This is a genomic window from Pseudoalteromonas holothuriae (assembly GCF_945859825.1).
GTDB classification, from domain to species: Bacteria; Pseudomonadota; Gammaproteobacteria; order Enterobacterales; family Alteromonadaceae; genus Pseudoalteromonas; species Pseudoalteromonas holothuriae.
In genome coordinates, this window is sequence record NZ_CAMAPC010000003.1 from 288357 (window position 1) to 346027 (window position 57671).

Here is a 57671-nt window from a genome sequence, read left to right on the forward strand (position 1 = left end):
CTTTACGATAATCCGGCAGTTTTAAATAATCAGGCCTAAAATTATGACCCCACTCTGAAATACAGTGTGCTTCATCCACCACCATCATCGACACATTGATTTGTCTAATAAACTCACGAAAACGTTCATTTTTGAAGCGCTCTACCGACACCATCAGTATTTTAATTTCACCACTTCTGACTCCTTGCATCACCGCTTGGCTTTGCTGAGTTGACTGGCTTGAGTCGAGTGTCGCTGCACCAATGTTTTTACTTTGTAAAAAGAGCACTTGATCTTGCATCAACGCCAACAATGGAGACACCACTAAAGTTAAATGTGGCAGGTGTAAAGCACTCAACTGATAGCATAAAGATTTTCCTGACCCTGTTGGGAAAATAGCCAATGAAGCGTGCCCGGCTAACAATTGTGAAATAGTTTGCGATTGTCCCGGTCTAAAACTGGCAAAACCAAAATGTTGCGATAAGCTTTCTAGCAACGGCTGTCCATGCTCCATAGTGTGGCCTCAATTGGTGTAATTACTTGACTTAAAAGTATCATATTTTGTGTTTAGCATTAACATTAATACGCCAATTTCATGCTTATTGGCAATGTCATCACTGTGTATAAGAGGAGAAAGCTATGTCTAATTCATCTAGTCCTTCACTATTGGTTTTTAGTTTTGACGGCACTGGTAGCGAACCTCGAGATGCACAGCAATATAGTGCCGAGCAGTTTAAAGAAGATTGTGAAATAAGCAACGTTCTTAAACTACATCTATTACTCGGTGGTCGTATACACCCACAGGCACAAAGCCAATTTACGCATCAAACCTGTTTTTACTATAGCGGAATAGGCAACCAAGGCAGTGCCGTTAAAAAAATACTAAACCAAGTCCTTGCACCTCAAAATAGTGATGTGGCCAGTATTTTGTCACAAGCGATGAGCGATTTTGAAAATAATTACCAACAAGGCGACCAAATACTACTGATTGGTTTTAGCCGTGGTGCAGCATTGGCTAGGCGCTTTGCAAAATGCTTAGAAAAACATATCAGCAACAACGTGTTTTTATGTGTATTCGATACAATAGCTTCTATTGGCTTTAGTAAAATAACCAAAGCGACTTGCGGAACAGAGCATGTTATATTTGCCAATCATGATGTGGCTGAAAATGTAACCGCTGCACTTCACTGTGTTAGTCTTGATGATAAACGTCGAGTTTTTGAAGCAACCTTACTTAACCATGCACCCAATGTGCATGAAGTGTGGTTTGCAGGCAGCCACTCTGACATAGGCGGTGGCTTTTATCGCAGTGGATTATCCGACATTTGTCTACGCTACACACTTGAATGGTTACTCATACAACCTATCAATATCGATATACTAACCCGTGAGCAAATTAACTACGCCAGCTTATTACCCCATGATGGCAACTTACTGATAGATGCAGATGATTTAGCCATCAAACCTGATGCCCTCGCTCCAAGCCACCAACATGACTATTTTTGGGGCAACATTAACTTTAAAGCAACGCATCGACTGTGTGTTGTAATGCAAGATAACCAAATTAGTAACATGACCCCCATTATTCACCATAGTGTGGCAAAGCGTGTTTATAACCACAGTAGTTATCGTCCTGAATCATTAAAAGGTCTTACCCATAGGTTAGAGTATGCCAATGGCGAGATGCTTGAGTGCATAGGTATAAATCCACATATTGAATTACCGACTCAGCAGCTGAATATTTTACAAGTAGGCGAGCAAATGAACCTAAAAGTATTTGCGTGTGAAGCATACAACCATACCGGCCTTTGGCTTGAAAAAGGCGCAACCTACCGTATAAACCCGGTTGACCCTCAAGTGTGGTTTGATAAAGACGTTAAAGTGAGTGCTAGCGGCTGGCACCGTGATAACCGAAAGGTGGGCGTAAAACAGCTGCCAATAGAAATGATGGAACCCTATAAACGCTTGCCCTGCCGTCCATGGTTTTCGCTGGTTGGGTGCATTAATGCAGATGATAGGTTAGCATTTTCACTCAATGGAGGTGGCGATATTAAAATTAACCAGCATGGAGAGTTTACTCCGTTCGCGAACGATATAAACTGCGATTATGGTTTAAACCGAGGTGCTATTGAACTAGAAGTGAGGCGACTGGGTTAATTGCTCAGTTCTCTGAGTAAGGTATTTATGTTCTATGACCTTTAATTGCTCAGACATTGCACCTATTGCTTTATTTATTTTAGCAATTTGCTCTACGCTAAACGCACCTTTACTGAGCATAAAATGAACACCGTTATCGTGAATAATATAAGGGTGCAAGCGAAGAGTTTCATACCCTAATTGCTGCTTGTAATAAATACCACTGGCCTCATCTTCAATCAAAAAGTCTACCCTACCACGGCGAACTAATTCCATGCGCTGCGACAAGCTTGCTACTTCAAAGTAGTTGTCTTTAAAACGCTCAATTCGCAATATATTTGCTAGCTCCTCACCATAGTACGCCCCAGGATTTGCAGTAAACAGATAGCCTTGAATAAATAGTTCAGATAAATCATCGACCTCATCCATCGTACTAAGCGTGAAAAGCCGCATTTTTTCGCGTCTATATTGCGTACTAAAATAAGCTATCGCGGCTCGTTGCTCGCTATAACTGGCTGAAGGAAGAATATCAATAAACCCCCTTTCTAACTCAGTGATGCCTCTAGCTGATGAGGGGAGCCTAATAAAGCTGATACACAATCCCGCTTTATTAAAAACTGCTTGCGTTGCATCTATATCCATACCGTAAAAGCGCTCATTATCATACATCACATAGGGCGGCCAAGCAGTACCCACACCTACTTTGTAAGTGCGTTCGCAACTAATACATTGAAAAGTAACAAGCAATAGCAAAAGCAGATAAAATCTATAGTACAAATTAATACATCAACCGAAATAAAGTACGTTCAGTTGAGTATGGAAGAATACAAAAATATTACCACTATAAGTAACCTCAGCCTTGGATAAGCGAATTTTCCCAATAAAGCTTAACCCTCTATCTGCGTTGCTTGGTCTTGTAATAGCCAGCTATTACTGCATAAAAGCGCCTTAATATTGAAAGAAAAATCATCATTGGATGATAAATGATTTGAGTTATACCAATTGCAATAGATGAATAACTTAATAACAGGGCAAAAATCCCGTATGCCGTTATTCTACATAAGTTATACGGTAGATTAAGCAGTCACTTCAATTAAAATACAGGTATGGAAGTATGATTAGGGTAGTAATTTAGTTGTTAACTTTTGAGCAATTGGCGCACTAAAAAATGAAATAACTGCCGCGGCTGGCCACGCCCATAAAAAAGCCTTTGCCCAATCAGCTAAAAAGTGTTCACTCCAGCCTAAGTTAATGTAGGTCACCCATAAGGTCATCAAGATAGACAAAAAAAATGATAATAAAACAGTAAAAACAATTCGATATTTTAAAGATGGCATATGCGCTGTGCCCTAGGTTAGTGACTTACGTTAGTAAAATCTCAGGACGATGATTATATGCCTTTGCGCTTATGACTCGCAAATATTTGCGCTTATCAAAAAACGTCAACCGATAACATCGATTGACGCTCACTTTTGTATATTGCTGTGCTCGTCCTTGAGTCAACTTTATTAAAGTCTACAGCTAAGAGTTAAAGGGCTAGCCATACAAGGGCTTTACCTGGCTCTTCACCGCGAGTCCACCACTTAGCACGATAATCTTTACCACCATACACAACAGTATCACCACCAACATACACTTTATTTCGCTCCCATGTATCGACAGAACCGGTTGTATCGGTAACCGTTACTTGGAATGACTCAGAGACACTTGCAGTACCATCTGACACCGACACAGAAACGGTGTAAGTCGTATCTTGCGATACTTCACCAGCACTTAAACTTACACTCGCACCAGAACCAGATAAAGTAAGACCTGCAGGTACATTCCACGTATACGTAAGCGTGTCATTATCTGCATCTGTTGCCACTGCATTGACGTTAATGCTCGCCATTTCTTCTACTGTTACATTTGCAACTGGGTCAAGTACAGGTGCATTGTTTGATGTTGCACTTACAGTAACTGTTACACCTTTTGATACTGATACCGTACCATCTGACACTGTCACTGTTAGGGTGTAATTTGTATCAGTTGTCACAGTAGGTGCAGTTACACTCACACTCGCACTATTTGCATTTGCTAAACTTAATGCTGCATCAGCAGTCCAGCTGTAAGTTAATGGGTCTCGGTCTGCATCCGTTGCGCTCGCAGTAACAACTGCTGTGCCACCGTTAGCAATCGACACTTGTCCATCTACTGATACCACTGGTGCTCTATTTGGTGGTACTGTACCCGCTAACCCTTCATGGATTGCATTTAAGATATCACCATTATCAGCATCAATCTCCCAAGCAAATAAACCACCTAAGTCGTTCATTTTAACATACGCACCTTTGGCCTCAACAGAGCGAGGATTATCATAAGTCAACAACTTACCGTTGCTACGATTCCAAACATAAGCCGCCTCTGCTTGCGCATCATACCCTACTTCAAAACCATTAATACCCGTGCCATTTGGACCTAATAAATTAGCTACTATGCCTTTATAATCCATAATACCCGGCTCCCACACACCTTGTGATGTAGAACCTTTAAACTTACCATTACCTGGTGCAGTCATTGGATTACCTGGAATAGTCGCATTTTGTTCCATAACGCCTTCCCAACCACGACCATACATAGCTGCGCCCACAACCAATTTCTTAGAATCAACACCTTGTGCAAGTAGTAACTGGATTGCGTTGTGCGTGCTATATGCAGGACCTTTACGCGGTTCACCATTATCGTCAACACCAGTACCATTACATTCATCTGTGCTGATGTGAGAGCCACAGTAAAGCGCAGTTTGATGGCCCGTTACGTTATTCCAACCACCGTAAAAGTCATAAGTCATGGCAAAGATATAATCCATGTACTGTGAAGCTGCTTGATAATCAACATCTTCAATTTTATCGTAGCCAGTACCAATAGCTGAGCTGAGCTCATATTGACGGCCGGTTTCAGCTTCTAAATCATCAAGCATAGCGCGAAGTTCTTGCATAAGCGCAACATAGGCTGGGCCATCATTTACTGGGTCACCTAAGTCACCATTTGGACCGCCGCCACCTGGGAATTCCCAGTCAATATCAACACCATCATAGAACTTCCATGTTTTTAGGAATTTTTTCATTGATGCGACAAACGTATCGCGGTTAGCCTTGTTGGTAAAACCATGGAATGGGTCAGATAACGTCCAACCACCTACCGATGGTAAAATTTTAAGATCTGGGTAACGTTGCTTCAGCGCCATTAACTGCGCATATGTACCACGAATTGGGTCTTTAGAGTCAACACCAGGTAGCGCTTTTTGCACAGCAGCCCATGGGTCATGAATCACAACTTCATAATCAGATGAACCCGCACACGCCTTTTGCAGTGCACGCCAGCTATTGCCATTTTCTATTTCTTTCAATGACTCATTTGGGCCACAAATTGGAATAAAGCCATATAATAAATGAGATAAGTTTTGCGCAGGGATTTGTGTTACATCAAAGTTACGACCATAAATACCCCACTCTACAAAGTATGCACCAGTCACATAGCTTGGGTTAGTACCAAAGTTTTTGTTATTTGGATCAACATTCATTGGCAGTGGCTCTAAGTGACCACCGTCAGTATCAGCAATTACGATTTGCTTACCGGCACTACGTGCACAAGTTTGACCTTCACATAGTTCAAGATACAAAGTATGACGACCTGAGCTATTATATGGAAATTCAATAACACCACTTTTTGTGCCAGCCGTTAATGTACCCTCATTAACTAACATATCATCAAAATAAACTTTATAGCCATCGCCACCAGCACCGCTCCAAGCATTCCACTTGATGCTAATATCTACTTGCTCTTTTGCTTTCACTAAATCTTTATATGACCCTTGACCATCTAGGTTTACCTCAACAAAAGAATACAATTGTGGCTTCCAGTCTAAGCTGGGTGTTGAAGGTGCAGCAAGTACTGAACCTGACATCATGGCTAAAGCCGTAGCGACCGTTAACTGTTTAATTTTCATAACTTTCTCAACCTTATTTACATGTTGTATCCAACCAATTATGGAGGATGATTGTTGTATCAAAATAAATCTTTATTCAACGTATCACGCTGTGGTAATACGTATTACTTATAGCTCTAACCAAACACTGGCAGTACCTGGCTCTTCACCTAGAGTCCACCACTTTGCTTGGTAGTTTTTATTGTTATGGGAAACCTTATCTCCGCCTACATAAGTGCTACTTTGACTCCAAGTAGGGTACTGAGATTGATCAACATTCTTTACAGTCACTGATATTTGTGAAGATGTACTTAGCTGACCATCAGATACCGTGACTGTGATACTGTATTCACTATCTGCAGACACTTCAGGGGCCGTAATTTCAATTGTAGAGCCTGTACCTGTCCATGATAATTCGTTTGGTAACTGCCATTGATAACTCAAATCTTGCTGTTCATCATCAAAAGCATGAACATGGAGTGTTGTAGTCGAAAGTTCATCTATAAACAGCGGTTCTGTAGGGTTTACTTTAGGTGGCGTATTATCTGGTGCGGCTTGAACCGTGAGGTTATACGTGTAATTTTCATTACTCACAAACACCTCATTTGACAGTAAGTTCTGCGGGTCAAATTCGATTTTTCCATTGCCTTGCTTAATGCCCACTTGCATAACGCTGGCATGATCTAGGTTCAACATTTGTGCTAATTGCTCAGCCCAGTTACCCACATTAAAATCGGTAACTTTTAATGATGTACTGACCTGTTCTTTCCCCGTTCCGTCAAATACACGCGCCCACACAGTATCGCCAACGTTTGCCTGTTGTCCCTGATTAATATAAAAGCCCGCGCTCGTCCAATTAATTGGCCCGGTGTCACGAACAATAGTAATATCACTACAGTTATAGAACCCCTCTCCCACAACATCAATACGCTGCCAACGAGTGTATAAAATCGCATCACCCACTCGATCCTGAGGTATCGACACCTTCATTTCATAAAAACGCTTACCATCGGGGTCTTTAACAAAATCAACATTACCCAGCTCTGTGACGAGCTCTAAGTCCTGCCAACGTAAAACATCGGTTGCGCGATTAAACTCAGGTTTAGTGATATAAAATTTCCAAAAGCTAGGGTTATGGGGTGTTGTGGCTCTAAAACGCACGGCTAACTCATTATTGGCATTAGGGGTTACTTCCGTGCTTTGCCAATGTGCAGACGGTAAGTTTGCGCCTCGTTTTGCATTATCGCCACCAGCACATAAAGTTCCATCGGGTACACTTGCTTCAACAGCCGCTTGATCATTATAATTAGCAGTGTTGACCGAAAATTCATGCTCTTGAATAAACTGTACGTAACCCGACTCTAAAAAGGCTGCTCGACATGCCAAATTTGGAATATTTGAACCATCTTCTGGCCACCAGTATCCACCTTGCGCTTCGCAAAAAGATTGGCGCGCTTTAGGAAAATCCATAAAACCATGAGCATTCACTTTATAACTCAGCGTACTCAATAATATGGTACTGATGGTTGCTGCGAGCAAAGGGGTTTTAACTAACATTTTGTTCATTGCTATTCCTCCTTAATTGGGCAGCCGGAGCTGCCCAAGCCAATTACAAGGTACATACCTTCTGATAATCACTGCTGCCTTCAGGTGCTTTATTTGTCCACCACTTAGCTTGATAAATAGCTTGATTTTGGCGAACTAAATCCCCCCCTGCGGCATGTGTGCCTTGAGGTAATGTTGGATATACAACAATGTCTTGAATTGGTTTACCTTTACAAGTAGTCACAGGGTCACCACCACCATCTCCAGGTGTTGCCTCTGGCAATTGAGGGTACTCAAACTTAAACGCATACTTCTTACCGTCTTTTTCAGCAACAAAGTTGATGGGTCCAGAAATTGGCATGTAGTACATTACTTGTGCGTTAACCGTCTCACCCGGTGCAAATGACTTAGGAACACTGCCCCATTCATTCACAAGGGTAATTGAGAAACGGTGGAATTCATTTTCAAATCCGCCAATGTTATTACCCGCAGCATTAGAGCCGTTTGCATCAACCGCCATTTTCAATTTTTCGGTCGCATTCCAGTTAGACTTAAAGATTGCAGAGGTAGATACCGGTACATCAAACGATATCTTTGCTCCCGTTAAATCAATTCCTGAGTTGTTTTTAAACGAAAATGTTGGACTAATTGGGTAGTTGGCATCTCCCAATGGAAAGTCCTTGGCAGTAAAGCTGACATCTACTGACTTTTCAGGTAACTGGAAGTTCGCATTACCCTGGTTTACATCATACAAAGCGCCACTTTGATTAAATTTATCGTAAGCAAGCGAGGTCATGCTAGAGCCCATAAAATACTCGCCTTTCGCCGCATCATAGTCAAAGTCGCCCGCAAGCTCCCAGAACATAATACCGCCGAGTCCATTGTTGATAACGTAATCAACCTTGGTTGCCATTGACTCTTCATCTTCGATAGAAATAAACACTTTTTTCTGGTCGTTCCAAAGCCAAGGGGCGACAGCTACAGAGTCATAATGACGAGTATAAGTACCAGATAGTTGATCAGCAGGGTCGTTTGCGGGGTCTAAACCATAAATCTCGGCATAACTAGGCATGATACCTTGCTGTAGGTTTTTAGCGTGCCAAAGTGGATTAGAACCTGCAGGTACTTCTAAACCAACGTCGTTTTTATCATGCCACAAGTTGTCGATACCAACGGCACCATTACCGCACTTGTTCTGATCACCTTTACCTGTACCTGGAGGACAGTTCGCTTGGTCAGCAAAAGCAGCTTGCCCCCATAAACCATTTGTACCGCCCTGTACATTTTGGAAACCACGCGTGTAGTAAGGAATACCAATATTGATTCTACCGGCAGATACTGAACCTCTAAAATAACGTACTGCCCAGTCTGTATTGAGGTAACCAATTCCTTCAAACTCTTTAGTTCCGTATACATTCCACTGCTTAAGCTCTGAGTCTTCCCCAGTATCAAACAATGAAGCATTGTGACCTACATGTGAATTCCAAGCGCCGTGCAAGTCATAAGACATGATGTTTACGTAATCTAAATATTTGACTGCTTGGAACGTCTCCATACCACGGAGTAAGTAGCCTGATGATGGCGAGGCAATGGTTAGCATATAATGCTTGCCATCTTTTTCACCTTCTTTATCCAACTCCTCACGCAAACGCTCCATCAGTATTTGATAAGACGCATTCAAACCGCCGCGACGTGCATTTGAAATTGGGAAATCATCCGGATGGCCAGAGTCATCCATAGAAGATGGGTATTCGTAGTCAACATCTACGCCGTCAAAACCATATTTTTTAATAAACTCAACAGCACTTTTAGCAAAAGCATTAATACCAGCATGGTTCACTGAACCATCGGCATTGGTCGTCATAGTATAAAAACCACCACTATTAACCCGACTTCCATCAGGACCAAAGTAGCCACCAGTTTCAGCCCAACCACCGACTGAGATAAGCGTTTTAACATCAGGGTGTTGCTTTTTATATTTATTAAGTAAGTTAAAGTGGCCTTTGTATGGTAATGAAGGGTCCATTTCAGCGCCCGCAACCCCTGGCCATTCCATATTGGTTGCAGGATTACCTGCGGCAGTTGGGTCACCTATTGACACTTTATTGTTGGCATCTACATGAGCAAATGCATAATTAATATGCGTAATTTTGTCCCAAGGAATATCATTTACCAAGTAACTTGGCTGGCCATTTGCACCATTACGCCAGCTTGTGAAGTAGCCGATAACACGACGAGGATGATCTGGTCCCATAATCTCACGACCATTTTGGTCGTAGATTGTACAATATGGTGTATTAACACCCGGTGTTTGATACAAACCTTCAGGGCGACATGCATCTGCATCTGCTGTGGGGTCAACCACATTTACTGATTTGCTGATCTGCCCCGTTGCACCTTCGTTATCTGTAACAGTCAACGTAAATGTAACTTGACCAAGCTCGGTTGCTTGCCAAGTATGTTCAGTAGCGGAACCGTTTGTTGCAGCTACTTCAGTGCCATTAATCGCAAAACTCAACTTGTTGACTGAGCCATCGTCATCGGTACCAGACAATGCAAATTCGACACTGGACCCAATAACCAACTCTGGTGGCATATTAACAATATCAAGCACTGCAACAGGTGCTTTGTTAACGGGGGTATCCGTTTTAACAATAATTTGATGACTCAGCATACTTGAAACTGCGCCTTCATTATCGGTTGCTTTAACAGAGAGAGTGTGAGTGCCTTCTACAGCACTCCAAGATGCCTCAAAATTATCATTTGTTCCTGACGTGTCCGTCAAAATAAGGGAGCCATTAACGTAAAAGTCAACCTGTGCCACACTACCATCATCATCTGTCGCATTAGCAGTGATGGCAACGCTGTCATTAACGATAAATTCAGAACCATCCAAAGGGCTTAATTGATTGATTTTTGGTTCTTTATTAATGACAACGCTGTCACAATCACCCAAGCTCAACCAAGCTTGCCATGGTCCAGAGTTTGCTTCTGGTTCTGACTGGTTCCACCATTTAGCTTCATAAGCTGCGTTATTTTGCTGAACAACCTTGCCTGCAGTGGATACCGTTCCTGCACTCCATTGCGGAACACCAGTACAATCGTAAGCATACGATTGCGCCCCCATTAAACCCAAAGACAAGGCGCTCAATTTTAGCGCCGACTTGAGTATTTTTTGTGAACTCATGATTATCTCCAACCTTTACATGTAACTTTTGTTTAACAAATTAATATTAAAGCTAACACATAAATAAAGGGCGTCAATCACGCATTGTTCACTTTTCAACCTTGAGTAATAAGGGAAAGCCAAGAAATTAGTAATAATTTCGTATAAATTTATTTATACGACTAGTACTTATCCATCCCGTTATTTTCAGTAATAACATGAAATGCATTCACTTCATTATAAATACAAACAGTGAAAAAAGAAAAAAATAATACTTAAAAACAGTTGGTTGTGACATTTTTCTGTCATATTTAAAATTATTTTTATCGATATACAATAAATAAACTAATCCAAAATAAGCTGCGTTTGCATATGCAAAAAAAATATAAGGCATTTTTTTTTGCTATAAACAATTATAGCAATTTTCATCCTTACGTTTACGTTAACGTTATGTGTAAGGGTTGTTAATATTCGCTTTTGTTCTTAATAACAAAAATATTGTATATATATGGGTATAAGACAAGCTAAATATTTGAGATTAAAACTGAGTGAAGTGATAATTGAGGTAATATAGTCTAAATAAGCGAGTTTAATTACAATGTGAAGGTGATAAATACCACTACTGACCATTCTTAAGTCTACTTATTCAAAAAAATACTTAAAATGCTAAAAATCCCCCTTAAAGAATAGGTGATAAAGGTCAATACCACATGAGCTATTTCATTGTTCACTTGAGCCAATTATAAACAACATCAAAAAATGGCCCTCATGCAAATACCGACTACTCATCTGTCTCTTCTAATATAGGTAATTCGCAAACAACCTTACTCCCGGCTCCAACAGTACTATCAATGAGCACTCTGCCTTGGTGCTCCTGAATAATGGAATACACAATTGACATGCCCATTCCTGTGCCTTGACCAACTGGCTTTGTGGTAAAGAAAGGGTCAAAAATACGTTTAATCGTCTCTTCACTCATCCCACAGCCATTATCTTCAACACTCAAATAAATAAATGAACGCTCACTAAACAGTTTTACAACAATTTCCGCTTTTTGTTCTCTACCATCACAAGCCTGCTTTGCATTAAGTAATAGATTAACAATTACTTGGTTCAATGTAGCCAAATTACAATAGCTCAAAGGTATAGGCTGAACATGGCAGATTAGGTGGGTGTTTTTTAATTGATTATTCAATAGCTTCAGCCCGCTTTCTAGCGACTTAGAAATATCCGCCATTGCTAATAAATTATTTTTAGGCCGTGCGAAGCTCAGCAGGTTTTTAACAATGGCACCTATTCTGCGCAAACCATCTTGTGCGTCATCGAGCAACTCATCCATATCAGTGATTAAAAAACCAAACGACTGTTGCTGGTTCAACCTCTTTAGCTCTGTTATAAAATCATCGTTGCTTATCTCTTTCGCTATGAAGTCCTTGCTAACAGACAATAAACCACCCAAAACGGGTTTTACATAGTTTAAGCTTTCTAAATTACTCATCGCATATGCGAGTGGGTTATTAATTTCATGTGCTACACCAGCTGATAAAGTGCCTAACGTCGCCATTTTCTCAGCTTGCATTAGCACTGCTTGCTGATTTTGCAGCTGCAGTATTTTCTCTTCTAGTGCTTGATTAGATTCATAAAGCGCGCGCGTTTTTTCCTCCAATAAATGCTCTAACTCATCCCGAGCCTGCTTTTCTCTCAGATACGCTCGGTAATAGTCTTCAGCTTGCTTAGTCATTTATTGTCCTTCATAGGTAAGCAACATGCGGCACTGCTCATATCCGTCATGCATACATTGTTGATGATCAATTTGCGTTTTCATACCATAGTGAGCACCTGCACCGTAAATCAACCCTTCAGCGCAAAAACACAACTTTCTTACAGAGCAGTAATTGAGCAAAATATGCTTATCATCAATTTGCTCGCAGCTAATTTGAGGCAGGTTAGGTTCATTATACAATTTGGCAACTTCAGCATGTATAACTGAATCTATACCCAATATAAGTGATTGAAATCCGTCAAACTGCTCTAAAATACGACTGTGTTTTTTGATGAGATAGCCAAACAAATACTCTCCAAATACACGCAGTACATCCACTAACGGTTTGTTTAAAATACTTGCAACCTCGTTGGCCATAGCGAAAAGTTCCTCATCGGGGTAACTTTGAGCACTAATATACACTCTATTTTTTGGCGCATGCTTATCTAATAAAGCTTCCCAAGCTGCCATTCCATGGTTTTCAATGACCAGCTCTTCTAGTCCTCTATATACAATACCTTTCATCCTTTACCTTCCTATAAACTATCATACCAAACTAATATCACTTCAAGCTGCCCAAAACCGAGCAAATGAGCTTGCAAATCTGGCGTTAAATCAAATGTCTTATTTAAGGTTAGTTGCTCCACTATCGCATGCAACAAAGTTAAAGATAATTCAGACTGTTCAGGTACGTCATTCACCAATTGAGCCCTAACCAGTTCGCTTTCAAAACCCCAAAGCGTTAATAAGTAAGCACTTAAAGCATAACAAGACACCGAGTTAATGTTCTTGGAACTTTCTAACACACACTCTTTTGTTAATACCCCAACCGCACTGAGTAGACAACAAGCAAATAAGTTTTGTTGCAATTTGCTGTCTTGCTTTAAATAGTGGCTAAGCGATTTTGCCATTAATGCTTTTTGCAATGCGCTTTCGATCACCGATTCAATTTTTGACTGCTGTAATTTATTGATAAATAAATGTGAAGTTTCATAGCAGGTAATTAACGCTTTAAGTGCAACAAAACCAATCCGAACAACCGCGTCTTTAACATCGCTAGTAATACTTTGGTACCCCATAAACGCAGAGTTAGCAATTTGTAATAGCTTACTTACTAACATAGGATCGTGATTTAGCATTTCCACCAACTTATTCATATTAGGCGTATGCTCTTCGAGTGCCTCAAGTAGCTCAGAGACACTGGCGGTTAAACACGGCAAGCCTGGGATTTGTCCGAGCTTAACACGCGTTATCTTATCTAAAGGTAACGCTTTCAGTAGTAGCGTATTTTCTATAACTTGCTTTAAATGTGCGTGTGTAAATGGCTTAATCAAATGAAAGTGAATCGTGTTATCTACCAGCCATTGATATTCCTTCTGCGCATTAGCGCTAAATAAGCAGCGTATTGCACACGGGCATAATACTTTAGCACGAGATAAAACATCATGTCCTGATTGACTAATCAATTGCTCCTCACACAAGATAATATCTGGCTCACCTTGCTCTGATATACAGTTTTCTAAGTCTTCGGGGTGCTGTAAACACACAATAATAATGTGCTCGTATAAACGGTTGAGCGAGCGCGATAGTGCCTTAAGTAACAACTCATCATCATCCACTAATAAAATGTATATCGTTTGCACACTCATGTACTAAACCTCCATTACTTCAGTTGTATATATAGTCAGCTTAGTCTAAATTTATTTACATACATAAATTTGTAATCCACTGTTTTTATGAAAGATATACCAACACTTGAAACGCAAGAACAAATACCAGCAAAAGTACTCTGTGTTGACGATGAAGCCAGTGTATTACGCGCACTATCTCGCCTATTAAATCACCACAAAATAGAGGTGGTAACTTGCAGCTGTGCTACACAGGCAATTGAAGCTTTACAAAATCACGAATTTGAAGTTGCCATCAGTGATATGCGCATGCCAAAAATGGATGGCCTCGCGTTTTTAAGTAAAGTAAAAGAACTAGCCCCCAACACGCAACGCATTTTGTTAACTGGCTATGCGGATATAGAAGCCACTATTGGTGCAATTAATCAGGCTAAGATCCATGCTTATTTAAATAAACCATGGGAAAATGAACACCTCGTCCAAGTAATAGTGCAAGCAGCTGAAAAATATAGACTTGCTAAGCACAACACACATCTACATGCACATATATTAGAGCAAAATGAGCAGCTTCATGAGCTTAATCACTCACTTGAACAGTTGGTTAGCAAACGTACCAAGCAAATTCGACAGGTATTAAAGCAACTTGAGATAGCCCATAAGCATGAGCAGAATGAGCATAAGGCTACTGTTGAACTCTTATATAACTTTATTAACGCAAACCCATATATAGATGGGCAATTAGCAAGTAACATTGCCAAAACTTGTCGGCTAATGGCAAAGCAATTAAAACAACCCACAAAGGCTATTCAAACGGCTGGCATGGCAGGCTTTTTAGCGCAGGTTGGTCTACTTGCAATGGACCCAGAACTGTATAAAGTACCCACTAACCAGTTGTCAGACCAACAAAAAAAGCTCTTTTATACCCATCCAGCAACTGCTCAGTTAATGCTTATGCCAGCTCAGCACCTAAATGATGTGACAGAGGCAATTTATCATCAATTTGAAAAATACAATGGTGAAGGTATTCCCAAGGGCTTAAAAGATAAGGAAATCCCACTATGTGCTCAAATACTCGCTGTTGCTAGGGATTATTGGCAATATTTTGCCCAAAACCATAAAAATGACGCAGACAAACAATCAGATGCTTTGTCACATATCAAAGCATTCAGTGAGCATCTCTACAACCCAAAGGTAGTCAATGCATTAGAAGCAAGTGCTAAAGTGCTCCATAAACAACACAACGACCACGCAGGCTCCATGCAAATTGTCAGCAGCGAGCAGCTAGAACCGGGTATGACACTTGGCCTTGCTGTCCACAACCATCAAGGCATTATGCTACTGCCCAAAGGGCATATTTTTACAGTCACATCAATTGCTAAAATCAAGCAGCTTGAACAACACAAGCCGACACCATTTAGATTGATGATAAGTCACGGCTTAAGTAGTGAGTCGACGTCACATTAAGCGCCTTATGACCCGTCAATTATACTCAGTAAAATGGTAATCAACGAAGTCAACAATCCGCTGCCTTTTCTTAGCTGAAAAATATCAAACCTCAGCGGGTTAGCTGGCACTTGTATCAAATCGTATAGCGGTATTATCAGGTCGCAAATCATGAGCTTCGCGGCTAAGTGATCGCGACCTTGAAGGAAGAAGTAAGGTAAATAATATACTATACGTTAGTTGCTAGCGCCTAAAACGTACGACAAGTTCATACATATCACTTGCCACATCCGTTAATTCAGCGCTGACTTGCTTCACTGTATCAGCACTGTGTAAACTATCATTTGCAAGGCTCGCAATATTCACAACCTGTTGATTAATGTCATCAGACACAGCCGCCTGCTCTTCAACTGAAGTGGCTATTTGTGTCGACATATCATGAATTTGACGCACCGCTTGTTGTATTTGCATTAACATATCGGTACTTTGAGCTAATTGATCAATACCAGATACCGACTCCTGCTCCCCTTGTTGAGCAATACTAACCGCATTTTGAGTGCTATCACTGAGTTCATTAATAATGGTGTGAATTTCTTTGGTAGATTCTTGTGTGCGTTGTGCGAGGTGACGAACTTCATCGGCAACCACAGCAAACCCACGGCCTTGTTCACCAGCTCGCGCTGCTTCAATAGCTGCATTTAGCGCCAGTAAGTTAGTTTGATCGGCGATTTGCTCAATAATTTGGGCAGCATCAGCAATACGCGTTGTTTGTTTAGAAACGCCAAGAACCGAGTCTCTGATTTGCAGAACCGTCTGACCCAAAGCTTCAATCGCTTGCTTGGTCAACTGTGTTATACGTTCACTCTCATCAGCCATAGATAAAGCACTTTGTGCATGCTCCGCACTAATTTGTACACTGCCAGAGACATCATTAATAGTAGTACTCATTTCATTCATTGCAGTCGCTACTTGCTCAGTTTCTAACTGCTGATTTTGCAGTAACTTATAACTTTCACCTGCTTTTTCAAGTGCCTGAAGAGAGCCTGATGTTACTTCTTTAGCTGAATGTTCTATCCGCGTGATCACCGTATCTAAATGTGCCTGTTCACTACGCATTCGCACTTGAATGCTGGCCATTTTACCACCCCAGGTGGAGTAAACCTGCGTAGCAACCTCATCACAAAAGCTATGCTCAAGGCTCTGCTCTAAGCGTTTAAGCTGCTCACTGTCTCTCCAAAGGTTATAACTACTAATGCTTACGCTATTAATAAGCACCCAGAAAAATGCAATACTTTCAAAACTAAACGCCCATAACAAGATCCCAACTACCAACATTGACATAGGCCAAAGCACGCGCAGTTTTGGCCATTTAAAGTTGCTATTTCTTTTATTCAATAAATTACTATACAGTGTTTGCGCACGTGCGACTGTGTCTTTATCAGGGCAGCGACGAACCGACTCATACCCCACCACTTTGCCTTTTTCGGTTACTGGCGTTACGTAGGCGTCAACCCAATAAAAATCGCCATTTTTACAACGATTCTTAACTACACCCATCCAAGGCTTGCCTGCTTTTAACTGCTTCCACATAGTAGCAAATGCCTCTGGGGGCATATCGGGGTGACGGACAATGTTATGATTTTGGCCAATTAACTCTTCACGCGTGAAGCCGCTTATAGCAATAAAATGCTCATTACAATCAACAATTTTTCCTTGTAGATCAGTTACTGAAACCAGTTTCACATCAGATGCAAAATGTTTTTGCTGCTGTGTTATAGGTTGATTGAGTCGCATACACCCTCTCTATACATTTAATTTAAGCATGTAACGCATGACGCTGCGCAGTGGCGCCAAAGGTACTGTGCCGCTGCAATCTATGCAAATAGATTTAGCCAAAAACTAAAAAAAACCAGACCAATGTATAAAAATTATCATATTTATGTGCTTGCATATCCGATAAAGGTACTTAATCTAGCGGTTTTGCATTATTTTACTTTAGCTGGTATCAATTATAGATCGAGTTAACAGTTACGAACGTACTGATAATCTTGTAAAATTAACTCAGGCAGCGCCTTTTGATATGCTGCCTCATCACTATAGATGCTACTCAATGTTCAAAGGAGCCGTGTGTGTCACGTTTTTCAGCAATTACTGATAACCCTCATGATGGGCGATTTAATCAAAAAACAGGGGTTTTAGTTACCAACTTAGGTAGTCCAGACGCCCCAACACCAAAAGCCCTGCGAGTCTACCTTGCTGAGTTTTTATCCGACCCGAGAATTGTTGAGATCCCAAGGCTAATTTGGTTAATGATTTTGCATGGTATTATTTTGCGAGTAAGACCAAAAAAATCAGCCAAAGCCTATCAAAGTGTTTGGACCGAGCATGGCTCACCTTTAATCCATATCTCACAGCAGCAAACAGACAAGCTAGCAGCACTTATTAAGCAACAAGGTTTTAGCAATACCGAAGTTGTTCTGGCAATGCGTTATGGTAACCCTTCAATTGAAGCTGGACTTGAAGCACTGCGCGATAAAGGCCTAACCCGAATCATCATTTTGCCTCTTTATCCTCAATATTCGAGCCCAACTACAGGTTCAACATTTGATGCTGTTGCCAACGTATTAAAAAAATGGCGTTGGGTGCCTGAGCTTCATTTTATTAATGGCTATCATAAAAACGATTTGTATATAGAATCTTTGGCAAACTCCATTGCTGAAGATTTACAAACCAACGGCACGCCACAAAAGCTGGTTTTTTCATACCATGGCATGCCTAAACAGTTTTTAGATAATGGCGACCCATATCACTGTTTGTGTCAACAAACGACGAGATTGGTGGTTGAGAAACTTGGACTCGATAAATCTCTTGTAGAAACCACATTCCAAAGTCGATTCGGTAAAGCTGAATGGTTAAAACCGTACACTGATGCAACACTGGAAAGTTACCCAGAGCAAGGTATTAAAGATATTGCCATTGTTAGCCCCGCTTTTAGCGCTGACTGCTTAGAAACACTTGAGGAACTGGAAGAAGAAAATCGTGAGATTTTTGAACACGCTGGCGGAGAAAAGTATCGTTATATTCCCGCTTTAAATGATAGAGATGATCATATTAATGCTTTATTTGATGTGATAGAGCCGCTTTTGTAATGTGAACAGAGCGGTTGATTTACAACCACACAATCCACACTTAATACAATTGGTGTTTTAAAATCAAAACACCAATTTAAAGCCGATTATCTAAATTACTATTGGTCTAAGGACGCTTTGCTGGCGGTACTCACCTGATAAGTAATAACGGCTAAAGTTCACTGCCGTCTTGCCCACGCCATGACCAAGATGGATACAGTGTGCCATTTACGGTCGCATTATTGCCCGTCAAAATAGATTGAGGTTTATTTACACTCACCCAATTACTCGCAGTTGAATGTTCAAGTTCAAACACCACATTTCCATATAAAAAATAAGGCCCTGTAATTGATGAATTACGATATGCTGCAAACAATGTTTGACCACCCATTTGCAACTGGCCAACGGAGCTTTCACGATTAACATCAACCGCCGCTTTACTCCATATCATCAATGAATCAATGTGTGTGTTATTGTCTGCTAAGAAATAACCATTACCAGAGACTTGCACCGTCAAAAATTGATTTTGAGCATTTGAACGTGCCATTGATGTATCTAATATATTGAGCGTATTTTTTTCATTTCCAGCATTAAACTGCGCGACTGCACTGCCTGATACTTCAAAGCCTGTATTGGTTGTTTCACCAATATAGGCCGTACTATTATCTGTAATAACAAATGGGTACAGCAGGTCATTCGTTAAAGATTTTGCATCGGTCGTTAAATTACTTAAAGTTGCAGTACTATTTGCAGTTACCGTTAACGCTCGCGTACCTGCCTCAACACTTATTCCAACATCACGTAACACAACCGTACTGTTTGATATTTTTACTGCTTCTAACGCACTAACATTGGAATTTAACACAATAGAACCACTTTGCTGATCATCGTTACTAATTTCAATATTGCGTTTTTGTATAACAATTGGTCCGGAACATGCCCCCGTAATAGTAAACCGGCGCAGTTGCGTTGCCCATCGACTGTATTCTATTGCTTTGATTAAAGCTTCAGAGTCATTACTGCAATTGACCAATGTTGTCCATTGAGTCGAGTTGCCTAATACAGCTTTATCATTGATAAAGCTGTTTTTAATAGCATTTTGAGTATCATCGGTTACGTGCTCTGAAATATGAGGTGCCGCTAATGCTTGGTTTATATGTAATGTCGCTGTGATTGCACATACACATAATATTATTATTCGTTCTTGAAATGTCATTAAACTATCCCTTTACATTTGTTTGTTTCCTATGCATAAACATGCACGCCTAGCAAAAGTAAATGGTTGTTACTACCCAAATAAATTACTTTTGCAAGTACAAACCATAAGGTAGTAAAGTAGTTGGCGCAATTTATTGTATAAAAATCAAGCATGAAAAAACATCATGTACTTCTTCATATTATTTCACTGTGCTTAGGGGCTGTTGATCTTTGCTGTGTGTTTTTGCAGCAGTCATTCGGGTATTTTGGCAAGGCAGAACCTGCGTCGCATAGTTATTCTATGTAAGTCAGGTGATAACGTAGAAAAAATGCTCGGATGGCGCTGCCCAAAGGGTTCAACCAAAGGCTTCCACTACTTTGTCATTCGCAACTGACATAAATTATTATGCTGCATTACTCATTTCGCGTAATGAAAGCCTTTGATTTGAACAAAATTCATACCTCAAAGATCAACAGCCCCTAGTGATATGAATAAAAAACGTCTTAAGAGATTCTTTTGTACTTGTTTATTTATTTCACCACTTTAAACTTCTTTTCAAAATAGCGTCTAGACCACGAAATCGACACCACACCGATTACCGATGGCAATATCCAGCTTAAAAATACCATGTCATTACCTAGTATATAGCTAAAAATATGACGCCCACCGAATGCTGAAAATGCGGTGTATACGCCAATACCTGAGCCCAACATTGCAATTAAATGTTCAATAATCCAAGCTCTGGGTTTTAGTTTAGTCGTGAAGATATAACGAACATTCCCAATTACTACCATAAGTGATACACCAGAGAATATCATTAGCAACGTTTGAGAGTGCATAACACCCAGCACCATTGAAACAAGTGCTGTGACAGCCAATAATATTAATAACCCTAAGTGTAATGGTGTGCGTAATAATGCATTATTCGCTTTAACTTTTAACACCCGCTCACCGTGATAAATAGAAACTAATACCAAAAGGGAAAGCATCAGTAAAAACAATGAAAATATACGGCTATTTTTGATATATTGTGCTTGCTCAAGTGTATCAGCGAACACTTTTGGCTTAACACTCATAGGGTCGATAAGTACTAAAATACAAGCAATAACGCCTAAAATTGATGTTCCATACATTGCCCAATTATAGTAATGCCCGTATCGATTATGTGTTTTACTACCTTTAGCTGCAATGATAGGTATCCAAAATAACACCAAAGCAAAACTTCCTAATACTATATGCGTATAAACCACAAACTTATGTATATATTCCACTACTTTGTCCTCAATCAAAATTTATAAGACAAAGTTACACAAAGCGCTCAAATTGGCACAGTCACGAATGTCATATCCTGACTATGACAAATGTCATGACTCTACATTTTAGGCTGGTAAGCTAAATAGAACATCGCTATGATAATGAAAAAAAAGGCCAAAGATCAGTGTTTAACTACCCCCTAAGCTCATTATTAACCGTCATATTTACTTGGGCAGCTGTTGCACTATCTAGCTTGTTTGATACATCTAGGCTTGGGATAAATTACATTGAATATGCCATGCACGGTGTAGTGTTACTGCTCACATTGCTGGTCATTAACGAATCAACATACTTTGGCTATAAAATTCGCTACTATTTTCTCACGCTACTTGCTAGTACTATTTTCAGCTTGATGTTTGTATCACCTTTAGCCATCGCACTCATCTACAGCGTTATGTTTTGCTCTATTTTCGCTTTTTATGCTCCTGTAACGCTTTGTTATATTTACATATTATTCATCCATGGCTTATTTCTAGTTTGCCATGCACTTTATTGGCAAACAGGCTGGCAATGGTCTCATGCTGGCATGTTCATGGCATTTCACTTTTTTGCTCTAGTGATGACTCAACGTATGATAAGTGAGCGCAGCGCCAAAGAAGCACTGGCGTTGACCAATGCCAAATTAGAGGCAACACAGCAACTGCTAGGTAGTGCAGCTGCACAAAATGAACGCCTGCGCTTAGCTAGAGATTTACACGATGAAATGGGGCACTCTCTAACATCACTTATCATTAATTTAGATATCGCAAGGCGCACCTGCTCTGATGAGCAAAAAACACAAATACAAGCCTGCTACGAACAAGCAAAACAAGCACTTGGTACAACACGAATAATTGTCAGCGATAATCGCGATGATATTGGCTTTGATTTAGTTACCTGCTTAATACAGCTAGCAAAGCAAACGCCAAGGTTAGTCGTTAATATTGACATCACTCAGACCATAGATCACGTTCCGATAGATATCTCACAATGCATACTAAAATGCACTCAAGAAGCTATCACTAACACGCTGAAACATGCTCCAACTGCCTCTGAAATAAATATTGCTTTACATCGTAACAATTCAGACCTTTTACTAACAATTACAGACAATGGGCAAGTTAAAGGACACATCAATTTTGGCAATGGATTAACAGGCATGCAAGAACGAGTAACACAAGTAAAAGGGCGGCTGAGTATAGATAAAACTATACAAGGGCTGAAGATCACCATTAGAGTACCTTATGAATAAAATAAAAATACACTTAGTTGATGACCAATCCCTAATAAGACAAGGCATGCGCTCACTGTTACAACTGACTCAAAATATCAGCGTGACAGGCGAGTCAAGTAGCGGTAACGCATTTTTACAGCTGCTATCACAAAAAAGTGTAGATGCCGATATTGTGCTGCTAGATATGCGCATGGAAGACGGCTCAGGCCTTGATGTACTTAACGCTCCGATAGCTCATCAAAGTCAGATTAAGTTCTTAATCTTAACTACCTTTAACGAGAACAACTTTTTGCTCGGAGGAATGGAAGCCGGCGCAAGTGGGTACTTACTTAAAGACGTATCTCTTGAGGAACTTGTTGACGCTATTGAGCGAGTGCAAGCAGGCGAAATCGTTCTACAAAATGAGTTAACTCAGCAGCTTTTAAAAGCTAAGCGTCAACCAGTTAAAACTCACATGCCATTGCTCACTGACAGAGAAATAGACATTTTAAAATTGATGGTGTCTGGTTTATCTAATAAAGAAATAGCAGCCAAAATTTTTAAAGCCGAAGGCACCGTTCGTAACCATGTGTCTAATATTTTGAGTAAACTCGAAGTACGAGACCGTACGCAAGCGATACTCAAAACCTTAGAAATGGGACTATTGAATCAAGATTAATAATGTAAATACCTTTAAACCAACAGTTTTAGCCATAACTCGTATTAAAAGACTATAAAATAACGAAAACATGTAATAATACCGAATGATAGGAAGGAACTGGCTTAATGAATAACTATATTACTTTGCGTTGATGTTATGTTGCTATTTTAGTTTTTAAACATGCCCATTTGCTAATAACGCCAATGTTAATATCTTGCGACTGATAAACGGCTTAGTAACAAGGCAGAAATTTCGGTATATCGTTATTCTACATGAGCCATTGAGTTCACTAGAATGATCAATGTGTTAATGAAATTGGTCTCAGTCGCTAGCTCGCGCGATTCATACGCCTCTCACGCCATGATAGAAATACCTTCAATCTCAGTCACTGTATTGGCATTGGCTCGCTCAATTATTTTCACTAAAGTAGACTGTATTGTTTCATCTTCTCTGGCGTCATTTTTACTTAAAAACTTTTGTTCTTGTGGCTGTGCGCCTTCTTCTAAAGTAAATGAAATAATCACTTCATTGGCACAGCTTGGTGTTTTTCCAAAGTATTCTAAAGAGATTTGAGGGTAGCCATTAAAGCCTTTTTTAACTTGCTTTGCGATACGTTTTTTTGCTTTCTCTACATTCATAACTGAACCCTTGTAATAGCTAAATCTGATTAGAATTGGCAAGCCAATATGACCAACCAACACGATGGTATAATCATTTATACCTACGTTGTTAATTTTTTTGGATATCTACAACCAAGTTATGATGCAGGCACTGTATTAATTTAGAGTCAGCTAGCAATACCTGCAACAAATATAACGAGTAAACTTGCTAAGCTAACACCAAATGCGGCACTGCGCGCAGCTTTAAATTTTTAGTAATAAAAAACCATATGCGCTAACCTTGCAGCTAAATAAGTCCAAGCACTGATATTAACAGCCCCAAAGCAACTCTGCCTTGGAGAAACAGCCGAATGACTGCCACAAATGCACACAGCAAAGAATTAGCACGCCTTAGTCTTTAATGTTCAAAATAAAGTTCAAGCACTTCTTTTCTCGATGCAATCTGAATACTCATTAATAGATTTTCACCATCAGAATCAGTTACATAATCTATATTTTTAGGCACATCTCCGAATAGTTTAAATTCACCATCACTGAGTGAATATGACCACAACTCAAAGTCATCATTAATCCCATATATAATATCTTTATTTACAACGAAGCGCCTATCACTACCCTGTCCGTTTAGTGCCTCTATCAATTGGTCTTCGGCAGGCCCTGGATACCAAAAACGACCCATTAAGTCAGTAAATATTATATCTCCACTGGTGTTTTTTTGTGCCCAAACAGCCGTTTTATCATAAATAACATGTTTGCTGGGGTTAACTAAATTAAGCTGCGCAAGCCGCTTTTTTCCATTAAACCATATAAGTGTTAAAGCTGTTTGTTTAACACTATCCCAATGAAATAACTCATTAGCTGCGTGTTTTAAATCAAATTTATTAACTGTGCCATCTAAAAACAATTGTACAAACTCTTTATCAGCATTGACTAAAATGCTCTTTCCATCTTTAGCCCATTGCAAGTCATATAAATAGGTATCCATAGAAAACTGACTCAGCTGCCGTGCTCCATTTTTATCTGCAATCCAAACTTGATCTTCACCTGAACGTTCAGATTTAAATGCAACAAGCTCACCTGAAGGCTGAAATTTTGCGCTATCTTCTGTTACATTTGAACGCTGTAAAACTGCATATACAGGTTCATCAGTATGTTGTTTAAGTTTGCCAATATCAGAAATTGGCATCGATATAATATCGCTATCGTAGTAACCTTTGATAGCCAGCATCTTGTTGCCGTGCGGATGAATTTTCGGCGTTCCAATAGGCTCATCTAATGGCAAACTGACTCTACTAACTGTACCATCCGTTGCCAACATAAACAGACGTTTACCAATACTAAAAATTAACCGGTCATCCAAAGGTGAAAAATTAGGGTAAATAAATCGATACCTACCAATCCCTTCAGGGAGAATTATACGGTTGCTTGAGATCACCTCACCATTAGGCTTGAGCATGTCAATATAGTAGTGTCCATCACCATGAATACTGGTTAATGCTATCTGTCCCTTCTGTAGCGAAAAATCATAATCTATCACACTGCCATTTTCTATTTCATAAATGACCTCACTGCGATTTTGATCTACTGAGTAGTTAATGAGCTTCCAGCTATCTGAAGTTTGTTGCATGAGTGCAATATTATTGTTTGATAGCCAAATAGGGTTGCTGATCTTTGAGGTCTTACACTCCATCAATACCGTAGGCAATTGTGAGCTATGTAATGCCTTGTTAAAATCTAAGTTGACCAGTTGATAGCATTTTTTTTGAGTAATTGGCTCAGCACAATCTCCGATAGAGATAAAAGTTAGCTTTTGTCCATCAGGCGAAAGACTATGGTTACTATATACGCCTAACTCTTTTGTTAACTGAAACTCTTGCTGAGATTTAATCTCTTTAGCCCAAATATTATTAATACATTCTTGCTCTGAAAAACGATGGAAAACAATATATTGTCCATCGGGCGAATATATACCGGCACTTTCTTTATTATCTGTTGCGGTCAGCGCTCGCATGTGTGAAATAACTAACTGAGGCGCTGAATTATCAGCCATGTACCGATAACCAGTGGCGCCCAAGATCATAAGCATAAGTACGGTTAGCAACACCATAGGAACCAACCTAAATTGAATCACACTTTGAAGTTTATCTGGGGCCTTTCTAGTCGAGTGTTTTGCATTGGCGCTTGTAATAGCAGGTTCTTCTTCGCCCCAGCGTACATTACACTCCAAGCTATAACCTTGCTTAGCATGCGTTTTGATATAAGCCTGATCTTTACCATCATCGCCAAATGCTCGCCTTAATTGGGCGATACTTCTTTGTAGTGTATTAGGTGACACAACCGTGCCTTGCCAAACGTGATCTAATAACGCATCTTGGCTTATCACTTTGCCTTGATTATTGGCTAAATGAGTTAAAACACGCATTGCCTTTGGTGCTAAGGTTTGAGTTTCCTCATTTTTAGTGATTTGGTTTCTAGATAAATCAATAAAAAAATCCCCCACCCAATACTGCTGCACCATATTTACTTACCTCTAAAAAATAGCTTTATAGCGAACCTACAATCTTTATTTACACTAACATAAACTCGTTTGCTACCAAATATAAAACCAATAACATACTGAAAAAAATAGTTTTTATAAAATCAGTTAAACCAATGTTAGAGCAGGCATGTTACCTAAGCCTCATTGTAGCTAATCTAAGGCTAGCTTAACGTGCTTCGTTGAAGGACTTGAAATCCAATATAATTGGATAAATAAAGTGTCTCATGTTTTAGCAGTTGCGTTGCTTGATCGGTATAGGCACTTGCTGATATTTTTTAAGCATCTGCAAACATTCTTGTATCGGTTTAGCTGGGCTAAAAATAAAACCTTGTATTAAATGACAATCAAAATCGCAGAGCATTTGTAATTGGTCTGACTGCTCAACCCCTTCTGCTATCACTTTTATACCTAACTGAGAACCTAAATCAACTAAGTACTTCACCATTATTTGCTTGTTACGGTCCTCACCCATACTGTCCATGAACGACTTATCAATTTTGACAAAATCCACTTGATTTTCAATTAAGTTACTTAAAGAAGAGTAACCAGTACAAAAATCATCTAAAGCAATCTGAATCCCCTTTTTTCTCAACACTCTTAATACTCGCCACGTATACTTATTTGCGGCCATAGACTCTGTGACTTCTACTGTAAGGGCATGATAAGGCAAACCAAAACGCTCTATTGACTCTGGTATGAGCGCCATTTGATTGTTACTAGATTGAAATTCATTGATAGATCGGTTGATAGAAAAGCTAATATCTTTAAAACCTTTACTATGGACCATAGCAAGATCTCGGCAACTTGTTTCCAGCACGTACTGTCCGATTAAGTGGATCAAGCCAAACTCTTCAGCAATCGGAATAAAATACGCAGGAGATACAGTACCAAACTCATCATCAAACCAACGGATTAACGCTTCAAATTTTATTATCTTACTGGTTTTAATACATATCACAGGTTGGTAATACACGCTCAGAGCATCTGTTTTTAACGCGTGCTTAAGCTTATCTCTGTACTTTATTTTTTTCAGATAAGCGCTTTGTGTTGCTTCATCATGCAAGGCAACACATGATCTCCCCTGCTTTTTTGCGCTGCTCAACGCATGAGCAGCGTTACGTACCAAAGTTGGTCCATGTATTTTATTTTTTGCATCTAAATGAGCAACGCCAATACTGACCGTCAATTCAATGGTAAGCTCATCAATCATATAAGGCTCACTTAGTCGCTGCTTTAATTGCTGGGCGTATTTAATAACCTGATCAGACTGCAACTGCTGAATTAGCAACGCAAACTCATCACCACCATAACGGCTGACGATATCTTTTCTTTTTAGTGTACTTTGCAACCTATCAGCAACCGCTATCAGTACTTTATCGCCAATTTCAGGGCCAAATATGTCATTAACTTCCTTAAATCGATCTAAGCCGATGAACACTAAAGATAGATTAAAAAACCCATAAGACTTATCTAGGTACTTGTCTAGGCTGAGCATAAAACTACGTCTATTTAACAGCCCTGTAAGCGCTTCATGATTAGCATAAAAGGTAAGCTGAGCCTCATTTCGCTTCCAATTGCTAATATCTCGAAAAATAGCAACATAGTTTGTGATCTTCCCATCATCACCGCGCACTGCGTTTAAGGTAAGCTCCTCCGGAAACACCTGACCGTTTTTTCTTCTATTGTATATTTCACCTTTCCAAAAGCCTGTTTGTTGCAGATGCTGCCACATACTTTTATAAAACTGTTTAGGTTGCTTCCCAGATGATAAAATGGCGGGGTCTTCACCGTAAAGCTCTGCTGCACAGTACCCTGTTTGTTGTTCAAATGCGCGATTAACCATCATGATTTTGTTACGGTGATCTGTGATCATAAATGCTTCCGATGCATTCTCAAACACCACATTTGTTAGTTCTAATTGGCGATTCAATGACGAGGTATAAGTTACATCTTGAAGTGTTGCTCGAAGCACTCGCTCATTTACATGTTCATCGCTTAATTCAACTTCCCCAACGATATGCAATAACCCTTGCGTTGCGCTCATGTTCTTATGAGACACCAACATATCAAACTTATTGATCTTACCTTGTCGGACAAGCTCAAGCTCTTTGGTGAGCTTTTGACTGTCGTCACAGTGTAAGTTAGCTAAAAAACAATCGAATGAAGCTTCATTGCTATCAATATGTAATAAACTCGACATCTGATGGCTAAACCAATGCTGATTCTGCGTTATGTACCAACTCCAAGAACACAGTTTTGCGATACGTTCGCCTTTGGCTAGTTGTTTCAAGAGCAGCTCTTTCGCTGCCATCTCTAAATTATGGCTAAGCTCCGTTGCAACAATCAAACTCAATTCCAAAAACCATTGTTTATCTTTGTCACTTACGGTAAAAGGTTCATTAAACATACATACAAGTATGCCAACAGCTTTATTGTCTGGTGCACGCAACGTTACTCCCAAGTAACTATGTATATCTAATACATTAAGTAGCTCATCTTTTGGGTAAAGCTGCTGTAATTTACTGTCTATTAAACAAACATAGTTTTGCTCCTTAGCATCGCTGCAAGGTGTGCCAGCTAACTCATATAAAAAGTTATCTCTAAGTTGGCCGTCATGTAAATAATGAAGTGTTTTTACCTGGCTCCCGTTATTAACAAATTTGCCAATTACGCAATGTTCTGCTTTTAAACGTTGGTAAAGCGTATGCAGAGTATATTGATACCTTTGCTCAGTGCTTTGTAAGTTATAAAAGCGAGTGACAGACAAATCCATAAGTTCTCACACCTTCTTGTGTTAATCAGACAAACAAAACGCCAAATAATAGTTTATTAAACTACCTATAACATATAGGTGGATCAACAAAGTTGCGAACACCAGTACAAAATCTCCGTTAAACAGTTGTTCCCTTTCATGAAATACCAAAAAAAGCTCGGAATTTTCAATCCATCGCTTTACTTTTATTGCTTAGAACTGTTGGTCAAAACACTTCTGAAGCTGCACTATTACGCATATTTTTACAGTTTCTTACTGGCTCTATTTACTTCAACCACAAATAATAGCGCCTTCAATAAATAACTCAGGGTTAAAAGATGAAACACTTACTCATTGCGCTCACGACCACGGTATTTTTAGCAGCATGTGCACACCATGACGATGTTAGACCAGGAAGCAACAAACATTATGTTGTCGTTAAATCAGTAGACAGAAATAAAGGCATTAAAGAAGCCCTTGGTCAGGCAGAGCATTTTTGCGAAAAAAATGACAGCAAATTCATAGTAATAAACGAAAAAGTAGACTATCAGGGTGAAGAACCTGAAAAAGAATATTTAGACAACCACTCAACGGCAGAGTTTGTTACAGAAGCAAGTACATGGCTGTGGATACTCGGTGATGGTTATGTTGACGATGTTGCCGCCGTCACAACATTAGCTGGTGTGGCTGTACTTGACTCAATGGGTGCACCGTACGTCATTACCGTGAATTTTCGATGCGCGTAAAACCAACCTTGTTCATGTGCAGGTCGTCCAAATCGCGAAAATTTGGTTACGTTACCTGCCTTAAACAGAGTGTTATTGTCACACAAGCAAGCGTTATTCGCGTAGCTGCTATCAAACCACTGCAATACCCACAAACCAGCCTGCACTCCTATTATGTAAACTGCGTGAAATTAAATAAGTGAGGCATATTTTAAAATATCCTGATGCACCTTAAATCTTAACTCGCACTCTACCTACCAACTCGTTATAATTACCTGTAGGTGAGTTTAAAATTAAGCATTATTTCGTATATGAAAAACAAAAAAGTGAACCCTTTGGTGTCGCATTTTACCATTGCTTTGACTGTACTAGCGGCGATTTGGATGTTTATAACAGATAAAGAAATGCTAGTAATTAGTAATTCTCTGGTGCTTATCTATGTTGTATATGCACTCGCATCGCGCATGATCAAAACACAAAAACCCAAAAAAAAGTAACTCAATTTCAAAGCCCAATACAACATACTGAGCTTTAATTATAGCAATTGCATTTAATACTCTTCGCTAGCACTTTGCCTTGATTGGTTTAATTCGCCGCTTCTCATCAATTTTGAGTAAGTGTGTTTACCAATGAGGTTCAAACAATAACTAAAAACCATCGACATCTACTCAGATTGCACCAGATAAGTGGCTTAGTAACAAGATAAAATTTCGGGATGCCATAATTCAACATGAGTCACTTAGCTCACTAGAATGATCAATGTTTTAAAAAATTGATATAATGGGGATTTTTTTACACGCAAAGTGGCAAACTTTATTATTGGTCCGGTTCATTGTCTAAAATTGCTATAAACCCTCGAGAAATAACTTTTGGACTAACGAAACTTTCTTTTTATAAGACAATTAAATTAAAAACTTGGATGCAAAGCCTCGCATTTGCGAGGCTTTATTTTTTGGTTGATATAAAACTCTGTCTGCATTCATCGGAGAAGGCGGCAGATAAATGGCTTAGTAACCAAGTAACATAGTCATTCTACATCAGTCATTTTGACGCAATTAATGCATCATTTAGCACACTAGAATAATCAATATTTTAACCGTTAGTACTTATAGACGCCCGTTTGCAAGCTCAATGAAAAAAGCATAGTTTAATGCCGTATCTTTGATACGTTTGAAACGCCCTGATGCTCCACCATGTCCCGCTTCCATGTCTACTTTCAACAACAATTTGTTATCATCAGTTTTTAATTCTCGCAACTTAGCGACCCATTTTGCAGGTTCAAAGTACTGAACCTGAGAGTCGTGCAAACCTGTTGTAACCAACATATTTGGATAGTCTTGCTTTGATACTTGATCATAAGGTGAATATGAACGCATGTAATCAAAGTATGTTTTATCGTTTGGGTTGCCCCACTCGTCATATTCATTGGTTGTCAAAGGAAGAGACGCATCTAACATGGTATTGATCACATCTACAAATGGAACTGCAGAATGCACACCATGGTATAGCTCCGGCGCTTGATTAATGACAGCCCCCATTAATAACCCACCTGCACTACCACCTTGTGCATAAATACGATTTTTATCACCATAACCCTGAGCAACGAGCGCTTTTGTTACATCAACAAAATCGTTGAATGTATTCATTTTGTTTAATTTCTTTCCTTCATCATACCAAGGGCGCCCCAACATTTGCGAACCTCGTATGTGTGCAATCGCATAGACAAAGCCCCTATCTAGTAAGCTTAAACGGCTTACAGAAAAACTAGGGTCAACGGTATGGCCATATGAACCATATCCGTATTGTAATAACGGGTTACTGCCATCTTTTTTGAATAAGGATTTTTTATACACGATTGACACCGGCACCTTCGCACCATCGCGAGCAGTTATAAAAACGCGTTCAGATTGATAATCATCTGATGAAAACTCCCCAAGTACTTTATCTTGTTTTAACGTGGTTTTGGTATAGTCATTTAAGTCAACTTCAAACGTTGTACTGGGGGTCGTCATACTGGCATATTTCACTCGAACACTATCACTACTTAGTGTGGTATTACCAGTCATAGACACTCTATATGCAGGGTCGTTAAACGCAAGTTCATGTTCTTTATTTTTTGATAGTTCTCGAATAATTATTTTTGACTGGCCTTGCTGACGACTTTGATACACTAAATGGTCGTCAAATAAACTGATATCTTCTAGCTTAACATCTGGCTGGTGCTCAATAACGGTTTCCCAGTTTTCTTTATTTGATACGTTAACTACCTGAGCTTTCATCAACTTAAAGTTGACCGCATTTAGATTGGTTAAAATATAATACCAATCATTATGTTTTGCGACACTATATTCAAGGCCTTTCTCACGAGCAATCAATCGCTTAGGCTTCGCATTACGCTCATTAGCAGACATAACTGATATACCTTTGGACTCAGTGCTATAGTGATGAATAAAAATTTGCTCCCCATCTTTACTGCGACTGATATAGGTGTAATAGGTATTGTCCGCTTCTTCATATACAAGCTCATCTTGGCTTTGTGGCGTTCCTAAAATATGTCGGAATACTTGCGTACCAAGCAAAGAAACTGGGTCTTTTTTAACATAGTAAAGTGTTTTGTTATCATTACCCCAAATTACACCTCCTTGCACGCCTGTTAACTCGTCTTCTAACATGTTGCCCGTTACTAAGTCTTTAACTTTCACCGTATAAATTCGGCGACTTAGGGTATCTTCCGTATAAGCAAGTAGTTTGGTGTTTGGACTAACTTCTATATCTCCTAGCGAATAAAACTCATGTAACTTCGCAAGCTCGTTTACATCTAGTAACAGCTCTGGCTCAGAGCCATCAACATTTAAACTACGATAGATAGACGCATATTCTTGCTCACCAACCGTCTCTGTAAAATAAAAAAAGCGACCTTCTTGAACAGGTACAGATCGATTGTCTTTAACAATTTTTGATTTGATTTCGCTAAACAGTTGCGTCCGCAATGCTTCGCTTGGTGCTAACACCTTGTCAGTATAGCGATTTTCTTTCTCTAAATGAGTTATAACTTGTTTACTTGTGCGAGTATCGTCACGCAGCCAATGATAATTATCAACCAATTCATAACCATGTATCATCGTTTTATGGGGTATTTTAGAGGCAATAGGTGCAGTGACCGTTGCAATCTCAGTTTTACTAACAGGGGGAGTATTGTCACTGGGTGTAGATTGGCATCCGGTTGCCAAAATAACAGACGACAGCGCAAGCTGCCAAACAACTGATTGTTTCATCCTAAATATCCTTGTTTATAATATTCCGTGAGCTAAAGAGTCACTATAATATGATTATTTGTCGTCAATATAATTGAAATATTACTGTAGTGACAGTAGCCTGAGTAAATAAAAGTTAACAGATATTACAAATGAAAACAAAAAAAGCACTTTTTATCACAACTTTATTGCTAGCCATAATCGGTTGTAAAAATACCACAACACCACCCTCTATTGCCGTGAAGTCATGTGAAAAAACCATTTTAAACTATATTAAATTTCGTGATAATGGCCCGATAAAGGATTACCAAGCCTTATTTACACAAGATGCCACATTTAATATTCCTAAACTAAATGTATCATTAAGCTCTAATAAGCAAATAGCTGATAGGGCAGCGCAAGCAATGCTAAGTAACAAAACCATTCATATGATCACCAGTATGCATATTGAACCTAACAGCATAAATACTTTGAGTAGTACCGCCCATTTTATTCTTTATATGATTGATAAAAAAGATAAACAGAAAACGACTAAGATTTTTAATGGTCGTTACGTAGACTCTTTATTACTCGACAATGGTCGCTGCTTTATACAAACAAGAAAAGTACTGATAGATAGAATGGACACTTTAGGGCATATTGATCTTTGAGGTATGAATTTTGTTCAAATCAAAGGCTTTCATTACGCGAAATGAGCCATGTAGCATAATAATTTATGTCAGTTGCGAATAACAAAGTAGTGAACCCCTTAGGTGAAGCCTTTGGGCAGCACCATTCAGGCATTTTTTATACGTTATCAATTGGCTCACATAGCATAACTATGGATGCAGATTCTGCCTTGGGAAAATATCCAAATGACTGCTGCAAAACATATAGCAAAGTTCAACAGATATATGGACTAAAACTACTTAGTTGAACGCTTATGCCAACGAATTAACTCTTTTTGATCTCGTGTTATTGAGTGACCTTGAGCTTGCAGCTGCGACGCACTTTGTGCCAGTGCGGTTTCAGCTCGCAACTCAATCTTTTCAAGTAATGAGAGCAACAATTGCTTTTCTTGCTCATTGATGTCGGACAACACACTTGCCTCACGTTCACGCATATGACTTATAACCTGCTCATAAAGTGGTAAGCCATGTGTGCTTAACTTAACCAATTTGCTGCGTTGCTTAGCATGATCATTATCAGCACAAATTAATGCCAACTTCATCAAGGTATTAATTGCACGATTCACTGAATAAGGGTCTAAACGAGATTGATATGCTATATCAGCAGCATTAATGGGTCCGTATGAACCAATATTCAACAGCACTCGGATCTCTCTAGTTTCAAGTCCTGTTAAGTTTTTTATATAAGCATCTCTATCCATTGCTAACAAGTTACTCGCAACCGCAATTCGATAAGGAACATGATTATATAAATCATATGGTTGCTCTATATTTTTTGATAATTCAAAAGCTGCTTGGCGCGCTTTGTTACTCATAATCTCATCCAGTACATTAAAGCTGCCCACATTTTAGTAGACAAGTACTTAAAAACCGCTTAAATTATGTTGCAAATGCAACATAAAAACATTAATAGGATTACATTATGGCGTTAGTTACCCCTCTAGCACAAGATGCAAACAAAGAAGTTGCAGAACTTGCAAAGTTTTTTAATGAGACCTTGGGTTTTTGTCCAAACAGCGTTTTAACCATGCAGATCCGCCCTCATATTGCCAAAGCATTTATAAACCTAAATAAAGCGGTAATGGAGAACCACGGCAAAGTAACCAGTGAATTAAAACGTCTAATTGGTTATATCACTAGCGCAAATACGGGCTGTCGATATTGTGAAGCACACACTATCTTAGCTGCCAAGCGCTACGGAGGTGATAATGACCGCTTACAAAATATTTGGCAATTTCGTGACAGTACGCTGTTTTCAGACGCCGAAAAAGCAGCATTTGAATTTGCTTTAGCTGCATCTAGCATTCCAAACGCAGTTGATCAAACGATTGAAAGTCAATTAAAGTCGCATTGGGATGATGGAGAGGTTGTTGAAATACTGGGTGTTATTTCTTTATTTGGTTACCTAAATCGCTGGAATGACTCAATGGCTACTACATTAGAAACGGGTGCCATTAACGCAGGAGAAACTTACTTATCACACAACCAGTGGCAGGTAGGTAAGCATCAAACCAATAGCTAACTAAGGTTAGAGCTTACTGAGAGCGCCACATATTCGTATGATAGTTCAAAAAAATAATAATAAGCGCTGAGTACACCAGCGATTATGACGTTTTGTGCCTCTCAGTTGGCTCACTTTAATTTTCACAGTTCACATTCTCACCACATTGATACTACGTTGAATAGCCTCATTTATGAAATAAACGCTGCCCTATTACTGAGCTAATATTTTATATACTCCTACATGTAACAATAGAGCACCTCTATATACGATATTATTTACTACCCCATTGTGCAGCCCCTAACTGTTTACAGTCATATAAAAAAGAATCAAATTTATGCAAATTTGATGCATATTAATTAATAATGTGAAAACTTTATTTATCATTAGTGCTAAAAATATAAAAAAAATATTTTAATTCATCATTTCACTATATTTTTATAAAAACCACGATTAAAATGCATTAAAAGATAATCTTTGTGAATATAAATTCACCCTATCTTATTAAGCAGCTTGTCGCTTACCATAATTTATGCTTTTCTTTATGAGCATAAAAACAACAATGTATCAATGGGGATGCAAAAATCATGTTTAAACCAAGCTTACTTTCATTAGCCATATCTGGTGTGTTTACCAGTACGCTTATCATTCCAACATTGGCAAATGCTGATGATGCGCAAGCAAAGCAAAACAAGTCACTAGAGGTTATTCAAGTAACCGCGACTCGGCGTGCAGGTTCTGTACAAGAAGCGCCTTTAAATATTACCGCACTTGATGGCGATGTAATGCAGGATCAAAATATTGGTGAACTAGCCGATGTAGCCCGTTGGGTGCCAGGTTTAACAGTCACAGATCAAGGTGGCCGTTCAGGTTCACCCATTATAGTCCGAGGGTTGAATACAAATTCATCTGGCCCTGACTCTGATGGTAATACCGTTGCGACCTACATAGGTGAAATACCCGTTAGTATTGATATGCGTTTAACAGATGTTGAACGAGTAGAAGTATTAATTGGGCCGCAAGGCACATTGTATGGTGCAGGCACATTGGGTGGCGCAATTCGCTATATGCTCAAAGCTCCTGAATTAGACTTAACAACCGGCAAAGTGTATGGCGACTTATTCCAAAATAGCGAAAGTGATTCAATTGGTGGCGAATCAGGTTTTATATTTAACACCCCTATCATTGCTGACGAACTCGCCATACGTGCCAGTGTCAATGTTTATAAAGACCCAGGCTTTATTGATTACAACTATGTCGTGCGCGATGGAGGCGTATCAAAACCTGACCCTGACTGGACCAACCAAAGTGATATAGACCAAAACTTACGCAAAGCAAAAGATAATAATGGTGAAACCACCACGACTGGGCGTATATCACTGCGCTGGGCACCCAATGATTGGCTAGACAGTACCCTTAATTACTTTTATCAGAAACAAGACAGCGAAGGCCGTTCAATTGTTCATCATAACAGTCTAAATTCAAATAATGGTTTAAGCGCCCGTATTGGCAAGTATGAGTCTGCTTATCGCTACGAAGAGCCTAGAGAAAAAGAAGACTCATTACTTAGCTTAGAAATTAAAGCAGACTTAGGCTTTGCAGAGCTTGTATCGGCAACTGGCTTTTCTGAGTTTGAAGCCGATGGCCAGCGTGACCAAACCGACTTGTTAATTCGTTTAGACTACGGTTATGAAGAGTTTCCTTCATTTTCGTCATTTACCCGTGAAGTTGAAGAAGAAGAAACCTTCACGCAAGAACTGCGCTTAGTTTCTCAAGGTGACTCTGATTGGAATTGGATTGTTGGCGGGTTTTACAATAAATTTAAAAACAATGGGTCAAGCAAAGAGTATACACCCGGCTTTAGTCAGTTCGCAGTGGCTAATTTTGGCGGCGCACAAGTTCGTCCTGACAGTTTAGAATATTATTCAGCAGATCGCAGCGAAATTACAGAACAAGCAATATTTGGCGAGGTCGGCTATCAGGTCAATGATAAGTTGACTCTAACACTTGGTGCACGCTTTTATGAATATAAAGTAGATGCAGACTCTGCCGTCGATTTCCCATTATTGAATACAGTTTTTGGTGATGCGGGCCCTGATGATGTAAACCTCGTATTTGAAAACAGTTTTGCAGAAGATGATGGCAGCTTATTTAAGTTTAATGTCAGTTATCAGTTTTCTGACACAGTTATGGCATATGCGACGGTAAGTGAAGGCTTTCGGATTGGAGGCTCAAATGGCTTAGCCCCCTGCCCAGACCCACTTCCTGCTAATCAAGCGGGCTGCGGTAAACCAAACGAAATGCTCTACCAAGACGATACCACGACCAACTACGAACTCGGCTTAAAAAGCACCTGGATGAAGAACCGCTTCCACTTTAATGCAGCCCTGTTTAATGTAGATTGGGAAGATGCTCAAATTGGTGGCGCTACTGAGATTGGGCAGCTGCCTTATACTTCTAATGCGGGATCTGCCAATGCCAAAGGGATTGAGATTGCAACACGCGCTATGCTTACAGACGCTTTTACCGCTTATGCAACTTATGCGTATACCAAAGTAGAGCTCACCGAAGATGCACCGTTTTTATTTAATACCGATGGCACAGATGGTGGTATGGATGGTGACAGGTTACCAGGCTCTCCAGAACATCAGTTTTCGTTGGGTATCAATTATCAAACTGAAATATTTAACGATAAGCTGCTAGATATTAACTACGGATTGACTGCACAAAGCGACTTTATCTCAAAAGTGGGGTTACATGATAATGGCGAAACCTTGCCAGGTTATGCATTGAGTAATATTTCAGCTAAGTTAACTGGCGATCAATGGTCTAGTACTTTGTACGTAAATAACTTATTCAACAAATATGCTTTCACATCTGTCAGGCGCAGTAAAGCAGATATTACATCCGCTAATGGTGCCAATATTCAACGTAACTACGGTCATTACTTAAACCGTCCGCTTACCGTCGGTATTAAGTTTGATTATCAGTTTGAACTGTAACTAACTACAGGTTACGCTTTTGGCTCAAACGGTGTTTGAGCCTTTTTATTTACATAAGAATAATTAACATCATGATGCCCAATGTAAAACACCTGCACCAGCAAGCCATAAAGGCTTTGAATCATGGGCAAATTCAACAAGCCCATCAATATTTAGTCACTTTAGTGCAAACAGACCCTAACCATGCCGATGGGTACTTCTTGCTAGCCATGGTAAATGTGCAAGTTGGACAAATCAAAAAAGCCATAAAGCTAATTGAAAAAGCGTTAAGTTTTTCTAAAAATACTGAGTATCAAGTTCACTTGGCAAAATGTTATGCTTTAGATGGTCAGCTCTATGCTGCTAAAAAAACGGCGCAAAAAATCGCCCCTTACTTAATCAATTCCGCACTCAATGCTGACACTTTAGGCGTTGCACTCAGTCATATTGGTTTACATGAACAAGCCATAAAATACTATGAAAAAGCACTCGAACTAACCAAAACCCAACCGCAGTTTTTTTATAATTATGGGGTCTGTTGTAAGTTTCTAGGACTGTTCGACAAAGCCGAAAACGCCTTTGAACAAGCTATTACGCTTAACCCTGATCATCATCAGGCGCATTTCGCATTATCTGATTTAACCAAAGTAAATGAAAAGCACAATCATATACCTCGACTAACACAGGCATTTGAACGTGCCATAAACCCCGATGCAAAATTACACATAGGCCATGCTTTAGCAAAAGAATACCAAGATACCAGTCATTACGACTTAGCCTTTGCAGCACTAAATCAAGGTAAATCACTAAAGCGCCAACAAACCAAGTTTGACAATGCCACCTCTGAGCAACTATTCAACACGCTTACTAATTTAAGTATACAAAATAAGAGCAGTTGCATACACGGAGAACAAAGCAACGAACCCATTTTTGTACTGGGTATGCCGCGCTCTGGCACCACCTTGGTTGAACGTATTTTATCTAGTCACAGTGATGTCATGTCGGCCGGAGAACTACAAGACTTTGGTATTTGTACCAAGCAATTAAGCCAAACTACCAGCCCCCATGTCCTTGATGACTCAACCATAAAAAAAGCCTACCAACTTGATTTTGCTACACTTGGGCAAAGTTACTTAAGTGCAACACGAGTTATTACTGGAAAAACGGCCCATTTTATCGACAAATTACCATTTAACTTTTTTTATGTAGACTTAATTCGCAAAGCACTGCCCAATGCAAAAATTATCTGCTTGCTACGCGACCCGCTTGACACTTGTATAGGTAATTATCGACAGCTGTTTACTATTAACAATCCATATTATCAATATTCACTTGATTTAATGGATACAGCCAAGTTCTATGCCCGATTTTATAAACTCATGCAACATTGGCAAACATTACACGGCGAGCAGGTTAAAATATTGCAATATGAAGATTTAGTCGCAAAGCCCGAGCAGCAAATTCAAGGCTTACTGAACTACTGCAATTTGCCTTGGCAAAGTCAGTGTGTAGATTTTCATTTAAATACCGCGCCGGTTTCCACAGCCAGTAAAGTACAGGTTCGTCAGCCACTAAATAATAAATCTATAGGCCGTTGGAGGCAATTCTCACAATATACAAAGGAAATTCAGACTTATTTAATATCTCAAGGGGTTATAAGCTAAAAGTAGAATCATAAGCTTGCCCTCATTAGTTGGATCTTAAAAACTTGCAGCTGAACTCTTCTAATAATCAAATGGTTATGCCAATAATCAGAAAACAACTTAAAAGCACACAAAAGTTAAAATTCGGAACATTTTTATAAACACCAATTAAAGTTCCAATTATTTAGTTCCATAGTATAAATCAGGCACTCAATACATGAGTGCCTGGTAATAATTAGCAGGCTCTAGAAGTTAAATTACCTGGGCAATCAGGCCCATCACTTGTAACTTGGCAACGGTAAGTATTATAGCTGCTGTTAATGTTGGTGCCACCAGCGATTTGCGGGGTCATATTTTCAGGAATAGATGAATTATCTTGGCTTAGTGTTTTAATTTTCTTTTTGTTTAGTTTAAGTAACATAGATATCTCCTTTTTTAGTTACACAAATAATATACACAAAAAACAAAATAAATGTAAATAAAAATACCGACTTGTTTATAAAGTGATACTATAGCTTTAAAAATCTGGCCGTAAGGCTATTTGTTACTGGTTTTAAAACCTAGGATTTTATGAAAGTGTTACAAAACACATACTAAAAAGTCGCTTACAGCGCAGTTATAGTCTTAAATTTAATAACAAATGCAGGGCATTGGTTATTAAAAGCCGATTAAAATCAAAAAGCCATGGTGTAAGTACTTGTTTTTATTAACCACAGTTTATTACCATTTAAATAAACGGCATTTTTGCTTAACTTTAAGCGCATAGTTTGCCACTGTATATGGCCCAACTTTCTTCTCCCTGATAGGATCAAAGGTAAAGGTTTCCATCGACACGTCCAGCGTGCCATTAGTATCTAACGTATAGGTAGCTTGAATTTTTGAACTACCAATTTCAAACAAGCTCATAAATTCATTACCGACTAAATACTGATCGATCACAATACCGTTGTTTTCATCTATTGCATAATGACCTAATGACTTGTCAATGCTCTGCAAAGTATAATTCCTTACTTGCTGCATTTTCCCCTCACCATAAGTGATAACCCAATCTGCTTTTTGATCATTAACATCTGTAACTTCCAACGCCATGGCAAAACGGTTGAAGCTACCACGCTTTGGTGTAATTAGCTCACACTCACCTTTATAGTAACCTTGCCAACCTTGCGGCGCACTTGCATGGCTGACAGTGCTCAAAACTGTACTTGCTAATACAATAAAAATTAAAGCTTTTTTCATTTTAGTTCTCCTATTTTTAAAGCAACTTTTAGATAAATATACTTTACATTTATGTAACCACAACCACCTTAAATTACCCAATTTAAAAACACAATACCTTGTAATTAATATCTACTCTTTGCTTGACTATATGGAGTGCACATCTTTTAGGTATGAACTTTTCAAATTAAAGGCTTTTGATACACAAATGGCCGTGCTACATAATGGTTTATGGCAGCTGTGAATGACCAAGAAGGAGCGATTACGCGGTAGGTTGCCTAAGCACTTTTTTAATGTTGATTATTTTCTTAGCTACATTAGCTACAAGGATAAAAATGTATTTTTGCACTCACATACTTTTACTTATCAATTTCTTACTGTTAACTATTTATACGATTTCTGGTGAAAACACAAGCAACCCCACAACTTGAACAAAAAATATTCTAGAAAATTCAACAGTTAAAAATAACACTATTAATCAACACTTTAAGCTCAAGCCAGCAACCTGAATTTACGCCAAATTGCAAATGTCAACCTTGAAATACAACCACTAACCCTTTAACCTTTATCTTTATTGAACGTTCAATTAATAAAAATATGCCCAAAGTCGGAATGGAACCTGTACGCCGTGAGCAATTAATTAAGGCCACCATAGAGTCGGTTGCTGAGCTAGGCTTACAAGGTACAACTATTAATAGTATTAGCAAAAAAGCTGGATTATCTTCAGGGATAATCAGCCACTACTTTGGTGGTAAACAGGGTCTTATTGAGGCAACGGTTCGGTATTTATTATCCAGTTTAAAATATGAGCTGCTAAAACAAGTCTCGCCGAGCACATCGCCCCAGCAGAGGCTTATGTATATCATTGAGGCTAACTTTGCTTTAGTACAACAACGTAAAGATACTACCCGTACTTGGCTAAGCTTTTGGGCACAGTCAATGCACGACCCGGAGTTACACCGACTACAAAATGTGAATAGCCAGCGCTTATACAGCAACCTTGCAAGTTCATTTCGACAAATTATGAACGAGCAAGATGCAAAACGCGCTGCAGAACTTAGCGCTGCGATGATTGATGGATTATGGCTTCGTGCCGTATTAAGTCAATCAGACAAAGACCACTTTAAACACAGTAAAGAGCTTGCAAAAGAGTACGTTCGCTCATTAATCAGCCAGTATGGAGCCTAATATGACAACCACGACGACAAACATCCCCGTCTACCAAAACTTTATTCACGGCCAATACAAGCCTAACCAAACTGGTGAAAGTTTTGCGGTAAAAAACCCAGCGACAGGTGAAGTAATTTATCGCGTTGAAGTGGCTGATGAGTCGGTTCAAAAAGCAGCGATTGAAAGCGCTAAACAAGGCTTTGCAGCTTGGTCGACTATGGCACCTATTGAACGCAGCCGCATTTTACTCAAAGCAGTAGAGCTGCTGCGTGAGCGCAATGATGAGCTGGCTAAAATTGAAGTGCTTGATACGGGTAAGCCATGGCAAGAGGCCGAATGCGTAGACGTGCAAACAGGTGCAGATGTAATAGAATATTTTGCAGGCCTCGCCCCAGCACAAGTTGGGCAACAACAAATGGTTGGTCAAGACTTTTATTATACACGCAAAGAACCGCTAGGTATTTGTGCAGGTATTGGCGCTTGGAACTACCCACTACAAATAGCATGCTGGAAATCAGGCCCAGCACTTGCAGCAGGTAATGTATTGTTGTTTAAGCCTTCTGAAGAAACACCATTAGGCGCATTAAAACTGGCTGAAATTTTCACAGAAGCAGGCATTCCTGACGGCGTATTTAATGTAGTTCAAGGTGCTGCTGAAGTAGGTCAGTGGTTAACAGCCCACCCAGATATTGAAAAAGTGTCTTTCACTGGCGAAGTGGGTACAGGTAAAAAAGTCATGACCAGTGCAGCAAGCACTTTAAAAGATGTGACTATGGAGCTTGGTGGTAAGTCTCCATTACTCGTATTTAATGATGCAGACATTACAGAAGCGGTAAGCGCTGCCATGCTAGGTAACTTTTATACTCAAGGCGAAGTTTGCACTAACTGTACACGTATTTACGTTCACAAAGATATATACAAGCAGTTCATTAGCGAGCTTAAAACACGCACTGAAAGCAATATTGTCGCTGGCGATCCTATGGACCCAGAGGTTAATCTTGGCGCGCTGATTTCAAAACCTCATCAGCAACTAGTACTTGATTATATTGCCAAAGGCATTGAAGAGGGAGCAACACTATTAACTGGTGGCAATGCGCTTAGTCCAGATTCAGCCCCTAATGGTTATTTTGTCGCTCCAACAATTTTTGTCGACTGCCAAGATGATATGAGCATTGTAAAAGAAGAAATCTTTGGCCCAGTTATGAGCGTATTAGTGTTTGATGACGAGCAAGAAGCCATTACGCGTGCCAATAACACCCACTTAGGTTTAGCTGCGGGTGTATTTACTAAAGATATTCAACGCGCACACCGTGTTATTCACCAGCTACAAGCTGGGATCTGTTGGATCAATGCCTATGGAAATTCACCCGCCGAAATGCCTGTTGGTGGCTATAAACACTCAGGTATTGGTCGAGAAAATGGTATCGAAACGCTTGATCACTACACCCAAACTAAGTCGGTGTACGTAGGTATGAACAAAATCGACAGCCCGTTTTAATAGGAGACATCATGACCCAGAAATATGATTACATCATAGTTGGTGCAGGCTCCGCAGGATGCGTATTAGCTAACAGACTCACTGAGAATGGCCAGCATAAAGTATTGCTACTTGAAACCGGTGGTAGTGACAAAAGCATTTTTATTCAAATGCCTACCGCACTGTCAATTCCAATGAATACCGATAAATATGCATGGCAATTTCACACAGAGCCTGAACCATACTTAGATAATCGCAAGATGCACTGCCCCCGCGGTAAGGTACTTGGTGGGTCATCTTCAATTAACGGCATGGTTTACGTACGTGGTCATGCAAAAGATTTTGATGAATGGCAACAACACGGCGCGCAAGGTTGGGATTATCAAGCCTGTTTACCCTATTTTAAAAAAGCAGAGTCTTGGTACTTAGGTGAAAATGCGCACCGTGGCTCAGAAGGGCCATTGGGTGTTAATAATGGTAACGAAATGGCAAACCCACTTTACCGTGCCTTTATTGAAGCGGGCCAACAAGCTGGCTATGCCAAAACTAACGACTACAACGCTGCGCAGCAAGAAGGCTTTGGCCCAATGCATATGACGGTTAAAAATGGCCGCCGCTGCTCTGCAAGCCGTGCCTATTTAGACCCAATCAAGCGTCGCAGTAATTTGACTATCGTCACCGGTGCTCAGGCCCAACGCGTGCTACTCAAAAAGAAGCAAGCACAAGGGGTTGAGTACAAATTAAAAGGTAAAGTGGTCACCGCTCATGCCCGCAGAGAGGTTATATTAAGTGCAGGCCCAATCGGTTCACCACATTTACTTCAGCTCTCAGGTATTGGTGATAAAAACATACTTGAGAAAGCTGGCGTAGAAGTGCAACATCACTTACCTGGCGTCGGTCAAAACCTACAAGATCACTTAGAGTTTTATTTTCAATACAAGTGTAAACAACCTATCACGCTAAATGGAAAATTGGGGCTAGTGTCTAAAGGTTTAATTGGTGCACGTTGGTTACTGACTAAAGATGGCTTAGGGGCTACCAATCACTTTGAGTCTTGTGCGTTTATTCGCTCAAAACCAGGGGTTGAATGGCCAGATTTACAATACCACTTTTTACCGGCTGCTATTCGCTACGATGGGAAAAGTGCATTTGCAGGTCATGGCTTTCAGGTTCATGTTGGTCACAATAAGCCTAAAAGCCGAGGCACAGTTACCATTGCATCAAGTAACCCTGATGACGCGCCAAAAATACAGTTTAACTATCTTCAACACCAAGCAGACATAGAAGGCTTTAGAGCCTGTGTGCGCCTGACACGTGAAATTATCGAACAAAGTGCTTTTGATGACTTCCGTGATGATGAAATTCAGCCTGGTAAAAACATACAAACCGATGAACAAATTGATACCTTTGTACGTCAAGCGGTAGAAAGTGCTTACCACCCTTCTTGTTCATGCAAAATGGGAGAAGATGCACTAGCGGTGGTTGATTCATACACCAAAGTACACGGTATAAACAGTTTGCGAGTAGTGGACTCTTCTATTTTCCCAACCATACCAAACGGCAATTTAAATGCACCCACAATTATGGTAGCAGAAAAAGCAGCCGATCATATTTTAGGTAAAAGCATATTGGCTAATCCAGATGCAACGGTAGCCATGGAGCCACAATGGCAAAGCCTGCAACGTAGTTCACAGTTTTAAATTTGCCACTTGCCTAGGTAGCATTACTTAGGCAAGAGCTTGCAGTGGCGTGCGGAATAAATTGGTTATTCCAAGGTGGTTGATAAATTCAATCATTTAAGCATTAACGCAAGATAATAGAAAAAAAACGGAGAAATAATGAGTTATTTTTACTTATTTTGGGAGGGTGACAATGACCATATGGCTTAGTGCTGGTATTATTTTCACTCTATTAGCGATTGCTTTAGTATTGTTTAAATGGGGTAATTTACAGTGTGTTGGCGTAACACCAGTTAAAACGTTTACGTTTATCGCCATACTATTTACGTCAGGCTTAGATGTCGGACTAATCATGTTTCCTCTTACTGAATTTGCGGGTTACGCAGACATAAAAGCAAGCCCAGAGTATGCGTTTGCAAACCCACTGGCCATCGAGTTTGGTTTTTGGGGGTTTTTAATCTGGGGATTTTACTTCCTCACCTGTTTTTATTTCTGCGTAATAGAACCCAAAGTGAAATTTTTTGAAATTCCTTGGGTGAAGTTAATTAATAATGTAATCATTATTGGTACCTGTGCATTTACTGCATATTTACTGCTTTCAAACCTGCCTTGGTATCTACCTCAGGTTGGCGATGGTAGTTCTATTATTCCTACTTTTTACTTATTAGTCTTTGCGGCAATATGCTTTGCTGTTTATTCGAGCACCAGTTTAAAATACGTACGCTTTTTGAGTATTTCAACCACTTGGATGTTTATCGCCTTAATTACATATATGTGGGCTGCGGCATTTATATTTGGCGATAGCGGTATGGGAGAATTTGCCAATAAATTTGCCCTAATTGGTGATTACTTTGGACATATTAATGAGTTTGTACTCCCCCTCAATGATTATCATGAATTTTACTTATTTTGGTGGTTTGCATGGAGTATTATGATTGGGCAGTTCACTTCTCGCTTTGTCGGTGGTCTTAAAACCTATCAAGTGCTCGGTGCTATGTTGATATTCCCATCAATACCAATCGCAATATGGTTTAGTGTGTTATATCACTATCATGAAGCAGGCATTCCAACTGAAGGCATTAAAAACTTTGCCATGGTGTTTGTCGGTGTCGTCTTTGTGATTAACTCACTCGATTCACTCATTCGCTTATATACAGACAACTTAAATTTAACTGTAAAACGTTTAGGTATGCGCAACTACATGCTATTTAACATTGTTGCGCTATCGTTATTAACGCTATTGTTCAAACTCGAGTTTTTGCAAATTCAATGGGTTGGCGCGTTAGTAATTGGTTTATTCTTCTCATGTGCCGCATATATCGGCTATGGCAAGTTTAAAACCGTAAGCCAAATTAACAGTTCACCTGAAGACAACAAAATTGATTACAGCAAAATTGAAACTGCTAGCTAAGGATTACCAAATGACAACAACTAGAACTCTACTATTAAGTGCACTAACATTGGCTTCAAGCCATACAATGGCTAACTGGTCAACAACCGTTACCGCAGCGTCTGATTATACTTTTAACGGTGTAAGCCAAACCCAGAACGACCCAGCTTTGCAAGCAAGTCTTGATTATGGTTTTGACAACGGCGTATATGCAGGCACTTGGGCATCAAATGTAGACTTTGCTGACGACAGCAACTTAGAGGTAGACTTTTACGTCGGTAAGTATGTAACACTAAATGATAGCTGGAGCGCTGACTATGGTATTGCTTACTACAGCTACCATGGTGATAGTAGCTCTGATGATGGAAACTACCCTGAAGTCTACACAAAATTTGGTTTTGCCAACTCTCTAGGCCAAACTGAATTCAACTTTTGGTATAGCTGGGATTACTTTGGCACTGGCGCAGATCATACTGTAGCGATGATTGCACACAGTATTGAAGTGGCACCGGGTCATACAATACGTGCAAGCTTTGACGTTTCTAATTCATTAGATGGTGAAAAATATATGTGGGATGCAGGTGATAAGTCATATAACCACTACCGCCTTGCCTACCAAACAAGCTATGAAGGCTTTAACATAGAAGTTGCTGCTGAAAATACCAGCTTAGACTACAACACTGCTGATGAGCGAATTGTATTAAGCGCATCACGCACATTTAGTTTATAAGTCTCCTACTACTTGTATGTAAGGCCAAGCGAAAGCTTGGCCTTTTTTATGTTTCAAAAGTCATAATTTAAGCATCGACCAATAACCTAAAAACACATTAAATAATACACTTTACAACCAAGAATTTTGCTTGTCAGCCTGCATTCAATCCATCACACTGAGTAACCTCAGCTCTGGATAAGAGAATTTGCCCAATAAAGCTTTCCCACTATCTACGTTGCTTTTAGTTGTTATAGCCAGCTATTACTGCATAAAATCGCCTTGATATTGACCAAAGTATCGTCATTGGATGATAAATATATAAGTTATTACGTAGTTACTATTTCAAAACTCTTATCCAAACCTAAGGTTAAGGTTAAGTAAACAACTAGACGCACTTTTTAAAAAGTGTAGATGCTCCTGTTTTAATTATTCGCTTAACTTATTGAAAAATAAACTTTGTCATACTAATAACGCATTGATGACGTATCCAAGTGAAGCTAAGCTTTAGTAGGCTCGTATTAAGCACAACAGCAAGGACTAACACAGTGGTTACCAGAAAATTGAGATTACAAAGAGCATGGTCACAAGAGCAACTAGCACAGCTCAGTGGCTTGAGCCTGAGAACAATTCAGCGTATAGAGCAAGGCCATCAACCCAGTTTAGAATCACTAAAGTCTTTAGCTGCTGTTTTTGAAACTACTGTCGCTGATCTTCAGCAGGAGCTTAACATGAAAAACACGCATTCCAATATCAATATAACTGAGGAAGAACATGAGGTGATTGAACAAGTCAAGGCCATTAAAGGTTTTTACGGACATCTGATCACCTATGTGGTAAGTATTATATTGTTATTTATACTTAATTATATAATTTCACCTGAATATATTTGGGCTTGGTGGGCTGCGCTTGGCTGGGGCATTGGTATCATTAGTCATGGTATTACTACCTTCGAGATTTTTAATTTATTTGGCCCCGATTGGGAAAAACGTCAAATTGAAAAGCGTCTTGGTAGAAAACTATAATAATTAAGCAGCACTTGCCAATTGAGTGCTGATTTTTTGATCGAAAGGTCGTTATTACAAGTACACCCAGCTCGCAAATAAAGCAAATTAATCTAAACTTAGACGAAGATGTAACCAGCAGTAAGTAACGCTTAATGAAAGCTTGTATTTGGGTATTTCTTTCCTCGTTGTTTTTACTTTCTTTGCCAACAACCGCAAAGCTTCCTGATGAAACATTCAGCCAGTTACGTGCACAAGTGAGTAAGGCTGGTGGTAAGTCACCATTAACAGGCATTGACAAAATTGATCAGATAATTAACGAGCATAACCACCAGCTTGCTAAAGCACAAAAAATTAGATTGCTGTATATAAAATCATGGTATCAAATTAACGCAGATAGGTTAGAAGCAGCAATAGAGACTCTGGCTCAAACTCGCCTAATGGCCAGAGACATAGACGAACCAGGCATTTTATATAGTTACTACAGTATTTCTGCCAGTGCTTTTGCTAACGTTGAACTATACGATTTAGCGCTGGAAAATAATTTAAAAGCGTACCAAGAAGCTCCTTTATTAAATCGCCCACAATTTATCAGCCAAACAGAGAACAATATTGGGCACGTTTATTTAAAGCTTGGCTTATTAGACGAAGCAGAGCATTATTTTCAGCGCTTTTACGACTTTGCAGTGCAAATGGATATGCTATCTCAACAAGCTACAGGACTGAATAATTTAGGGGAAGTCGCCTATTTAAGAGGTAAATTAGACAAAGCGCTGCAATTTCATGAGCAATCATTAGCAATTCGTAAAGCAAACGGCTATGACTATCACTTATCTTGGTCTTTATATAATTTAGGTAGAGTATATGCCAGCAAAAAAAACTTTAAACTCGCAGAGCAGTACCTCAAAGACGCGATAGTTAGTTGGCGCAATAACAACGCACTATCAAAAACGGTGCAACCCTTATTGGAGTTAGCGAGCATTTACTTAAGCCAAAACCGCATCGATGAAGCCAATACCGCACTTGATCAAACCATCATGCTTGCGACAAAACATAACCATCTAATTCCACAACAAAAAGCTTTTAGACTACAAAGTAAGCTTAACACCCAAACTGGCAACTTAAAGCAAGCCCTACAGGCCCTTGAACAATACAACGCAGTGACTGAGAAGTTTGCTAAAAAACAAGCATCGATTGGGTTGGCATATATGGTGTCGCAAACAGAGCTACAAACTAAAGAAATAGAACTAAAAGAAGTAGAGCAGGAACACAGAATCGCCGTAGCAACATCCAATGCACAGCGCCGTCAAGGCTGGATTATTCTAGCCAGTGCAATTGCTATAATCATCATGTCGTCTGGCTTTATATACCGACTGAATAAGCGAAAAAGCCAACTACAAACCCTAATAGTACGTTTAGAGAACACCCAAGAAAAGCTGATTGAATCTGAAAAAATGCGAGCCATGACAACATTGGTTTCGGGAATGGCGCACCAACTTAATACCCCCTTGGGGTTAGTCATAACGGCTGACTCAACGTTAAAATCTTTAATAGAGCAACTCGCTGAGCAATTTTCAAAGCAAACTTTAACTGAAAAGCGGCTTTTACAGTTTATAAATCAAGCTAACGAACTTGCTACGTTGAGTCAAAAAAACAGTGAAAAGGCAGCAGATATGGTTCAGCGGTTTAAAATGATGTCTGCAAAATTACAAATTAGCGAACTCAGTGACTTCCCATTACTTACGTTCTTATCAGAAAATACCCACATCTTGATTACCTCTGAACATAAAAATGTTGCTTTCAACTTAAAAGGGCACAATGTAAACATCACCAACTATGCACCCGTTTTACTTAAAGTTATAGCCCAGCTTATTGAAAATTCAATTAAACACGGCTTCACCGATACAAAAGAGCCACAAATAGATATTGAAGTTGAACAAGATGACAGCAATCAAGTCATCATTCATTACAAAGATAATGGAACGGGTATCCCGATAGACAAACGCAAACAAGTGTTTGACCCCTTTTACACCACGCGCTTAGGAGAAGGAAGCTTAGGTTTGGGGTTAAATGTCATCTACAATTCTGTTGTGCATATCATGAATGGGCAAGTCGAATGTATAGAGGACTCCCAAGGTGCTCATTTTGTTATTCGAATACCAAAAGGGATAGACAATAATGTGGATTTACAACCCTACCCTATTGAAGCTCACTGTTAGTTGTGAATTTTATTAATAGAACAATTAGGCTAGGGTTGTATGCCCTAGAGACTGTTGAATTTTGTATATTTTAATACTCAACAACACTTTATTGGCAAGTATTAAATACTGCGTTACAAGACTAAGTTATTTCACAACTAAAAGTGGATGTCCATTGCCAATGCTGCCTCTACAAATACTACTATTTCATTATGTTAAATTATTTGATTGGTTTTTCGCCTCAAACGTACACCACCGCGCAGAAATATCAATAACTTCATAATTAAGACCGGTTTTCATATTGCACATATCAAAATAAAGAATTAATCATAAAAAACAAATACTTGAATTATATAACTATGAGAATAAAATACACTCTGAGCTGGAGTTAAAACTCTAATTTACTTTTCTTAAGGATGAAAAATGAAAAAGTTACTAATTGCGATCACCGCTACACTCTCACTAAGTGCACTTGCTAATACTGAACAAGCATTATCTCCTGCAACAGAAAAAAGCATAAAAATTGTTGCTATTGGCCAAAGCGGCTGGGATCCAATTTGGCGAGAGCCTACTTGTAGCATCGAAAAAACAGATGAAGACGCCGTAGGTAATGCATACATGATTAACCACTATGATATGTGCTTATGTCAAAATAGCAAAAAGTCTAGCTACTTAATTGAAGACACACAGCAAAACCCGAAACAAGAAGCAGTTATCTGTTATATCGAACAATAACCAAAACGCTGAGCTTCGTGCTCAGCGCATGTAATAAGGCGTAATAGCTATCCTTCGGTTGCACTTTTATACTCTTTATGAACTTCAAGGAGAATACTATGTGTACCAATTTTGTTATTACAGCTATTGACCTCGACACCCAAAAATCAAACTCTAATTCCAGCATAAATGCTGTTATTGTCGGCAGAACAATGGAGTTTGGTGAACAATCTGTTGCCGATGGGCAAATTGTAATATTACCTAAAGGTGACCAACCCTACTCTTATGGCAGTACCAATGCACATCACCAATACGATATCGTGGGTGTAAATATAAAAGATGACAAGGCGCCAGTATTAGCCAATTGCTTATCTGATGGCATGAATGAACAAGGCCTAACATGTGGCTCGTTATGGCTGCCGGGGTCTGAATACATCACATCATCTAACTTTAAAGAAAATGGCATACCTGTTTACCTATTTAATAATTGGGTATTAGGCAACTTTAGCTCTACTGAAAAAGTAAAACAGGCTATAACGTCGGGTGATTACCATTTTTACGAAGTTGATGGCTATCCGCTGCCGCTACACTTTCCTATTACAGACAGTGCAGGCAAAAGCATTGTGGTAGAGTTCACATCAAGTGATGGGTTGCCAAGTGTTTATGACAATCATGTTGGTGTATTAACTAATGCACCTACTTTTCCCGAACAGCTCGCTAATCTAAATCACATGGCTAGGTTGCATAAATTTAGCCCTTACAACCCTTCTCAAGTACAGTGCCCAATACTTTCACCACAAGGTGAGGGATATGGCCTGTCAGGGTTACCCGGTGATCCTATCCCTGCGTCACGATTTGTAAAAACAGCTGTTTTAAAGCAATTTGCAACCGATGCACAAGCCGGATACCACATAAAAACAGCAAAAGACGCTAAAACGCTTGCCTATCACTTAATTAACTCCGTTGATTTAGCAAAAGGTGTAACTCGTTATGGCGACGCTCAAAGTAGTACTGGTAGTGACTATACGCAGTGGATTGTTGTTAAAGACCTAACCCATGGTGAGTATCAAATTCGTAAGTATGACTCACCTATTCCGTATACAATTAGCTTTGATGCGATTAAGCAACAAAACTTCACTCAAGCGCAATATATTGATGTTCCAAATAATATTGAAGCACTGCCCCTTATCACTAGCGAGTGATCGTAGCCCGCTAAACAGACCGCTTTAATGCGGTCTATTTACTGTTCAATTACATGGCGATTTATGAGATATTCCAAACACAAGCAAAACAGGCACGCTCACAGGTATTAATTACACATCTGCAAGCTACCCAGACTATTTTGGTGAGATTGTTGAGTTGTGTTTTTATCGGGCATATAACAATAATCCCTTTAAGTGCGAGCCGATTACTCCAAGCTTCACGGGGGAGGTGACAGTATTTAATGGTGAGAGCTTCAAGCCCGGTATTCAAATATCAATTGTTCATAGAGTTGACGTAGCAGACTCTTTCCATTATTCGACACCACATAGAAAACTCCTTTGTTTTAGTGTAACGGAAGTTCTACTCATAACTGCTCCGACTTTTCGGGGGGATTACATATAGGATTAGCTCATAAATAGTCTTTATTTAAAAGTGTGATCCTGCCCTGAGTCCAAGCCCTGATCCTGTGGACCATTTATCGTCACACGAATATTATCTAATCGAAACTCAACAGTACATTCTTAGCATAAGTTGGGCATAAAACATAAGCGTATTAATTAAAGAGAAATATAAGTTCATACTTTTAGATCAAGGTAAAACTCGTGATTTTGCCCTGTATAATAATGAAAGAGCACTGTAATGTTAACACATCACAGTGCTCTTTTTATCTTTAGACTATTCATCATGAATAACCATGCGTATTTAGTTGCGATAAAGTGAACATGAGTAGTGCCCAACTAAATTGCCATCATTAGAACTGAAAAGTGGCACCTGATCGGTTTCTTTCAAATGCTCATAATCGCGCTCTGAGAGTTTGCCTTGTACAAATGATTGTGTCCTAAACACCTCACAAGTATCTGCCTCAATTGTCGGTTTTGTTGGCATACTGTAAACACAAGATACATTTTCATTGTTAGTATTGCCACTGATCTCAAAATGAGCCTCACTGTTGGCATCATTCAGTTTATAATGCAACTGTGTTTTTCCAGACTCTAAAGCGCTAGGTACACTATCAACTGTAGTTAAATTAGTGGCAACAATATCCGTATTGAGTAATTTTCCACTATCGGCTTTTACATTAATGTTCAGTACAACAGAGTGCTTATTATCAGGCAGTGTTCGGTCGCCATGCGTAGCATAGCACGCCAAAGCGTTGGTGCTTTGCATACACTGCGTCCATGTTGATGATGCTTTTTCGCTCGCTGTGTGCAGTAGAACATGAGATGACTTACTGTCTGCAAAATTGATGTCATCACCGGAGCAATGAGCGGCTCTCCATTCATCTAAATCAACGTTGTTATCATCTAGTGAAAAAATATTGCTAACACTTTTTGCAAAGTCGTGATCCTGTAGTGATGGAGCACTACATAACCATTTTTTAAGTGCTATTTTCGACTCAAAATTCATCGTTTGCTTATAGGTGTCCAAAACGCTACGAGCCAACTCAACATTACAACTGTCGTAGCTACTTTGCGCTTGAACCGCTCGCTTTACTGTAATGCTAAACGTATCCTTTGCTTCACCACCTTTGTCATCCCTAACAAGCAGTTCTAATTCAAGTGTTGTATCAGCATCCAGTACGGGGGCGGTAAAAGAAGCATTAGCTTGGTTTTTATCTCGGATGGTCACGGCATAACCTGATTTTTGTGACCATTGATAGTTTGTTACGGTCCCATCTGGGTCACTTGCTGAACTGGTCATGTATACTTCAGCACCAGATTCTATTTCAGTAACAGCAGATATGATAACATTAGGTAATTGATTTTTTGCTTTCTTTACTGTGTTATCAGTAGCGCCACCACTGCCGCTACCACCGCAAGCTGATAACAATGTCATTAAGGCAGCAGTAAAAACAGTGATAGATAGGGGAGTTTTATTTTGGTTTATATGATTCATTAGAGTCGAATATCCTTATTGTCTTAAAAAGCTCAAGCAACCCAGTAATCAATTATGGGGTAAACATTGCCGAGTCGACGTATTCCTTAGTACCCTATTTTAAAACACAATTTCGTTACATTCAATTCACGATTTGATTTTTATCTGTTTTTAAGCTGATATGGTTGCTTTACTAGCTCTATCAAACTTGACATGAACTACGCGTACTCGTTTGGTGCACACTGCTAGGCCGCTTAAGTAATCAAATTTAAAATCTTTAAAGCTAAAAATGAGTCGATTCAATACAGCCTTTAACGAGATTGAAGTGTTTATAAAAACAAAATTTAAACCTTGTCTGAACTACTACAAATATTGTTGTAACATCATGCAATTTTGTCGTTTTTAAGGTATTGCAATACCAGAGTAAGCCATATGTGGGGCTATTTACGTAATATTCCAAAATATATCTATTTGGCTATAACTTCATTGACTCAATATCATAGGTACTACCCCCCCTACTAGTACATAATATAAATAATATCTTATTGTTAGCCTGTAAGGGCTAACAATAAGAAGTAAGCGCGCTTATTAATTTATCTATACCATCACGGGTAATGTCTTTGTGCGTTACAAAACGCATGCCTTGATAGCCCGGTGTAATAACGATCCCCTGCTTTTTTAGTTGTTCACTGATACTCTGAATATCCAGTTGTTCATCAATATCAACAAACACAATATTGGTATGAACACGATAGGCTTGCGTACTAAAACCGGGCAGCAAGTCTAATTGATTAGCAAGGTATTGTGCATTATCATGATCTTCAACTAGGCGGCTAACATTATGTGTTAACGCGTATTGCCCTGGCGCAGCCAAAATACCAGCTTGACGCATACTGCCACCTAACATTTTACGTAAACGCCGTGCTTTTTTAATAAAAGCATTGCTTCCCAGTAATAACGACCCGACTGGTGCCCCTAACCCTTTTGAAAGGCAAATAGTCATAGAATCAAAATGCTGGCTAATTTCTTTAATATCTACATTTAATGCAACAGCGGCGTTATACACTCGCGCACCATCTAGATGCAGTGCTAATTGATGTTTTATAGCAAAAGAGCGTGCTAGCGCTAAATACTGTAAGCTCAGTACTTTTCCACCGATGGTATTTTCTAAGCTCAAAAGCTTTGTACGTGCAAAATGGCTATCATCAGGTTTAATGGCTTTTTCTAGTTTTTTTAAACACAGGCTACCATCAGCTTCGTTTTCTATTGGCTGTGGCTGCACTGAGCCAAGGACGGCAGCACCACCAGCTTCGTAACGGTAGTTATGCGCGTTTTGACCGCACAAATACTCATCACCGCGCTCGCAATGGCTTAGAATCGCCAACAAGTTTGCCTGTGTACCAGAGCTAACAAATATACTCGCTTCAAAACCGTGGCGCACAGCAGCCCAATGCTCTAATTCATTTACACTGGGGTCATCCCCATAAACATCATCACCGACTTGGGCATTGCTCATGAGCAAACGCATTTGCTGACAAGGCTGCGTGACGGTATCTGAACGAAAATCTATCATCTTGCATTATCCCTATCGTTGGTGTTTATAAACAACGCCATTTTTCATTACAAAAGAGACCTTAGACAATGCCGTAATATCATTTTCAGGGTTTGCTTTTAACGCAATAATATCAGCGTACTTGCCCACTTCTAATGATCCTAAATTAGTCTCCTGACCAAGTAACTTAGCAGCATTACGTGTTGCACTAACCAGCACTTGCTTTGGCGTCATACCGTAGTTGACCATCAATTGTGCTTCTTTGGCATTATCACCATGGCGTGACACGCCAGAGTCAGTGCCAAACGCAATATTTACATTATTCTGTAATGCGCTGCGAAACGCGTTCTCCATAAGAGGGGCTACTTTTCGCACTTTATCTGCAACGGCCTTCGGCATATTTGGATTATTTAACACCTCTTTTGAAACCGTGTGACCAGCCAATAGCGTTGGCACTAAATAAGTACCGTGCTTCTTAAACAGCACGATTGACTCTTCATTCAAATACGAGCCGTGCTCAATTGAGTCTACACCCGCACGAATAGCAGCATTAACACCTTGTGTACCATGCGCATGTGCCGCGACTTTGCGACCAAGATTATGCGCAGTTTGAACAATAGCGGTAAGTTCATCATCTGTTAGCTGTTGATTTACACCTGCAGCCGTATTGCTCAATACCCCACCGGTTGCCGTTATCTTAATAACATCAGCGCCATATTTAATTACTTCACGAACAGCACGTTGACAATCGTCAGCGCCATCACAAATACCCAGGCTAGTATTCATTGTTTCAATAACATTGCGTCTATAACCGTGCATATCCGCATGCCCACCAGTTGCTGAAATAGCATTACCTGATGCGAATATGCGTGGCCCAGCTATTGTTTGCTTTTCGATTGCACGTTTAAGTGGGAATATAACTTGATAATTAGCGCCTAAATCTCTGACTGATGTAAAACCTGCATCCAGTGTTTTTTGCAAATAAGGGATTGCTTTTAGCGCGTAGTCGGCATCATCTTGCGTAAGCCAAGCATGCGGATTTGTCTTTGTATCTCGCTCAAATGTCATATGCACATGCATATCTATCATGCCTGGCATCACATAATATGCTTTTAGGTCATAAGTTTTAACACCCTCAAACCCCAACTTTTCAACTGACTGGTAGCCACTATAAATAGCAGACACGCGACCATTTTCGAGTACTAAAGTTTGCTCGGTTAGTGCATCAGCTTCCGGTTTAATAAGTACTTTTCCGGCATGAATAACACCATCAACCTGCGCTAATGCAGCAAGGTGAACGAATAACGCTCCAAAAAATACAGCGATCCTCTTTGTTTTTTTCATTATTTTTCTCCATATCAACGATATGATATCAATACCACATTATTCTCTGTAACTGACTCAATTTGCGGTCAATCAACACCACGCTCTGTTCTTTTGTACCTTTTATCCTCATAATCACGCTCCATTGCGACATAAGTCTCGTAGCCGCTCAATAAACATCTGCGCAGCTATACCTAATCGGTCGCCATCTTGAAAGACTAAAAATAGTGAACTGGTACGAATTGCGCTATAAGTCAAAGGCAAGCGCACTAGCTTGGCGCTTTCTAGCTCGCTCGCAATGGCACTCAAAGGCAACCAAGCAAACCCTAGCCCTTGTGAAATCACATCTATTGAAGTGCG

The 57671-nt window shown here is 39.5% G+C and carries 42 protein-coding genes (2 of these 42 cut by a window edge); 19 read left to right on the forward strand and 23 right to left on the reverse strand.

What is annotated here, in order from left to right; translation table 11 throughout:
* Positions 1-493, reverse strand: the 5' portion of a protein-coding gene (locus tag OCI93_RS05550; RefSeq protein ID WP_261625965.1) for a RecQ family ATP-dependent DNA helicase. 1454 nt of this gene lie to the left of the window's left edge; 493 of the gene's 1947 nt are visible here — the first part of the coding sequence; the start codon lies at positions 491-493; its stop codon lies beyond the left edge, outside the window.
* A 125-nt stretch (positions 494-618) separates the two neighbouring features.
* Between OCI93_RS05550 and OCI93_RS05555 the strand changes: the two genes are divergently transcribed.
* Positions 619-2136 (forward strand): phospholipase effector Tle1 domain-containing protein, encoded by a 1518-nt coding sequence (locus OCI93_RS05555; RefSeq protein WP_261625966.1) that lies wholly within the window; start codon positions 619-621, stop codon positions 2134-2136.
* On the opposite strand, the gene OCI93_RS05560 is transcribed toward OCI93_RS05555, so the two are convergent.
* From OCI93_RS05560 to OCI93_RS05595, 8 genes are all read right to left on the reverse strand, one after another.
* Positions 2113-2811: a substrate-binding periplasmic protein gene (locus tag OCI93_RS05560; protein ID WP_261591215.1), complete on the reverse strand. Its 699-nt coding sequence runs from the start codon at positions 2809-2811 to the stop codon at positions 2113-2115. The two genes, OCI93_RS05555 and OCI93_RS05560, sit on opposite strands and share 24 nt — an antisense overlap.
* 422 nt (positions 2812-3233) lie before the next feature.
* Positions 3234-3452 carry a DUF2798 domain-containing protein gene (locus OCI93_RS05565; protein WP_261591214.1) on the reverse strand — a complete coding sequence of 73 codons (219 nt, stop codon included), beginning with the start codon at positions 3450-3452 and terminating at the stop codon, positions 3234-3236.
* A 191-nt stretch (positions 3453-3643) separates the two neighbouring features.
* Entirely contained in the window at positions 3644-6103 is a 2460-nt protein-coding gene (locus tag OCI93_RS05570; protein WP_261625967.1) for a glycosyl hydrolase family 18 protein, read from the reverse strand.
* Between the two features lie 108 nt (positions 6104-6211).
* Positions 6212-7648 carry a lytic polysaccharide monooxygenase gene (locus OCI93_RS05575; protein WP_315942792.1) on the reverse strand — a complete coding sequence of 479 codons (1437 nt, stop codon included), beginning with the start codon at positions 7646-7648 and terminating at the stop codon, positions 6212-6214.
* Between the two features lie 43 nt (positions 7649-7691).
* Positions 7692-10814, reverse strand: a complete 3123-nt coding sequence (locus OCI93_RS05580) for a glycosyl hydrolase family 18 protein (RefSeq protein WP_261625968.1) — start codon at positions 10812-10814, stop codon at positions 7692-7694.
* Positions 10815-11574: 760 nt separating this feature from the next.
* A complete protein-coding gene (locus OCI93_RS05585) occupies positions 11575-12534 on the reverse strand; it encodes a sensor histidine kinase (protein WP_261593759.1) in 960 nt (319 codons plus the stop codon).
* Positions 12535-13080 carry a heme NO-binding domain-containing protein gene (locus tag OCI93_RS05590; protein ID WP_261593758.1) on the reverse strand — a complete coding sequence of 182 codons (546 nt, stop codon included), beginning with the start codon at positions 13078-13080 and terminating at the stop codon, positions 12535-12537.
* 11 nt (positions 13081-13091) lie between these two features.
* Positions 13092-14204, reverse strand: coding sequence for an HDOD domain-containing protein (locus OCI93_RS05595; RefSeq protein WP_261625969.1), 1113 nt, complete (start codon positions 14202-14204; stop codon positions 13092-13094).
* Between the two features lie 87 nt (positions 14205-14291).
* Between OCI93_RS05595 and nosR the strand changes: the two genes are divergently transcribed.
* On the forward strand, positions 14292-15647 hold the full coding sequence (gene nosR / locus OCI93_RS05600) for a response regulator c-di-GMP phosphodiesterase, NosR family (protein WP_261625970.1): 1356 nt from the start codon (positions 14292-14294) through the stop codon (positions 15645-15647).
* Positions 15648-15869: 222 nt separating this feature from the next.
* On the opposite strand, the gene OCI93_RS05605 is transcribed toward nosR, so the two are convergent.
* Complete coding sequence (locus tag OCI93_RS05605; protein ID WP_261625971.1) at positions 15870-17420, reverse strand: methyl-accepting chemotaxis protein; 1551 nt, start codon at positions 17418-17420, stop codon at positions 15870-15872.
* 335 nt (positions 17421-17755) lie between these two features.
* Here OCI93_RS05605 and hemH point away from each other — a divergent pair, with 335 nt between their 5' ends.
* Positions 17756-18775, forward strand: coding sequence for a ferrochelatase (hemH, locus tag OCI93_RS05610; RefSeq protein ID WP_261593754.1), 1020 nt, complete (start codon positions 17756-17758; stop codon positions 18773-18775).
* Between the two features lie 151 nt (positions 18776-18926).
* Here the strand turns inward: hemH and OCI93_RS05615 are convergent, their stop codons facing one another.
* Both OCI93_RS05615 and OCI93_RS05620 read right to left on the reverse strand, forming a co-directional pair.
* Positions 18927-19970, reverse strand: a complete 1044-nt coding sequence (locus OCI93_RS05615; protein ID WP_261625972.1) for a hypothetical protein — start codon at positions 19968-19970, stop codon at positions 18927-18929.
* Positions 19971-20482: 512 nt separating this feature from the next.
* Positions 20483-21223, reverse strand: coding sequence for a hypothetical protein (locus OCI93_RS05620; protein WP_261593752.1), 741 nt, complete (start codon positions 21221-21223; stop codon positions 20483-20485).
* Positions 21224-21390: 167 nt separating this feature from the next.
* Between OCI93_RS05620 and OCI93_RS05625 the strand changes: the two genes are divergently transcribed.
* Both OCI93_RS05625 and OCI93_RS05630 read left to right on the forward strand, forming a co-directional pair.
* The gene (locus OCI93_RS05625) at positions 21391-22497 is read left to right on the forward strand and encodes a sensor histidine kinase (RefSeq protein ID WP_261593750.1); all 1107 of its coding nucleotides are present in this window, start codon (positions 21391-21393) and stop codon (positions 22495-22497) included.
* Positions 22490-23137 (forward strand): response regulator, encoded by a 648-nt coding sequence (locus OCI93_RS05630; RefSeq protein WP_261593749.1) that lies wholly within the window; start codon positions 22490-22492, stop codon positions 23135-23137. Before OCI93_RS05625 ends, OCI93_RS05630 begins: the two co-directional genes overlap by 8 nt.
* Before the next feature lie 335 nt (positions 23138-23472).
* On the opposite strand, the gene OCI93_RS05635 is transcribed toward OCI93_RS05630, so the two are convergent.
* The 3 genes from OCI93_RS05635 to OCI93_RS05645 form a co-directional block, all read right to left on the reverse strand.
* Positions 23473-23757, reverse strand: a complete 285-nt coding sequence (locus tag OCI93_RS05635; protein ID WP_261593748.1) for a hypothetical protein — start codon at positions 23755-23757, stop codon at positions 23473-23475.
* Between the two features lie 379 nt (positions 23758-24136).
* Entirely contained in the window at positions 24137-26257 is a 2121-nt protein-coding gene (locus OCI93_RS05640; RefSeq protein WP_261625973.1) for a winged helix-turn-helix domain-containing protein, read from the reverse strand.
* A gap of 250 nt (positions 26258-26507) precedes the next feature.
* Entirely contained in the window at positions 26508-29051 is a 2544-nt protein-coding gene (locus tag OCI93_RS05645; protein WP_261625974.1) for a putative bifunctional diguanylate cyclase/phosphodiesterase, read from the reverse strand.
* A gap of 317 nt (positions 29052-29368) precedes the next feature.
* On the opposite strand from OCI93_RS05645, the gene OCI93_RS05650 reads away from it, so the two are divergent.
* The gene (locus tag OCI93_RS05650; RefSeq protein WP_261593744.1) at positions 29369-29776 is read left to right on the forward strand and encodes a hypothetical protein; all 408 of its coding nucleotides are present in this window, start codon (positions 29369-29371) and stop codon (positions 29774-29776) included.
* Positions 29777-30861: 1085 nt separating this feature from the next.
* Here the strand turns inward: OCI93_RS05650 and OCI93_RS05655 are convergent.
* Positions 30862-33030 (reverse strand): S9 family peptidase, encoded by a 2169-nt coding sequence (locus OCI93_RS05655; protein WP_261593743.1) that lies wholly within the window; start codon positions 33028-33030, stop codon positions 30862-30864.
* A 131-nt stretch (positions 33031-33161) separates the two neighbouring features.
* On the opposite strand from OCI93_RS05655, the gene OCI93_RS05660 reads away from it, so the two are divergent.
* Positions 33162-33659 carry a nuclear transport factor 2 family protein gene (locus OCI93_RS05660; protein ID WP_261625975.1) on the forward strand — a complete coding sequence of 166 codons (498 nt, stop codon included), beginning with the start codon at positions 33162-33164 and terminating at the stop codon, positions 33657-33659.
* Positions 33660-33913: 254 nt separating this feature from the next.
* On the opposite strand, the gene OCI93_RS05665 is transcribed toward OCI93_RS05660, so the two are convergent.
* The gene (locus tag OCI93_RS05665) at positions 33914-34492 is read right to left on the reverse strand and encodes a MarR family winged helix-turn-helix transcriptional regulator (RefSeq protein ID WP_261593741.1); all 579 of its coding nucleotides are present in this window, start codon (positions 34490-34492) and stop codon (positions 33914-33916) included.
* Positions 34493-34599: 107 nt separating this feature from the next.
* On the opposite strand from OCI93_RS05665, the gene OCI93_RS05670 reads away from it, so the two are divergent.
* The 3 genes from OCI93_RS05670 (at position 34600) to OCI93_RS05680 (ending at position 39823) form a co-directional block, all read left to right on the forward strand.
* Positions 34600-35199 carry a carboxymuconolactone decarboxylase family protein gene (locus OCI93_RS05670; protein ID WP_261593740.1) on the forward strand — a complete coding sequence of 200 codons (600 nt, stop codon included), beginning with the start codon at positions 34600-34602 and terminating at the stop codon, positions 35197-35199.
* 566 nt (positions 35200-35765) lie between these two features.
* Positions 35766-38180, forward strand: coding sequence for a TonB-dependent receptor (locus tag OCI93_RS05675; protein WP_261593739.1), 2415 nt, complete (start codon positions 35766-35768; stop codon positions 38178-38180).
* Between the two features lie 71 nt (positions 38181-38251).
* Positions 38252-39823, forward strand: a complete 1572-nt coding sequence (locus OCI93_RS05680; RefSeq protein WP_261593738.1) for a tetratricopeptide repeat-containing sulfotransferase family protein — start codon at positions 38252-38254, stop codon at positions 39821-39823.
* A gap of 214 nt (positions 39824-40037) precedes the next feature.
* On the opposite strand, the gene OCI93_RS05685 is transcribed toward OCI93_RS05680, so the two are convergent.
* Together OCI93_RS05685 and OCI93_RS05690 are read right to left on the reverse strand one after the other, a co-directional pair.
* On the reverse strand, positions 40038-40223 hold the full coding sequence (locus OCI93_RS05685; protein ID WP_261625976.1) for a hypothetical protein: 186 nt from the start codon (positions 40221-40223) through the stop codon (positions 40038-40040).
* Positions 40224-40522: 299 nt separating this feature from the next.
* On the reverse strand, positions 40523-41038 hold the full coding sequence (locus OCI93_RS05690) for a hypothetical protein (protein WP_261625977.1): 516 nt from the start codon (positions 41036-41038) through the stop codon (positions 40523-40525).
* A gap of 576 nt (positions 41039-41614) precedes the next feature.
* On the opposite strand from OCI93_RS05690, the gene betI reads away from it, so the two are divergent.
* The 9 genes from betI to OCI93_RS05735 all read left to right on the forward strand — a co-directional run bounded on the left by betI (position 41615) and on the right by OCI93_RS05735 (position 52560).
* Complete coding sequence (betI, locus tag OCI93_RS05695) at positions 41615-42205, forward strand: transcriptional regulator BetI (protein ID WP_261625978.1); 591 nt, start codon at positions 41615-41617, stop codon at positions 42203-42205.
* Positions 42195-43685: a betaine-aldehyde dehydrogenase gene (gene betB, locus OCI93_RS05700; RefSeq protein WP_261593734.1), complete on the forward strand. Its 1491-nt coding sequence runs from the start codon at positions 42195-42197 to the stop codon at positions 43683-43685. Before betI ends, betB begins: the two co-directional genes overlap by 11 nt.
* An 11-nt stretch (positions 43686-43696) precedes the next feature.
* Complete coding sequence (gene betA, locus OCI93_RS05705; RefSeq protein ID WP_261593733.1) at positions 43697-45364, forward strand: choline dehydrogenase; 1668 nt, start codon at positions 43697-43699, stop codon at positions 45362-45364.
* A gap of 172 nt (positions 45365-45536) precedes the next feature.
* Positions 45537-46754, forward strand: a complete 1218-nt coding sequence (locus tag OCI93_RS05710) for a BCCT family transporter (RefSeq protein ID WP_261625979.1) — start codon at positions 45537-45539, stop codon at positions 46752-46754.
* A 10-nt stretch (positions 46755-46764) separates the two neighbouring features.
* A complete protein-coding gene (locus OCI93_RS05715; protein ID WP_261625980.1) occupies positions 46765-47463 on the forward strand; it encodes a TorF family putative porin in 699 nt (232 codons plus the stop codon).
* 527 nt (positions 47464-47990) lie between these two features.
* Complete coding sequence (locus tag OCI93_RS05720) at positions 47991-48467, forward strand: 2TM domain-containing protein (protein ID WP_261593728.1); 477 nt, start codon at positions 47991-47993, stop codon at positions 48465-48467.
* 134 nt (positions 48468-48601) lie between these two features.
* Complete coding sequence (locus OCI93_RS05725; RefSeq protein ID WP_261593727.1) at positions 48602-50665, forward strand: tetratricopeptide repeat-containing sensor histidine kinase; 2064 nt, start codon at positions 48602-48604, stop codon at positions 50663-50665.
* Between the two features lie 402 nt (positions 50666-51067).
* Positions 51068-51379: a hypothetical protein gene (locus OCI93_RS05730; protein ID WP_261593726.1), complete on the forward strand. Its 312-nt coding sequence runs from the start codon at positions 51068-51070 to the stop codon at positions 51377-51379.
* Between the two features lie 98 nt (positions 51380-51477).
* Positions 51478-52560 carry a linear amide C-N hydrolase gene (locus OCI93_RS05735; protein WP_261625981.1) on the forward strand — a complete coding sequence of 361 codons (1083 nt, stop codon included), beginning with the start codon at positions 51478-51480 and terminating at the stop codon, positions 52558-52560.
* Positions 52561-53263: 703 nt separating this feature from the next.
* Here OCI93_RS05735 and OCI93_RS05740 read toward each other — a convergent pair.
* The 4 genes from OCI93_RS05740 to OCI93_RS05755 all read right to left on the reverse strand — a co-directional run.
* Positions 53264-54457 (reverse strand): PKD domain-containing protein, encoded by a 1194-nt coding sequence (locus OCI93_RS05740; RefSeq protein WP_261593722.1) that lies wholly within the window; start codon positions 54455-54457, stop codon positions 53264-53266.
* 541 nt (positions 54458-54998) lie between these two features.
* Positions 54999-56009 (reverse strand): low-specificity L-threonine aldolase, encoded by a 1011-nt coding sequence (gene ltaE / locus OCI93_RS05745; protein ID WP_261625982.1) that lies wholly within the window; start codon positions 56007-56009, stop codon positions 54999-55001.
* Between the two features lie 12 nt (positions 56010-56021).
* The gene (locus tag OCI93_RS05750; protein WP_261625983.1) at positions 56022-57332 is read right to left on the reverse strand and encodes a metal-dependent hydrolase family protein; all 1311 of its coding nucleotides are present in this window, start codon (positions 57330-57332) and stop codon (positions 56022-56024) included.
* A 114-nt stretch (positions 57333-57446) separates the two neighbouring features.
* On the reverse strand, positions 57447-57671 hold the 3' end of the coding sequence (locus OCI93_RS05755; RefSeq protein ID WP_261593718.1) for a LysR family transcriptional regulator. The gene runs 663 nt beyond the window's last position; the window shows 225 of its 888 coding nt (coding positions 664-888); the start codon falls outside the window, past its right edge; its stop codon occupies positions 57447-57449.

Bases quoted from the DNA above. Each gene is read 5' to 3' on its own strand.
- OCI93_RS05750 (WP_261625983.1), bottom strand. From the start codon at position 57,332: ATGAAAAAAACAAAGAGGATCGCTGTATTTTTTGGAGCGTTATTCGTT.
- betB (WP_261593734.1), top strand. From the start codon at position 42,195: ATGGAGCCTAATATGACAACCACGACGACAAACATCCCCGTCTACCAA.
- OCI93_RS05595 (WP_261625969.1), bottom strand. From the start codon at position 14,204: ATGAGTGTGCAAACGATATACATTTTATTAGTGGATGATGATGAGTTG.
- OCI93_RS05680 (WP_261593738.1), top strand. From the start codon at position 38,252: ATGATGCCCAATGTAAAACACCTGCACCAGCAAGCCATAAAGGCTTTG.
- OCI93_RS05675 (WP_261593739.1), top strand. From the start codon at position 35,766: ATGTTTAAACCAAGCTTACTTTCATTAGCCATATCTGGTGTGTTTACC.
- betI (WP_261625978.1), top strand. From the start codon at position 41,615: ATGCCCAAAGTCGGAATGGAACCTGTACGCCGTGAGCAATTAATTAAG.
- OCI93_RS05565 (WP_261591214.1), bottom strand. From the start codon at position 3,452: ATGCCATCTTTAAAATATCGAATTGTTTTTACTGTTTTATTATCATTT.
- OCI93_RS05630 (WP_261593749.1), top strand. From the start codon at position 22,490: ATGAATAAAATAAAAATACACTTAGTTGATGACCAATCCCTAATAAGA.
- OCI93_RS05715 (WP_261625980.1), top strand. From the start codon at position 46,765: ATGACAACAACTAGAACTCTACTATTAAGTGCACTAACATTGGCTTCA.
- OCI93_RS05580 (WP_261625968.1), bottom strand. From the start codon at position 10,814: ATGAGTTCACAAAAAATACTCAAGTCGGCGCTAAAATTGAGCGCCTTG.
- ltaE (WP_261625982.1), bottom strand. From the start codon at position 56,009: ATGATAGATTTTCGTTCAGATACCGTCACGCAGCCTTGTCAGCAAATG.
- OCI93_RS05690 (WP_261625977.1), bottom strand. From the start codon at position 41,038: ATGAAAAAAGCTTTAATTTTTATTGTATTAGCAAGTACAGTTTTGAGC.
- OCI93_RS05710 (WP_261625979.1), top strand. From the start codon at position 45,537: ATGACCATATGGCTTAGTGCTGGTATTATTTTCACTCTATTAGCGATT.
- OCI93_RS05640 (WP_261625973.1), bottom strand. From the start codon at position 26,257: ATGGTGCAGCAGTATTGGGTGGGGGATTTTTTTATTGATTTATCTAGA.
- OCI93_RS05555 (WP_261625966.1), top strand. From the start codon at position 619: ATGTCTAATTCATCTAGTCCTTCACTATTGGTTTTTAGTTTTGACGGC.
- OCI93_RS05645 (WP_261625974.1), bottom strand. From the start codon at position 29,051: ATGGATTTGTCTGTCACTCGCTTTTATAACTTACAAAGCACTGAGCAA.
- OCI93_RS05740 (WP_261593722.1), bottom strand. From the start codon at position 54,457: ATGAATCATATAAACCAAAATAAAACTCCCCTATCTATCACTGTTTTT.
- OCI93_RS05735 (WP_261625981.1), top strand. From the start codon at position 51,478: ATGTGTACCAATTTTGTTATTACAGCTATTGACCTCGACACCCAAAAA.
- OCI93_RS05615 (WP_261625972.1), bottom strand. From the start codon at position 19,970: ATGACATTTCAAGAACGAATAATAATATTATGTGTATGTGCAATCACA.
- betA (WP_261593733.1), top strand. From the start codon at position 43,697: ATGACCCAGAAATATGATTACATCATAGTTGGTGCAGGCTCCGCAGGA.
- OCI93_RS05660 (WP_261625975.1), top strand. From the start codon at position 33,162: ATGAAAACAAAAAAAGCACTTTTTATCACAACTTTATTGCTAGCCATA.
- OCI93_RS05585 (WP_261593759.1), bottom strand. From the start codon at position 12,534: ATGACTAAGCAAGCTGAAGACTATTACCGAGCGTATCTGAGAGAAAAG.
- nosR (WP_261625970.1), top strand. From the start codon at position 14,292: ATGAAAGATATACCAACACTTGAAACGCAAGAACAAATACCAGCAAAA.
- OCI93_RS05575 (WP_315942792.1), bottom strand. From the start codon at position 7,648: ATGAACAAAATGTTAGTTAAAACCCCTTTGCTCGCAGCAACCATCAGT.
- OCI93_RS05635 (WP_261593748.1), bottom strand. From the start codon at position 23,757: ATGAATGTAGAGAAAGCAAAAAAACGTATCGCAAAGCAAGTTAAAAAA.
- OCI93_RS05655 (WP_261593743.1), bottom strand. From the start codon at position 33,030: ATGAAACAATCAGTTGTTTGGCAGCTTGCGCTGTCGTCTGTTATTTTG.
- OCI93_RS05605 (WP_261625971.1), bottom strand. From the start codon at position 17,420: ATGCGACTCAATCAACCTATAACACAGCAGCAAAAACATTTTGCATCT.
- OCI93_RS05730 (WP_261593726.1), top strand. From the start codon at position 51,068: ATGAAAAAGTTACTAATTGCGATCACCGCTACACTCTCACTAAGTGCA.
- OCI93_RS05650 (WP_261593744.1), top strand. From the start codon at position 29,369: ATGAAACACTTACTCATTGCGCTCACGACCACGGTATTTTTAGCAGCA.
- OCI93_RS05685 (WP_261625976.1), bottom strand. From the start codon at position 40,223: ATGTTACTTAAACTAAACAAAAAGAAAATTAAAACACTAAGCCAAGAT.
- OCI93_RS05665 (WP_261593741.1), bottom strand. From the start codon at position 34,492: ATGAGTAACAAAGCGCGCCAAGCAGCTTTTGAATTATCAAAAAATATA.
- OCI93_RS05590 (WP_261593758.1), bottom strand. From the start codon at position 13,080: ATGAAAGGTATTGTATATAGAGGACTAGAAGAGCTGGTCATTGAAAAC.
- OCI93_RS05570 (WP_261625967.1), bottom strand. From the start codon at position 6,103: ATGAAAATTAAACAGTTAACGGTCGCTACGGCTTTAGCCATGATGTCA.
- OCI93_RS05670 (WP_261593740.1), top strand. From the start codon at position 34,600: ATGGCGTTAGTTACCCCTCTAGCACAAGATGCAAACAAAGAAGTTGCA.
- OCI93_RS05725 (WP_261593727.1), top strand. From the start codon at position 48,602: ATGAAAGCTTGTATTTGGGTATTTCTTTCCTCGTTGTTTTTACTTTCT.